This is a genomic window from Flavobacterium sp. 11 (assembly GCF_002754315.1).
Lineage (GTDB): Bacteria > Bacteroidota > Bacteroidia > Flavobacteriales > Flavobacteriaceae > Flavobacterium > Flavobacterium algoritolerans.
In genome coordinates this window covers 115,344-173,014 of the sequence record NZ_PEFE01000001.1, presented here as the reverse complement: position 1 = coordinate 173,014, position 57,671 = coordinate 115,344, and the positions used below count along the sequence as shown (strand labels likewise).

The 57,671-nt window shown below is 32.9% G+C and carries 52 protein-coding genes and 1 pseudogene (2 of these 53 cut by a window edge); 41 read left to right on the top strand and 12 right to left on the bottom strand.

The window, feature by feature from the left end:
* The 4 genes in view from nagB to CLV00_RS00765 are tightly spaced (at most 43 nt apart) and all read right to left on the bottom strand, a layout consistent with a single transcriptional unit that may run on beyond the window.
* A protein-coding gene (nagB, locus tag CLV00_RS00780; RefSeq protein ID WP_099713395.1) for a glucosamine-6-phosphate deaminase crosses the window boundary here: on the bottom strand, positions 1-953 show its beginning. The gene continues 976 nt to the left of window position 1, outside the view; the window shows 953 of its 1,929 coding nt (coding positions 1-953); it begins with the start codon at positions 951-953; its stop codon lies off the left edge, out of view.
* 43 nt (positions 954-996) lie between these two features.
* Positions 997-2,379 carry a sugar MFS transporter gene (locus CLV00_RS00775; protein WP_233206833.1) on the bottom strand — a complete coding sequence of 461 codons (1,383 nt, stop codon included), beginning with the start codon at positions 2,377-2,379 and terminating at the stop codon, positions 997-999.
* 21 nt (positions 2,380-2,400) lie between these two features.
* Entirely contained in the window at positions 2,401-3,273 is an 873-nt protein-coding gene (locus tag CLV00_RS00770; protein WP_099713394.1) for a sugar phosphate nucleotidyltransferase, read from the bottom strand.
* A gap of 2 nt (positions 3,274-3,275) precedes the next feature.
* Positions 3,276-4,376 carry a mevalonate kinase gene (locus CLV00_RS00765; RefSeq protein WP_099713393.1) on the bottom strand — a complete coding sequence of 367 codons (1,101 nt, stop codon included), beginning with the start codon at positions 4,374-4,376 and terminating at the stop codon, positions 3,276-3,278.
* A 308-nt stretch (positions 4,377-4,684) separates the two neighbouring features.
* Here CLV00_RS00765 and CLV00_RS00760 point away from each other — a divergent pair, with 308 nt between their 5' ends.
* Together CLV00_RS00760 and CLV00_RS00755 are read left to right on the top strand one after the other, a co-directional pair.
* Positions 4,685-5,725, top strand: a complete 1,041-nt coding sequence (locus tag CLV00_RS00760) for a substrate-binding domain-containing protein (protein WP_099713392.1) — start codon at positions 4,685-4,687, stop codon at positions 5,723-5,725.
* A gap of 196 nt (positions 5,726-5,921) precedes the next feature.
* Positions 5,922-6,335, top strand: coding sequence for a hypothetical protein (locus tag CLV00_RS00755; RefSeq protein WP_099713391.1), 414 nt, complete (start codon positions 5,922-5,924; stop codon positions 6,333-6,335).
* A gap of 203 nt (positions 6,336-6,538) precedes the next feature.
* Here the strand turns inward: CLV00_RS00755 and CLV00_RS00750 are convergent, their stop codons facing one another.
* Complete coding sequence (locus CLV00_RS00750; protein WP_099713390.1) at positions 6,539-7,213, bottom strand: response regulator; 675 nt, start codon at positions 7,211-7,213, stop codon at positions 6,539-6,541.
* 112 nt (positions 7,214-7,325) lie between these two features.
* Between CLV00_RS00750 and CLV00_RS00745 the strand changes: the two genes are divergently transcribed.
* On the top strand, positions 7,326-7,553 hold the full coding sequence (locus tag CLV00_RS00745; RefSeq protein ID WP_099713389.1) for a hypothetical protein: 228 nt from the start codon (positions 7,326-7,328) through the stop codon (positions 7,551-7,553).
* A 529-nt stretch (positions 7,554-8,082) separates the two neighbouring features.
* Positions 8,083-9,684 carry a tetratricopeptide repeat-containing sensor histidine kinase gene (locus CLV00_RS00740; RefSeq protein ID WP_233206832.1) on the top strand — a complete coding sequence of 534 codons (1,602 nt, stop codon included), beginning with the start codon at positions 8,083-8,085 and terminating at the stop codon, positions 9,682-9,684.
* 1,387 nt (positions 9,685-11,071) lie between these two features.
* On the opposite strand, the gene CLV00_RS00735 is transcribed toward CLV00_RS00740, so the two are convergent.
* A complete protein-coding gene (locus tag CLV00_RS00735; RefSeq protein ID WP_099713387.1) occupies positions 11,072-11,863 on the bottom strand; it encodes a hypothetical protein in 792 nt (263 codons plus the stop codon).
* Positions 11,864-12,458: 595 nt separating this feature from the next.
* On the opposite strand from CLV00_RS00735, the gene CLV00_RS00725 reads away from it, so the two are divergent.
* From CLV00_RS00725 to CLV00_RS00715, 3 genes are read left to right on the top strand one after another with little or no spacing between them, the layout of a single operon-like run.
* On the top strand, positions 12,459-13,214 hold the full coding sequence (locus CLV00_RS00725; protein ID WP_099713385.1) for a hypothetical protein: 756 nt from the start codon (positions 12,459-12,461) through the stop codon (positions 13,212-13,214).
* A gap of 1 nt (position 13,215) precedes the next feature.
* A complete protein-coding gene (locus CLV00_RS00720) occupies positions 13,216-13,611 on the top strand; it encodes a DUF5675 family protein (protein ID WP_099713384.1) in 396 nt (131 codons plus the stop codon).
* An 11-nt stretch (positions 13,612-13,622) separates the two neighbouring features.
* On the top strand, positions 13,623-13,862 hold the full coding sequence (locus CLV00_RS00715) for a hypothetical protein (protein WP_099713383.1): 240 nt from the start codon (positions 13,623-13,625) through the stop codon (positions 13,860-13,862).
* A gap of 298 nt (positions 13,863-14,160) precedes the next feature.
* Here the strand turns inward: CLV00_RS00715 and CLV00_RS00705 are convergent, their stop codons facing one another.
* The 3 genes from CLV00_RS00705 to CLV00_RS00685 all read right to left on the bottom strand — a co-directional run bounded on the left by CLV00_RS00705 (position 14,161) and on the right by CLV00_RS00685 (position 17,776).
* On the bottom strand, positions 14,161-14,493 hold the full coding sequence (locus CLV00_RS00705) for a YegP family protein (protein ID WP_099713381.1): 333 nt from the start codon (positions 14,491-14,493) through the stop codon (positions 14,161-14,163).
* Positions 14,494-15,038: 545 nt separating this feature from the next.
* Positions 15,039-15,326 (bottom strand): helix-turn-helix domain-containing protein, encoded by a 288-nt coding sequence (locus CLV00_RS00695; RefSeq protein WP_099713380.1) that lies wholly within the window; start codon positions 15,324-15,326, stop codon positions 15,039-15,041.
* Between the two features lie 797 nt (positions 15,327-16,123).
* Positions 16,124-17,776 (bottom strand): AraC family transcriptional regulator, encoded by a 1,653-nt coding sequence (locus tag CLV00_RS00685; protein WP_143394868.1) that lies wholly within the window; start codon positions 17,774-17,776, stop codon positions 16,124-16,126.
* 382 nt (positions 17,777-18,158) lie between these two features.
* Here CLV00_RS00685 and CLV00_RS00680 point away from each other — a divergent pair, with 382 nt between their 5' ends.
* Entirely contained in the window at positions 18,159-18,863 is a 705-nt protein-coding gene (locus CLV00_RS00680) for a hypothetical protein (protein ID WP_143394867.1), read from the top strand.
* Between the two features lie 111 nt (positions 18,864-18,974).
* Here CLV00_RS00680 and CLV00_RS00675 read toward each other — a convergent pair whose 3' ends face one another.
* Positions 18,975-19,820, bottom strand: a complete 846-nt coding sequence (locus CLV00_RS00675; protein ID WP_099716170.1) for an RteC domain-containing protein — start codon at positions 19,818-19,820, stop codon at positions 18,975-18,977.
* Between the two features lie 496 nt (positions 19,821-20,316).
* Between CLV00_RS00675 and CLV00_RS16420 the strand changes: the two genes are divergently transcribed.
* Positions 20,317-20,460 (top strand): hypothetical protein, encoded by a 144-nt coding sequence (locus tag CLV00_RS16420; protein WP_199074740.1) that lies wholly within the window; start codon positions 20,317-20,319, stop codon positions 20,458-20,460.
* Positions 20,461-20,959: 499 nt separating this feature from the next.
* On the opposite strand, the gene CLV00_RS16320 is transcribed toward CLV00_RS16420, so the two are convergent.
* Both CLV00_RS16320 and CLV00_RS00655 read right to left on the bottom strand, forming a co-directional pair.
* The gene (locus CLV00_RS16320) at positions 20,960-21,799 is read right to left on the bottom strand and encodes a MauE/DoxX family redox-associated membrane protein (protein WP_143394866.1); all 840 of its coding nucleotides are present in this window, start codon (positions 21,797-21,799) and stop codon (positions 20,960-20,962) included.
* Positions 21,800-21,900: 101 nt separating this feature from the next.
* Positions 21,901-22,806 carry a helix-turn-helix domain-containing protein gene (locus CLV00_RS00655; RefSeq protein WP_099713374.1) on the bottom strand — a complete coding sequence of 302 codons (906 nt, stop codon included), beginning with the start codon at positions 22,804-22,806 and terminating at the stop codon, positions 21,901-21,903.
* 708 nt (positions 22,807-23,514) lie between these two features.
* Between CLV00_RS00655 and CLV00_RS00650 the strand changes: the two genes are divergently transcribed.
* The 32 genes and pseudogenes from CLV00_RS00650 to CLV00_RS00500 form a co-directional block, all read left to right on the top strand.
* On the top strand, positions 23,515-24,384 hold the full coding sequence (locus tag CLV00_RS00650; RefSeq protein ID WP_099713373.1) for an ABC transporter permease: 870 nt from the start codon (positions 23,515-23,517) through the stop codon (positions 24,382-24,384).
* A 122-nt stretch (positions 24,385-24,506) separates the two neighbouring features.
* Positions 24,507-25,778, top strand: a complete 1,272-nt coding sequence (locus CLV00_RS00645) for an ABC transporter ATP-binding protein (RefSeq protein WP_099713372.1) — start codon at positions 24,507-24,509, stop codon at positions 25,776-25,778.
* Positions 25,779-25,785: 7 nt separating this feature from the next.
* A complete protein-coding gene (locus CLV00_RS00640; protein ID WP_099713371.1) occupies positions 25,786-26,751 on the top strand; it encodes an FkbM family methyltransferase in 966 nt (321 codons plus the stop codon).
* A 16-nt stretch (positions 26,752-26,767) separates the two neighbouring features.
* Positions 26,768-28,012, top strand: coding sequence for a glycosyltransferase family 1 protein (locus CLV00_RS00635; protein WP_099713370.1), 1,245 nt, complete (start codon positions 26,768-26,770; stop codon positions 28,010-28,012).
* A 1-nt stretch (position 28,013) separates the two neighbouring features.
* Positions 28,014-29,120, top strand: coding sequence for a glycoside hydrolase family 99-like domain-containing protein (locus CLV00_RS00630; RefSeq protein ID WP_099713369.1), 1,107 nt, complete (start codon positions 28,014-28,016; stop codon positions 29,118-29,120).
* Positions 29,110-30,234 carry a glycoside hydrolase family 99-like domain-containing protein gene (locus tag CLV00_RS00625; protein ID WP_099713368.1) on the top strand — a complete coding sequence of 375 codons (1,125 nt, stop codon included), beginning with the start codon at positions 29,110-29,112 and terminating at the stop codon, positions 30,232-30,234. Before CLV00_RS00630 ends, CLV00_RS00625 begins: the two co-directional genes overlap by 11 nt.
* A 3-nt stretch (positions 30,235-30,237) precedes the next feature.
* Positions 30,238-30,390, top strand: coding sequence for a hypothetical protein (locus CLV00_RS16350; protein ID WP_158234580.1), 153 nt, complete (start codon positions 30,238-30,240; stop codon positions 30,388-30,390).
* 96 nt (positions 30,391-30,486) lie between these two features.
* Positions 30,487-31,305, top strand: coding sequence for a glycosyltransferase (locus tag CLV00_RS00620; protein WP_099713367.1), 819 nt, complete (start codon positions 30,487-30,489; stop codon positions 31,303-31,305).
* 82 nt (positions 31,306-31,387) lie between these two features.
* On the top strand, positions 31,388-32,170 hold the full coding sequence (locus CLV00_RS00615) for an FkbM family methyltransferase (RefSeq protein WP_099713366.1): 783 nt from the start codon (positions 31,388-31,390) through the stop codon (positions 32,168-32,170).
* 5 nt (positions 32,171-32,175) lie between these two features.
* Complete coding sequence (locus CLV00_RS00610) at positions 32,176-33,024, top strand: glycosyltransferase (RefSeq protein WP_099713365.1); 849 nt, start codon at positions 32,176-32,178, stop codon at positions 33,022-33,024.
* On the top strand, positions 32,994-33,935 hold the full coding sequence (locus CLV00_RS00605) for a glycosyltransferase family A protein (protein ID WP_233206831.1): 942 nt from the start codon (positions 32,994-32,996) through the stop codon (positions 33,933-33,935). Before CLV00_RS00610 ends, CLV00_RS00605 begins: the two co-directional genes overlap by 31 nt.
* 102 nt (positions 33,936-34,037) lie before the next feature.
* The gene (locus CLV00_RS00600; RefSeq protein WP_199074738.1) at positions 34,038-34,973 is read left to right on the top strand and encodes a glycosyltransferase family 2 protein; all 936 of its coding nucleotides are present in this window, start codon (positions 34,038-34,040) and stop codon (positions 34,971-34,973) included.
* Between the two features lie 221 nt (positions 34,974-35,194).
* A complete protein-coding gene (locus tag CLV00_RS00595; protein ID WP_099713364.1) occupies positions 35,195-36,415 on the top strand; it encodes a hypothetical protein in 1,221 nt (406 codons plus the stop codon).
* A gap of 23 nt (positions 36,416-36,438) precedes the next feature.
* Positions 36,439-37,323, top strand: coding sequence for a glycosyltransferase family 2 protein (locus tag CLV00_RS00590; protein ID WP_099713363.1), 885 nt, complete (start codon positions 36,439-36,441; stop codon positions 37,321-37,323).
* A 184-nt stretch (positions 37,324-37,507) separates the two neighbouring features.
* Complete coding sequence (locus tag CLV00_RS00585; protein WP_099713362.1) at positions 37,508-38,527, top strand: N-acetylneuraminate synthase family protein; 1,020 nt, start codon at positions 37,508-37,510, stop codon at positions 38,525-38,527.
* Positions 38,528-39,126: 599 nt separating this feature from the next.
* Complete coding sequence (gene neuC, locus CLV00_RS00580) at positions 39,127-40,284, top strand: UDP-N-acetylglucosamine 2-epimerase (RefSeq protein ID WP_099713361.1); 1,158 nt, start codon at positions 39,127-39,129, stop codon at positions 40,282-40,284.
* Positions 40,284-40,982, top strand: coding sequence for a cytidylyltransferase domain-containing protein (locus tag CLV00_RS00575; RefSeq protein WP_099713360.1), 699 nt, complete (start codon positions 40,284-40,286; stop codon positions 40,980-40,982). Before neuC ends, CLV00_RS00575 begins: the two co-directional genes overlap by 1 nt.
* Complete coding sequence (gene asnB, locus CLV00_RS00570) at positions 40,982-42,742, top strand: asparagine synthase (glutamine-hydrolyzing) (protein WP_099713359.1); 1,761 nt, start codon at positions 40,982-40,984, stop codon at positions 42,740-42,742. The genes CLV00_RS00575 and asnB overlap by 1 nt, the downstream gene beginning before the upstream one ends.
* Before the next feature lie 64 nt (positions 42,743-42,806).
* Complete coding sequence (locus CLV00_RS00565; RefSeq protein WP_099713358.1) at positions 42,807-44,198, top strand: hypothetical protein; 1,392 nt, start codon at positions 42,807-42,809, stop codon at positions 44,196-44,198.
* Positions 44,195-45,283, top strand: a complete 1,089-nt coding sequence (locus CLV00_RS00560) for a glycosyltransferase family 4 protein (protein ID WP_233206830.1) — start codon at positions 44,195-44,197, stop codon at positions 45,281-45,283. Before CLV00_RS00565 ends, CLV00_RS00560 begins: the two co-directional genes overlap by 4 nt.
* Positions 45,284-45,313: 30 nt before the next feature.
* Positions 45,314-46,746 (top strand): annotated as a pseudogene (locus CLV00_RS00555) (MBOAT family protein).
* Positions 46,747-46,809: 63 nt separating this feature from the next.
* On the top strand, positions 46,810-47,685 hold the full coding sequence (locus tag CLV00_RS00550; protein WP_099713357.1) for a hypothetical protein: 876 nt from the start codon (positions 46,810-46,812) through the stop codon (positions 47,683-47,685).
* 76 nt (positions 47,686-47,761) lie between these two features.
* On the top strand, positions 47,762-48,913 hold the full coding sequence (locus tag CLV00_RS00545) for a glycosyltransferase family 4 protein (RefSeq protein WP_099713356.1): 1,152 nt from the start codon (positions 47,762-47,764) through the stop codon (positions 48,911-48,913).
* Positions 48,910-49,719: an FkbM family methyltransferase gene (locus CLV00_RS00540; protein WP_233206829.1), complete on the top strand. Its 810-nt coding sequence runs from the start codon at positions 48,910-48,912 to the stop codon at positions 49,717-49,719. The genes CLV00_RS00545 and CLV00_RS00540 overlap by 4 nt, the downstream gene beginning before the upstream one ends.
* Positions 49,720-49,723: 4 nt before the next feature.
* The gene (locus tag CLV00_RS00535) at positions 49,724-51,268 is read left to right on the top strand and encodes a glycosyltransferase family 2 protein (protein ID WP_099713355.1); all 1,545 of its coding nucleotides are present in this window, start codon (positions 49,724-49,726) and stop codon (positions 51,266-51,268) included.
* Positions 51,265-52,257 carry a glycosyltransferase family 2 protein gene (locus CLV00_RS00530; RefSeq protein ID WP_099713354.1) on the top strand — a complete coding sequence of 331 codons (993 nt, stop codon included), beginning with the start codon at positions 51,265-51,267 and terminating at the stop codon, positions 52,255-52,257. Before CLV00_RS00535 ends, CLV00_RS00530 begins: the two co-directional genes overlap by 4 nt.
* Before the next feature lie 22 nt (positions 52,258-52,279).
* A complete protein-coding gene (locus CLV00_RS00525) occupies positions 52,280-53,356 on the top strand; it encodes a DegT/DnrJ/EryC1/StrS aminotransferase family protein (RefSeq protein WP_099713353.1) in 1,077 nt (358 codons plus the stop codon).
* The gene (locus CLV00_RS00520) at positions 53,350-54,006 is read left to right on the top strand and encodes an acetyltransferase (protein ID WP_099713352.1); all 657 of its coding nucleotides are present in this window, start codon (positions 53,350-53,352) and stop codon (positions 54,004-54,006) included. The genes CLV00_RS00525 and CLV00_RS00520 overlap by 7 nt, the downstream gene beginning before the upstream one ends.
* Positions 54,003-54,935, top strand: coding sequence for a glycosyltransferase family 2 protein (locus CLV00_RS00515; RefSeq protein ID WP_099713351.1), 933 nt, complete (start codon positions 54,003-54,005; stop codon positions 54,933-54,935). Before CLV00_RS00520 ends, CLV00_RS00515 begins: the two co-directional genes overlap by 4 nt.
* On the top strand, positions 54,919-56,199 hold the full coding sequence (locus CLV00_RS00510; RefSeq protein WP_099713350.1) for a hypothetical protein: 1,281 nt from the start codon (positions 54,919-54,921) through the stop codon (positions 56,197-56,199). Before CLV00_RS00515 ends, CLV00_RS00510 begins: the two co-directional genes overlap by 17 nt.
* Before the next feature lie 108 nt (positions 56,200-56,307).
* Positions 56,308-57,435, top strand: coding sequence for a glycosyltransferase family 4 protein (locus CLV00_RS00505; RefSeq protein WP_099713349.1), 1,128 nt, complete (start codon positions 56,308-56,310; stop codon positions 57,433-57,435).
* A gap of 72 nt (positions 57,436-57,507) precedes the next feature.
* Positions 57,508-57,671: the start of a glycosyltransferase family 4 protein gene (locus CLV00_RS00500; RefSeq protein WP_099713348.1), read on the top strand. It continues 916 nt past the right edge of the window; only the first 164 of its 1,080 coding nucleotides appear in the window; it begins with the start codon at positions 57,508-57,510; the stop codon falls past the right edge of the window.

The window sequence follows — 57,671 nt, the reverse complement described above, 5'->3', positions numbered from 1 at the left end:
TCAGCCAATAAATCGCTCATTCCGTTCTCTATATAATCCGCATCGGTAAGCATTAAAATAGGTTTTTTTAAATCAAGTGCCAATCCTAATACCGCTTTTCTGGTCAATCGATCTGTCCAAACAATCTTCTCCACTAACCAAGGTGTATTAATTCGTGTTAGTTTTGAAGAAGCTTCTTTATCTAAAACAAAAACGGCATTATTATGCTCTTGCAAAAAGGAGGCAGGAATTTGATTGGTTACGGTTCCTTCAACAGAAGCTTTAATGATGTTCGATTTTCCTTCGCCCCAAGCCATTAAAATCACTTGTTTGGCTTCCATTATTTTTTTAACTCCGAGCGTGATTGCAGTTCTTGGTGTATTGCTCAATCCAGAAAAATCTCCGCTTGCCGCGACTCTGGTGATGTGATCTAATGCTACCAATCTTGTTTTTGAATTTTGTAAAGAACCCGATTCGTTAAATCCGATGTGACCGTTTCCGCCAATTCCAAGTATTTGCAAATCAATTCCACCTAAAGCTTCTATCTTAGCTTCATAATTAGCACAATAATCCGCAATTTCTTCTTTGGATAACGTTCCATCTGGAATATGATAATTTTCTGGTAGGATATCCACTTGATCCAACAGTAATTCTTTCATAAATCGCACATAGCTGTTTATAGAATCCGGTTCCATTGGGTAATATTCATCTAAGTTGAATGTAATTACATTTTTGAAACTTAGCCCTTCTTCTTTGTGCAGGCGCACTAATTCAGCATACAATCCTTTGGGCGAAGACCCTGTTGCCAAGCCTAATATGCAGGATTCCTGATTCTCTTGTTTTGACTTGATAAGTGTTGCTATTTGTTGTGCAACCGCTTTGGATGCTTCGGTTGAATTTTCAAAAACTACTGTGCCAATATTTTCGAATCTTTTTTCGAAACCTGTCGCCTTATCTATACTACTTTTTAACATTGTCAGTTTTATTTTTAATTTATTTTATAATCGTAATCGAGTATTATTTTCTGGACCAGCTTCGGTATTTGTGTCCTTTAAAAGCATAAAATATAATCATCAAATAAGAAGGCACTAAAATTAAATACGCAATTTGATTCCCACTTTTTGCTGTTTCTGCAACTCCATTGGCTTCGTTAGTCAAGTTGATGGTTTCCACTAAATAACCATAAAGCAATGGGAAAATTGCACCTCCAATGATACCCATAATCAATATTGCGCTGGCTATTTTAGTATATCCTCCCAAATCCTGAAGTGCCATCGGCCATATTGCAGGCCAACAAAGTGCATTAGCAAGTCCCAATAGTGCGACTAAAATAATAACCAGAGGCAAAGCTGGAATACCAGGCAATTGAATCATTATAGTTGGGGATATTAACACAATCAAAATCACTAACAGCAATCCAAGAATACCGGAAGCTTTTAGTGCAGTAACTTGGGAAATATATTTAGGAATTAATGTGATTCCTAAAATATATCCTATTACCATTGCTGTCATGGTAAATGAAGTTAGTTTTAAATAAAAATTACCTTGTTCTCCATAAACGCCTAGTTGTTTTCCGAAGCCACCAATTGAATCTCCTGCTAAAACTTCGGCAGCCAAGTATAACATCAAGGTGATTACACCTAAAACTAATTGAGGATATTTAAAAGCATTTACAATCTGTTTAAAAACGCTTTGATTTAATACTTTTCCATCTTCATCCAGATCAATTTCCGGCAACGGAGACAGTTTGACTAAAGCGGCCAAGACAAGAATAATAGCTCCCATATACAAATACGGAGTTTGTAATTGTAGCGCTAGGGAATCTAATACGGCAGATTTAGTGGCGAAATCCAGTACGGCAATTTTATCGGCCGTATACTCCTGCATGTTTGACAGTACTAAAGCTGTCAACACCAGAGGTGCAATAAATCCTGCTAATTTATTGGCAATCCCTAACACACTAATTCGTGCTGCAGCACTTTCTCTGGGACCAATAACAACTACATAAGGATTTGCTGCCGTTTGCAAAATTGCCAAACCAGTCCCCATAACAAATAAAGCCAACAGAAACAGGAGAAAAGTGCGTGCTTCGGCTGCAGGGTAAAACATAAATGCCCCAAAAGCAATTACCACTAATCCTACCGAAACGCCGTTTTTATAGCCTACTTTTTCTATGACCCAAGAGGAGGGAATCGCCATTACAAAATACGCAATGTAAAAGGCAAAAGCCACAAAATAAGCCTGAGATTGAGACAATTCACACGCTAATTCAAAAAATGGAATCAGTGGGCCATTCAACCAAGTTACGAATCCTAAAATGAAAAATAATGAGGTTAGAATAACCATCGGAATTAATGTATTCCCGGGTTTATTATTTCTGGTGCTTTTACTTTGTGACATGTTATTTGTTTATAGGTTTTACTATTCCCAGTTGAGTACTGGATAGTGTTTTTTTAAATAGGCTTTTACCTCAGCGATGTCTTCTTTTGCGGTTAAATCAGGAACATGTTCAGAGAAAGGAATTCCTAATGTGGTATCAGGATGCTCTTTTAGTGCGTTCAAAAGTACAGTTGGTAATTCTTTTTCGTCTCTTTCCGGATGAACGGGACAGTTTTTCAGATACGGATATAAAAGCGCTCCGTTAAATTTAAAAGCGTTCATACTCACTCTCAATTTTCCTTCGGCATCTTTGTAGCTTTCTAAAACTTCGGCAGTTGGTTTTTCAACAATATCTAATAATTGATTGTTTTCACTAAGTTTAGCAATGGCAAAACGAGAAATTCGCTCTAACGGAAACTCCAATGCATCGCGATTATAACTAATAAAAGCATTTGGACTATTGGTTTCCCTTAGCGCATATAAGGCTTCTGTTGAATATAAGTTATCGCTATTGCAAACAGTATATTCTTTAGAATTCAAATCCGGATATTGCTCCACTGCTTGAAATAAAGCATCAGCGGTACCAAATGGCTTTATTCTTCCTTCAGTAATGTATTGCGTTGCAAAGGAAATTGTTAAGCCATTAAAATTATTGTTACTATTTTTACTTCCATAAAACTCTTTGAATAAGTCTCCTTGTTCCCCAATAATAATATAGATGTTTTTATATCCTGCTTTTTTAGCATTTAATAAAAGGTAATCCAATAATGGTCTTCCGTTTGGTCCAACGCCAATTAATCCTTTACTTCTTTCATTCGCCTGCGCAATTTCTTCTTCACTCAAATTATCAACTGTAACTTGTTTTTTCATTCTGGAAGAAGCGCCACCAGCCAAAATAATTAGATTGTCATGCATATTTAATTCTTTAAAATTTTACTGTTTTCTAGTATTCTCACGCCAGGATCAACGGTTACGGTGTAGGCTTCTATTGCTCCTGCTGCCAGTATTGCTGCTACTACAGGAGCTTCATTTCCCGGTTCAGCCAGCACTACAATACTTCCTCCGCCACCTGAACCCACTATTTTCGCACCATAAGCTCCAGCTTTCAATGCGGCATTGATCATCGCGTCAATTTTAGGGACTGTTATTTTTAATAAATCTCTTAAAACAGCGTGATGTTGATTCATTAAAGCACCAATCTTCTTTAAGTCTGGAGTTGGTTTTTCAAATTCTTTTAAAGCCTCTTTTGTATAATGGTAATTCTTGATGGCCGCTTCAAAATAAGGAATCAATCGGTCCGGTAAATAATTATGGTATTTATCTAAATCTTCTATTTCGGATGTATTTAAATCAAAATCTGTAAAATTTTGTTTGATAATATCAATTGCTATTAAGGCATTTCCTTTTAATTCTCCAATCAAACCAATCGTTTCTTTGGGAACTCCAGAAACTCCGGTTATTAAGCCTTTCAACTCGGTTCCAATGACGGTATATGAAAAAGGATCTTTGGTATTAATGTGAACAATATTACCCACTCCAATGCTGTAATGATCCATCATTCCGCCTGGTTCTCCATGTTCTAAAACTTCAGATGCATACCCAATTTTTGCAATAAATTCAGGGGTTACTTCGGCATCAACTCCAAAAGCTGTAATCAAAAAATTAATCCAAGCTAATAGCAAAGCGGATGAACTTGAGGTTCCGGAATTGATAGGTATATCTCCTTTTATGGTGATGTCGTATCCTACAGTTGGGATGCAACCCTGTCTTCTCAACACTCTCAGGGAAGAGGCAAAATAATCGCGAGGCGCTAATTCCGAAAAAGTAGCATGAATATCAATGACCCTGACTTCATTAATATCATCCATGTTTAGTCTAAAAACTGCAGTGTCATTTTGCACTGCGGTTAATTTTATATTTCTATTAATCGCACATGCAATCACCGGTAAACCTAAATAATCTTGATGATCTCCAAAGAGGCATGTTCGTCCAGGAGCTAATGATATAATTTCTTTCACTTTTTATAGGTTTTAAAACGCTGTAATACTGAATTTTACAGCAAATTTTATTTGTAATGCTAACTCTTTAATTCGTTTTGACTTTACGAAACTATAGATTAAATTCTAATAAAACAAGTAAAAAACAATAAATGTGCTCGAACACACTTTATTTATGTTGTCGAGCACATTTGTAAATTATATAAAAATAAATAGTTGAAAATAGATTGTGATTCAAAATAAAACGATGTTGCTTTTGAACTAAGTTCTCTTTTGATAATTAAGTCTTACAAAAAAAACAAACCAAAGTTTTTATATATTTGCTTATTATGGATAAAAAATACACAATAAAGGATATTGCTAAATTAGCTGGCGTTTCAAAAGGAACTGTTGACAGGGTCTTGCATAAAAGAGGGAAAGTGTCACCGGCTGCTTTGGATAAAGTTAACGAAGTTTTAAAAGTAATAGACTATGAACCAAATCTTATTGCCAGGAATTTAAAAAACAATAAAATTTATCGTATTTGTATTCTACTTCCTGATCCTGAAATTGATCCCTATTGGCGTCCATGTCTTAATGGTATTGATGATGCTGTAAAAGAATTTAAAGCCTATAATTTGGTTATTGAAACCTTTTATTTTAATCCGGAAAAAAAGAAATCCTTTTTAAAAGCGAATGAAGCCGTATTAGAATTATCACCTGATGCCGTTTTATTAGCCCCTTTATTCCATAAAGAGACCGTAGATGTTATAGAAAAATACCATTCCTTGAATATCATTGTGAATACTTTCAATAACCAGGTCGAATCCAGTTTTGTAAAAAGCTTCGTTGGTCAGGATTTATTCAGAAGTGGGCGAGTAGCAGCAAAATTATTAGATTCAATTACTGATAATGGTCAAATTGCTATTGTTCATATTGATGAAACCTACAAAAATGCAATTCACATGCAGGAAAAGGAACGGGGTTTTAGAAATTATTTTGATGAGAAAGAAAATTCAGCATACACGATTACCACTTTGAAATTAAAAAATCCAAATGTTGAAATTAGTTTTAATACTTTCCTAAATGAAAATCCTGATTTGTCAGGTATCTTTGTTACCACTTCTAAATCGTATCAAATCGCTAAGATAATTAGTGACTTTAAAAATAAAAAAATTAGAGTGGTTGGGTATGATTTGATTGATGAAAATGTTAGTTATTTGAATCAAGGTGTAATCGATTTTATAATCCATCAAAATCAGAAAAGACAGGCGTATCTTGGGATAACCTCTTTAGTGGAATATTTTCTCTTTCAAAAAGAAATTCCCGAAATGATTCTTTTACCAATTGACATTGTAAATGCTGAAAATGCGGAGTATTATGTTGAATAGCACAATTGTATTTTTTTTAAAAAGAGGCATCTAAGAAAGCTATTATTAGGTAATGATTAGAGTAATAGTTGCAATACGGGATTATCATAATTGACGACTTACAGGAGAATGGTTTTGTATTTTGGAAGTTAAATGATAACAGAAAGCTATATTTAGCTTAGTTTTCAAGCCAATTTAATAACTAAAAAAAACGAGCATGAATCCAATCATTAAAAACATTTTGGCAGTCCTAGTTGGAATTGTCATTGGGAGTTCAGTAAACATGGGAATTATCATGATTAGCGGTTCAATTATTGCGCCACCTGACGGCGCTGATGTTACCACTACTGAAGGTCTAAAAGCATCCATGCATTTATTCGAACCCAAGCATTTTATTTTTCCGTTTTTAGCTCATGCACTTGGGACTTTTGTTGGTGCATTTCTGGCTGCTCTGATTGCAGCAACCCATAAAATGAAATTTGCATTCAGCGTTGGAATCTTTTTCCTGCTGGGAGGTATTGCCAGTGTTTTTATGCTTCCTTCGCCCACTTGGTTTACTGTTGTTGATCTAGTAGGAGCTTATATTCCTATGGCTTATTTTGCCGGTAAATTAGTTGTGAAGAGAGAATGAATCAGGGAATTAGAAAGCCATGAATTCAAAAAAACAATAGGATATCATATTTTGGAATAATTGCTTCTACGATTTTTAGTTTTGATTAACGTAATAATGGCTTCTGTTTTAAACTTTCGATTTTGCCCTTGATTTTTTCGAATAAATCTTTCCTGATAATGCGTTTCATTACATGTTCAAGGAGTTGTTTGCTTGTGCTGCATTTATATTAATCCTAATTTTTTAGCTATACTTATTAGGTCGCTGTCGCTGCCTTTTCCCATTAATAGCTGTCCTTTTATATTTGCTTTTCTTTTTTCTATGGCACTCATGGAAAGCGGAATATAGTTGGGAAGATTCACCGTTTTAATACCTTTTGAAATTAGGATTAAAATCTGGCTATCATGTTTGTCCCAATTAATATTTCTATTAAGCAGTTCTTTCTGCGATTCTATAATAGTACGGCTTTTGTACATTTCCCCATTTGCAATTTTTTTACAAATAATAGGGAATAATTCAAAATTAATATCATTTTTAGAAACGAAACCTTCCGGGTTTATGTCTTTGATTATTTTATCGACTGCCAAGGGTTCACCATGCATGGTAAGCAAGACGATTTTACACTTTGGGAATTTTTTCCTGATTAGTGAAGCGAGGTCTACACCATTTTCAATATTAAACTTTATATAAGGAGGAAGGCTTATATCTAATAATGCCAAATCAATAGTTGTATTTTGATTTAGATAAAAAAATATTTTGTTATACGCATCTTCACAATTATAACTTCTTATGAAATTAGGTGTTCTTTCTTGGAAGTTACTAACAGACAAAATATTACTATAGCTGTCAACTGTCATCGGGTGATCATCAACGATTAAAATAGTAAGGGGCGTCTTCATTTCATCGAATTTATTGTAAAATTAATTAAATATTACGGTATAACCGTAATATTTAAAGAAAGCAAAGATGTTTATTTGTATTAAATGATTGTTTAACTTAACCTACGTTTATATGAAAAAATTATGCATCACCGGACTTGTTTTGATTTCTTTACTAACTTATTCCTGTTCAAATGATGAGGAGCGTTTAGAGGTTCAAGCCAGAGATTTTAAAACGATTCCCCAGTCTGTTTTGAAAACCGACTTGCCGATAAAAAACATTGATTCCACTACAGTAAAATTGGGCTCCACGGAGTTAGATGGTGATCCAATTAATCCGATACCTCCAAGGCCAAGATAGTTTAAGACATGCTTAATTGTAATAAGAATACCATATGGTTTAAATAAGCTATATGGTTTTCTTGTTTTAAAATATAGTATATTTGACGTTATAAAATAATAATTGCATTTTGAGTACTCTTACTAAAATAATCTGTTTGCTTCCACTATTCTTTTTTTTTTCATGCCAAAAGAATGATTCAGATGCCTATGCAAAAAACAATACTATTTTATTTAACAAAAGTTTTTTTGACGCTTTAGAAAAAAATAAAAAAGAGCCATACTTAGACTCAATAGGTGATTTATTAGAGTCCAAAGAAAATGATTCCATTGTTAGAGAGACCCACTTAAAAGTCGCAACGGAATATTACTACATCAATAATTTAGAAAAATCTTTATCTTTTAGTCTAAAGGCTTTACAACTATCCAAGCAGGCTAACGATAGTGTCAGAATTTCGAAGGCATTATATTATGTGGGCGATTGTTATCAAAACTCAAAAAGTGACAGCGCTTACTTTTACTATTTACAAGCAGAAAAATTATACCATAAAATGAATGATTATGATGGTATAGCGCGAATGCTATTTAATAAAGCCTATGTTTTATTTTATGACGGAAATTATGTAGAATGTGAAGTTGAAATTTCTAAAGCATTACAGTATTTGAAAAACTCTACCAATCACCGTTTGATTTATTCTTGTCATACGCTAATGGGTAATTGTTTAGAGAAATTTGTTAATTATGATGAAGCCTTACGCTATCATAATTTAGCCTTACTGGATTTAGAGAAATTGAGAAGTAGTGGTGAAGACAAAGATCTAATACATAATTACAACTTAATTTCTGTTATTAATATCTGTAATTTGTATGATTTAAAAGGGGAATTTTCCAAATCTATAGAAAAATTACAAAGTTTGCGTTTCGAAGATTTAAAAAAGAAATCACCCAGATTGTATGCGAATGCTTTAAGCAATTTGGCTTACTCTAAGATGAAAAATGGGGATTATGAAAATGTTGAATCCATGCTTTTTGAATCCTTACGTATTGTCGATAGTATAGGACTTACTTCGGATATTTTATATAAAAAAATACATTTAGGGGAGTATTTTTTAACTCAGAAAGATACCAACAAATCGATTCAAAATTTAAAAGAAGCGAAACAATTAGCCATTAACATTAAGAATAGTAACGAAATTTTAGCTTCACTGAAATTGTTATCTCAATTAGATAAGAAAAACCAATTGTTTTATGCAAATGAATATATTAAAGTAAGTGACAGTATTAATCTGGTTCAAAAAAATGCCCATAACAAGTATGCCAGAATTGAATATGAAACATCCAGGATCGAGGATGAAAATAAAGTTTTGACCAAGAATAATTTTTACATTTTAATTATTTCATTTGTGCTGGTTTTAATACTGATTGTAATTATTGTTTTACGGTATTTAAAATATAGAAATAAAGAGTTACAGTTTTTTAAGAAACAGCAAAGTGCTAATGAAGAAATATACGAACTGTTAACCGAACAAAATAAAAAAATTGATATTGCAAAATTTAATGAGAAGTCCAGAATAGCAAGGGAATTGCATGATGGTATCATGAATAAAATTTATGGTGTCCGAATGAATTTAGGTTTTTTTAATTCTTTAACAGACGAGGAAACAATTGAGAAAAGAAAAATATATATATCTGAATTGCAAAATATTGAGGGTGAGCTCAGGACGATATCGCATGACTTAAGTCGAGGCTCTTTTTTTGATGGGAACGATTTTAATGTGTTGTTGGCAAGTTTGGTTGAGAATCAAAAAGAGTTTAGCTGCACCCATTTTAAATATGTAAATAATGAAATATTTGAATGGGCTACTGTTCAAAATATATACAAGATCAATTTATACCGTATTATTCAGGAGGCTATTTTAAATGTTAATAAATATGCTAATGCAAAAAAATGTATTGTGAAAATTCAGAAAAAAGAAAACGACATTTTAAAACTGAGTATTACTGATGATGGACAAGGATTTGATGTTAAAAATATAAAAGGTGGTATTGGGTTAAATAATATGAAAGAAAGAGCGAATTCTTTAAAAGGTCAATTTAGCATTACTTCAAAAATTGGAGAGGGAACAAAAATTGAAGTGGAGTTTAATCTTTAGACTTTATCGTAGTGCGTATTTAAGAAGCACGTTCCGTTGGATTTATCTTTACAGTTCCTTAATGGAAAAAGACAAAAAAGGTTCATAGGTTATTATTGTTTTTTTGGTATTTATGAATCTTCGATTTCAAGTCTGTACTGTTGTTACACGTTTTTTGTTTATTAAGTGTTTCTTTTCTTTTGTCTTGATACAAAAGAAACAAAAAATCAATCCTGAATATTTTTTATCCCAAAAATCATCGGACGTATTTTCCTATCCTGACCCCAGCCGCTCGTGTTTCACACTCGACTCGAGGGTCACTCCCTTCTGCCAACGCTTAAATTCTTACCGTGATTTTTTGGTTCAAAAATATAAGGGCAATCTGAAGGGGTATAATAGCAAGTTTATTTTTGCTATTCTATTTTTGTTAATGATGAAAAATCTTTACTTTTTTATCTCACTTAACTTTTATTATAAGTTATGTTTGCTTTGCCTGTTCGTTTCGCTCGGGTGGCTAAATCTTCGATTTGTCTTGATTACTCATGAGTTACTAATTTATTGGAGTTCGTGAATCTTTGATTTCAAAAGAAACAAAAAATATTCGTGGGTTATTATTGTTTTTTTGGTATTTATGAATCTTTGATTTTAAGCTGGACTATTTTATCTTAAAAATTATCGGATGTATTTTCCTATAGCTATTCCAGTCGTTCTTGCTGCTAACTCTTAAATTGTTGTCTTGGTTTTGCTTAAAAAAATAAGGGCGATTAGAGGATAAGTTGGTGTTATTGCTATTTTTTATTTTAAGACAATCTTTACTTTTTTTCTTGATAAAAAAAGTAACAAAAAAATATTCATGGGTTATTATTGTTTTTTGGTATTCATGAATCTTCGATTTCAAGCCTGCAAATAAAAAGCTTAAAAACTACCTTGAAGTACCGTTCCGCATCCCGAGCCGTTCGTCCTGCGGACTCAACTCGCGGAGTGCTGCCACTTCACTTCTTCGTTGTTTTTCTATGCTTTTTATTTAAGGGCGAGCTAAAAGTGGATATTAGTTGAATGGTGCTTTATCAGTAAACTTACAGTAGCCCCTTGCGGCCAATGCATTCTTTCCTTGATTTTGTGACGTAAAATTATATGGGCGATCCGAAGAGGGTTTATAAGAGTGTTTGCTGTTGCAGGTTCTGTTTTATATCTTGAAGATGATTTTTACTTTTTTTCTTGATAAAAAAGTAAGAAAAAAATATTCATGGTTATTATTGTTTTTTGTATTCATGCATCTTTGATTTCAAGCCTGAATTTTTTTCAAAAATCATTGCAGGTATTTTTTATTGCGGATCTAGCCGCTCGTATTCTACAATTGACTTTGACAGTACTTTTTTATTGACAGTAAATGGAATCCAATTATACTCTATCGGGCTTCTCTATTTTTGATTGTTTCAGAGTTCGGAGTATGATATGCAATTACGGTATTTGTGTTGTTTCTTCTATGCAAGAATACTTGTTTCTTACGATCTTGTTTCAGAAACCCTACGAAAAGGAAAGTTAGATGGAGTTGACTTCCTTTAGGCTTTTCAGTGGTTATCTTTATAGTCTGTTTTTCAGATTCTTTATCCAAAATTAGTTCAGTGCTGTAGGAGGTTTGGAATGTATCGTTTTCAAAGTCCCAATTGGTGGTCGCTGTTGCTAAAATAACATTAGTTGCTTCTTCCGGCCAATCTAAATGTTCCTCAGCCAAGAAATCATTCAATGTCAGGGTTTGATTTTCTGGATTATATAGTTCTTTTATTTTAAGGACTTTCCTTAAAGGTCTTAGTTTGTTGCTTTCAAATAGCAATAAACATTCCTTGCCCTCACTAGTTTTTAATCCTTCCGTAAGTGTTCTTTTTCCTTGCGGATTAATCATGTCTTCCTGAAGTATTTCTAACAGGAGTTTATTAGTCCTTCCTGCAACACTTCCGTCTTTTGCTAAGCTATTAAAACGTTCGGCAAGTTGTCTAAATACGGCAGCTTTTTTTACGCATTGTCCGAATTCCATTCCCTGATTGCGTATTCTGTCGAAGATAGGGTTGTTCTTGAACTCTTCAGCTGTTATTCCCGTTTTTCCTCTCATACGGGCATAATTTTCCCCATCTGCTGTCACTACAAAGTTTATGTCATCTATAGTTCCTTTTATCAGAAAGGGTGCTGTTACTTTTGCCATATTTTAATTTTTGCTGGTTATCTATCGTCTTTACGTCAATATTTGAACTGCCTATTGAACATGTGTTGTTATTTTAAAGAAATTGGTCAGCTATTTTAATTGCCTTGTGAATCCTATCCGATTATACAACGCAAAACATGTTCCATCTGAAGCCCTGAATAGTCACAAAACTCCTCTATTGAAAGTAGTTGATGTGGTTCTTTATTCAAGTTGGTTTTGATCTTATGCAGATACAACCTTGCTTGGCGGTATGTTTTACCAGTAATACGTTGTACATCTTTTGGATAAATGCATACCCTGATGTTACTTGCAATCACATTTTTATTTTTTAATACATTATTGCTGTCAATAGACTTTTCTTTTTATCTGTCCCATTTCAGGGTCCTATTGTTTTTTTGTAAAGTTATGAAATTTAATCACTTATGAATTGACTAAAATAGGTAATTGTAGGCTTTTTAATACCATTATTGACATCTGCTTTTTGAAATGTTGTTTAAATGATTCAATCTTTGCAGCAATCATTCCAGATTTAGTTGCAACGAATATTCAGGATGAAAGATTAGTTCAATTATTTTAAACTTAAATTTTAGCAATTATGGCAAGACAGAAAGGTATAATTAAATTGAAAGGTACTATCGGAGATATTACTTTTTACAAAACGCAGGATGGGCATCTGGCACGCGAAAAAGGCGGAATCGAAGCCAGTAGAATTGCGAGCGATCCTGCGTTCCAGAGAACCCGTGAAAATGGTTCTGAATTTGGCCGGGCCGGCAAAGCTGGAAAGGTATTGAGAACCGCATTAAGAGCGTTACTCTTGAATTCGGCCGATGGCAGAATGGTCAGCCGACTCACTCAATCCATGGTAAAAGTCATTCAAGCTGATATTACCAGTGTAAGAGGATTGCGCAATGTCATTGATGGTGAAGCTGAACTGCTTACAGGTTTTGAGTTCAATATCAGAGGGAAATTGGGCACCAGCTTGTTTGCGCCCTTTGTAGCCACCATTGACCGTTTAACAGGAGAAATCAAAGTTGATTTGGCTTCTTTTATTCCGTCAAATATGATTGCTGCTGCCTCGGGGACAACTCATTTTAAAATTATTTCAGCTGGAGCTGAAGTTGATTTTGAAGCGGAAAGTTTTGTAGCTTCTAATTCAGAAACCGCTATTCTTCCATGGGATGTTACACCAACTGTTGCTATCAGTCAAACCAACATGATTACTCCAAATAGTACTAAGCCCCTATTTCTAGCTTTAGGAGTGGAGTTTTATCAAGAGGTAAATGGAACAATGTATCCATTGAAAAATGGTTCTTATAACCCATTGGCTTTGGTTCAAGTCAGTGGATTGTAATATGGTTTTGGTATTGTCCAGAACTTATTTCCCTGAAGGAACTAATGGAAAACTTGCTTGCAATGGTCAATTCATTTGTAATACTATTGAATTGCCTTGGAGAAAAAATCAAAAGAGTGTTTCCTGTATTCCTGAAGGATACTATTTATTGCGAAAGCGTTATAGTCGGAAATTTCAATGGCATATTGAAGTGGTTGCCGTAAAAAACAGAAGCTTTATTTTGTTGCATCCTGCTAATAACGCCTTGAATGAATTGAATGGCTGTATTGCTCCAGTTACGCAGCTTTCCGGAGCTGGTTTAGGTTTGCAATCCCGACAGGCTTTTGTTAAAGTGAAAAAAATGGTTTATGGCGCTTTAAATCAGTCCGCAATAGTTTCATTAATTATTCAATCTTAAAATTTATACTTATGAATTTAGTAAAAAGAATAAAAGGTCCTACGCCGAAATTTTTTAGAGTACTTCGGAATATTGGACTGGCATTTGCAGCAGTTGGCGGAACTATTTTGACTGCCCCGGTTGCTTTGCCTGTTATCATTGGCTCGATTGGCGGGTATATGGCAGTTGTAGGTGGTGTTTTGTCTGCTGTAAGTCAGCTTACGACTTCTTATGAGGAAAACCCTAATCCCCTTGAGGATGACGACGAGTAATCCTATCCTTATGGGTACAGCAGGAGGTACATTTTTGAGCATTGCACCGAATTTACAGTCGGAAGATGTTATGAAAACTGTTTTATTGGCTACCATTGGAGCTATAGTCAGTTTTATGATATCGATGTTACTCAAATTTTTTATTAAGAAGTACCGAAAATAGTTTGATTCCAGTTTTACCAACTGATATTAAATAAGTAAAAGCCCAAACCGAAAGGAATGGGCTTTTTTAGTTTACACTACCAGTAGCATTTGATCGGTTAATTTTCTCAAATAGCTGTGCTACTATTTTATTGATTTAGCTTGAAAGGTCTTCTGTTGTTGCATCCGGCGCATTGTTTTTTACTGATTCAATTCCGTTGTCACGAGAAGCTACCGTTTCATACATTTCACTTGTACCGATAATTTGACCATTAGTTGCTTTCAAATTGAAATACGCTTTCCCGTTTGCAGCTGTCTTGCGATCAAATTTTGCATCATCCTGCGCATTGCGCTTTACGGATTCAATTCCGTTTTCACAGCTGGCTTTTGTCCCATAGCCTTCGCTGGCTAGAATTGTCTGGCCGTTGTTAGCCTTTAAGTTGAATTGAAACTCTCCATTTACTCTTTTAGTAATTACAAATTTTCCCATTTTAAAATTGATTGATTAACGTTATAGAACACTAATTTAATTGTTTATTTTAATGCTTTAGCATAGGAGGTACTATTTTATATTAATTTTAGTACATTTTATGCTTTTAGCAGCTGTTTGTTGAACTTATTTCAGGTCTTCTGAAAAATTAAAAAGGATTACCATACTGCCTTTAAAGGGATTAAATGAAGGTTCGTATTTGATATATCCTTTTTCATTTAGTTCTCTCATGCATTTGTGATACGTTGCCGTGGAGCAAATTTTGCTAATTCGCATAATCTCCTCCCTAGTTATGCTTATCGGGTTTTGAAAATGATTGACATTCCAAAATTGGAATAATGCAATGTATAAGCTGATATGGGTAGGGTTTAGATTTTGGTCCTGGACTATGCGCTCGAAGAAACCAGTGAGGTGTTTTATGTAATTCATTTTATTAGTGAGTGGTGAATGTTGAATAGTGAGAAGTGAATAGTGAGAAGTGAATAGTGAGAAGTGAAAAGTGAGAAGTTAAACGGAATCAGATTGCTTCGCTGTTCGTAATGACTTTACTTGAAAAGGTTAGGGAGGGTATTTACTTTATTTCCGTTTAGAAGTTTTTCAATAACAGTGTGGTCATAATATATAATGCCATTGATTTTCGTGTAGGAAAGTGTTCCGTTGATACGGAGGTTTTGAAGTGTTCCTGGAGAGATTTTGAGTAATTTCCTGACTTCGGTTGATTTTAGCCATTTTTTGGTTTGCTCGTTTTTGTCTTTTAGTATTTCTCTGATATCTTCTAAAAGAGATTTACGGAATTCATGGAGGTCTGCTTTGGTGAGGATTTCGATTGCCATAAGTTTTGTTTTATATTGTTATGGTGCAAAATTGTTGGTATTGGTTGATTTTAAATCACAAGTGGTTCACAAGTTGTGATAGAAAAAATGAGTTTTTATTTTGGGGTTGTTGTGGTTATTGACTTTTTTTAATAAAAGTATAAGGGAAGTCATAAGAAGTACGTTTATGTTAGTACTGATTTTTATCTGAAGAAGATGATTTTTACTTTTTTCCTTGATGAAAAAAGTAACAAAAAAATCAATCCTGAATATTTTTATACCAAAAATCATCGGACAAATTTTCCTATCGCGACCCCAGCCGTTCATGCTGCGCGCTCAACTCCGGGATCACTCCCTACGGCCAGCGCTAAAATCCTTACCGTGATTTTTTGGTATAAAAAGATAAGGGCGGGAAGAAGAGGTTAATGAAGATTCTTTTCTTTTGATAGCTCAAGAGTTAATAATTTATTGGAGTTCTTGAATCTTAGATTTCATAAGAAACAAAAATGTTTTTACACGTTTTTTGTTGATGAAGATGATTTTTACTTTTGTCTTGATACAAAAGAAACAAAAAATCAAGCCTAAATATTTTTACACCAAAAATCATCGGACGAATTTTCCTATCGCGACCCCAGCCGCTCGTGTTTCACACTCGACTCGGGGGTCACTCCCTTCGGCCAACACTATAATCCTTACCGTGATTTTTTGGTTTGGCAACTATAAGGGCGGGTTGAAGTCGGAACTTAGATTGATTTTGTGATATGGTAACTATAATGGCATCGCAGATGATGTATTATTATTATTATTATTATTATTATTTATGAATGTTGTTGACTTCTTAATTTGCTGATGAAGTAGGTGGGAGAGAGGCCTGTTCGGTTATTGAATGCCCGTGTAAAGTTTTGAGTGGAACCGAAACCGGATTCTTCACCTAATGCCTTGTTGGTGTAATTGCGGTATTTGTTTTCGTTTTTGAGTAATTCTATAATATGGTCAATCTTTAAATTGCTGATATAGTCAACTGTTCCTTTGTTACGATATCGTGCTATAATTTTTGAAGCGTATTTCATATTGGTGTTTAATAATGCAGCCATTTTTGCCAAAGTCATGTCTTTTTCGAGGTATTTTTTATTTCGCTCAAATTTTTCCAGATTTTTTAGAATGGAGGCAATCACTTCAGGATTAATATCGAGTTCGTTTTCTTTACTGGTATTGTTTGAAACCAATGATTGGGTCGTTTCGGGTTTGCGATTCATCAACTCTTCAAATAATCTTTTATTTTTATAGTGTCTGCGCGCTAATACGGCTATCACTACTGTCATTATGGTAATTATAATGCAGACTACAATTGTCCAATATTGTTCATTGTTTCTTTGCCTTTGCAGTAATTTTTTTGTGTCGTATTCTTTGTGTATTTTCCCTGAAAGGTATTTGAAATCCTTATGCAGCACCTGGTCTACTTTTAATAGCGTGCTGACGTAATATAACTCTAATTCCCTGTTGTTTCGTTGCTGATAATAATCAATTAATATTTCATAGGCTTCCCGTAAATCAGGACGTATGTACTTTTGTTTTTGGAAAGCGTCATCTATCTTCTTTAAGTAGGGTAATGCCTTTTCCTGCAACTCTTGAGCCCAGTAACTTTTACCGATGTAAAAATAGGCCGTAGTTTCGTTTGCAAAGTCTTTATTATGAATCACTGCAGGAAGCGCTACTTTTAATTTTTTTATTGCATCGCTGTAATTGTGTTTGAAATATTGGTTAACGCCTTCGGAATGGATGAAGTACGGCTCCATTTCTAAATTTTTAAAGCGCAGTCCCTCGTTCAGCCCCGTCTGATTGATTTGGCTACACAGCTTATATTTACCTATGCGGTTGTAACAAAGCCCCAAAGAATGCAATGAATTCAGATAGGCACGGTCATTTTTTCCCTTGAAATACTTTATACATTCTTGAAATAGTGCTGTTGCCTCATCGTAAAATCCAAGGTGATTTTTGATTAAACCAATAACATATTTTGCTTTATATATAAGGTAGTGGTTATTGGTTTTTGAAATGTATTCGTCCGCTATCAGGTAGTTATCGAGTGCTTTAATATGCTCTTTACGGTCGTAATACACTGCTCCTTTCGTCATGTAAACCGATCCGATTAATTCAATATCGGTTGTTCTTTTTGCCGTTGCGAGCATACTATCAGCATATATAAGTTGTAGCTTTTTATCGTTTTTATAAATTAAGGCTTTATAGGACAGTGCCATTTGACCGAAGTTATTCTCCCGTTTTGCTTTTGATAACCATGACTGTGCATAGAGTAGCTCTTTGATACTATCTTTTTCCTCGTATCGTATGTTGTTGCTAAAATATTCATAGTTCTTGTTTGAAAGACTGTCTGGAATGACAAAATTCTTTTGTTGTGCATTTGCGTAATTATACAGGCATACCCATATTATAAGTAAGTAGTTTTTTATCATATTCCTAAAGATTGGGGGGCTTATTGATTAGAAAGAATAAAGATGGTATAGTATGACATACTATTCCTGTACACTAAATGTAACTAAAATAATTTAATTGATGCAAGAATTACCCTAATAAAGGATTCTTTCATTTTCTGGAGTATAATTCGCTGGATAGTTGTTGTTTATTGTAAAATGTACTGTGTTCAATTCGGGAATTGAATATAGTAGATTCCCGAATTGAACAGATGTTGGCTTGTCGGAGGAAAAACGTCCTCTTAGTTTTGCCTTGAATTCAAACGGTTTTGTTATGAGCAAAACCACCCTATTGTTCAGATTATCCCGGGAGAAATGAACTGATGAAAAAAGTAATCAGTAACATTTAAAAACATTAACCAAAATGAAAAAATTCTATTCAAGCCTTAGCACTTTAATTTGCTTCTCCTTTTTGTTTACACTTGATTCTTGTACTACCGATACTCCCTTTGTATCTAGTGATACTCCAGAGCGTATAGGATCGAATAAAGAGATTCTTTATTACAACACTAAAAAAGTGGATGAAATGCCTGCCAATACAGAGAATCCTTATGATTCAGATGGGAGAATGTATCATAAGTTATTTAAAAATCATGATGCATTGGGTACTTTACAAGATGCAAGTTCTTCTGTCAGTAGTCCTGTTGCATCTGTTACCTATGCCAAAACTACATTTAATAAAATGCAGAGAAAGGACAATAATTCGGCGATAGTAATAAAGGGTGCTAATGTCATTGCTGATAGTACTGTCAGTTTTTCGGATATTATTGCGAATTCTAACATGACAGCCGCTGCAAAATTAAGTCTTATTGATTTTATCCATTCTTTTCTGTTTCTTTTTAAGCAGAAAAGTAGCTATGCTGTTCTTTATGATTTTGTGGTTGAATACGAAAGGAGTATCGTTATTGATCCCATTCTGACCGAAACTGACAAGCAAATTATCCTGACTACAACGTCATATGGCCGACATTCGACTTTTGATACTAGAACGGAATCGACAGCTATAATTGACCCAGACTGGCGTATACTTGTAGGTCATCTCATAGGTGATAGTGAAACTATTGAGTAGTATGCTCATGCTTTGCAATTGGCTGTTTTGATTTTATAAAAGACGACAGCCTTGTTTTTAGGTGTTTTTATAAGCAATGATAAAAGGCTGCTCGATTTTGAGCGGCCTTTTTTAATTTTCATCTGCTTCGTCCATACGGATCATGAGCTTGTTTTTTAGCGTATTCAGAAATTTTGTTCTCTCGGATTTTCTGTTTCGGATTTCCAGAAAAACCCTGTTGAACTGCCCCAAATCAATATTAAAGGCTGTCTCGAAATAGGTTATGACCTCTTTTAGTCCTGAGGTTCCGTTATTAAAAACACCTTCTGTATGGAGTGCATAAATCAACTCGATCAGTTCTACTTTTGATCCCGTCCATTTCGGGCCTTTAGAGAGTTGAGAAGGTGATTGGATAGCTATTGTTTTTCTGCCTAATTTTGTTATTTGCTCTTCCAGAAAAACTTTTATCTCATCGTTGGCTAGTATTCGAGCCACTATATAGTCATGGGATGTTGCGAAGCGATGGTCTAATTGAAAATAAAAACTGTCTACCATTAGTTTAAGATCGTATTTTGCCCGTATAAAATATTTATTATCGAGGCAGTTGTTCCCGGTGCGGTAGTAGCGGTAAAACTCATGGTTCTTCTTGAAAAAGACTTTTAATGCAAGGAGTTCAGCTTTATAATATTTACCCATTGTTTTTTGAGAACCCAATGGCTTGTTGGTTTCAATAGTATAGATTTTGTTGTAGTAAATCAATTTGCTAGCAAACTTTGGTTTGATGTTCCGGAAGAATTCTATTTCCTCTTTTTTGGTTAGCTGTTTGTATTTTATGAAAAACGTTTTTAGCCTCTCTAAGGCAGCAATGCTATTCTTTATAGCTTGTTCAGCCAACTGCAGTGGATTTTCTGTTTCCAGATGGATCAATTTTAATTGATGTTCTAATTCTGACATCAAGGATTCAGCAAACAATTTCATCAGGGCTGTTTTAGATTTACAATTTGACTGATTCAATAATTGAATCAGGAGGCAAATCTATTAGATGGTTGGTCGGGCTGCAAATGGTGTGGTGTTCGATTCCCGAATTGAATAGTGAAATTCCCGAATTGCATACTTTGTTTTTTGATACTAATGCGGTAAACCAGGTTTGTACTTACCGCAAAAATGCGGTGATAAATTGAAATAATCACTGCATATTTTTTTATTTGCGGTATTTCGGATAATAGATAGTTGTTCGAAGACATTAGACCTCGGAGAGCTGGTGTATCTCTGCAATAAAGAGAGACTCGATGTAATTGATCGAGAATTGTGTTTATAAAGAACCACACGAAAGGATTCGTGCGGCAGCGTGGGCTGGCTAAGAGTAGCAAAAAAGCACCATTATACAGAAAAATGTCGAGGGTTATCAGCCTATAGACATGAAATAGTATTTTTTTGTAATACTTACTAATTTATTAACCTAATTAAAAACACAATGGAAACAATTAAAGCAGACATTAAACCGGGCCCAAAAAGAAAGACTGAAGAAGGAAAAGAAGACAGAAGACAACGAGTTACTCCTGAAAATCAGCCGAAACATCCAACTTTAAAACCTCACGATCACGACAAGAAGAATTAGTTTAAAAAAGCCAACCTTTACAGTTGGCTTTTGTTTTATAATACTGCGAAGTCAAAGACATTTGCAGAGCTTCGTGCTAATTCAAGGTAATGAACACTTCGACCAGCGGGTTATTTATACCTGATCGGGTATATAATTGATTGATGTATTTTATATCGCGATATGCGATATGATTTATAAGATCTTAGGAAAATATATTATTGTAAATAAGTACAATAGTGGAATATTTGACAATAAAAAAAATGCTACTTCTTTTGGCTATAAAAAAAATGTCAAATGGAATATAGTAATTCTCCTAATGATATACTGGTGTTATACTATTTGTTACTAGCGGAGGGAGTTGTCAAAAGCATATCTGGACAACTGGGAGCAAAGACTTAATTCGCTTTTCTCATTTCCGTGATAATCGTAGCTGTTCTTCTATCGGCATACATTCTGTTTAAGGAACTAAAAGCCCATATACAAGCAGGAATCCAACCTATAATTGTGATTTGTAAAACTAGACAAAAGATGCCCGATACAATTTTACCTTGTAATAGCAAGGAACCATTCCATCATAAATATAAAAATAGGGTCCACTTACTCTAATTGTCAGTGAACGAAATGGCAGGTCGATTTTATCAAGAGTGATATTGTGTGTCGTTGTTTTATTCAACGCTGTATCTACCACGGTCATTAATAATTGCGAGGTTGTGTTTCCCAAGTAAACATGACCATCATCTGCACCTGCGAAATAATACGACCTTAATTTGAGGTTATAGTCCTTGATTTTGGTTGCAGGGGCACTCGATAAACGCCGCACAAATTTGTTGTGATAGCTATGGATATTTTCCGAGATTAAAAATAAAGCAATTACGATAATAATACCCGTTACTGCAGAACTGGACACCACAATTAATTTCTTTTTTGTAGTAATATACTGTGTTGGTTGCAACCCTATTCCAATCAGTGCCAAGAAAACAAATCCTATGTTGAAAATTAAATGCTCGTGCCAATCCATTTTCTCTAAAATACCTCCGCAGGAACAGGGAACAAATACGCTGTGATTTAAAATAATATAGATGTAAACCGTAAACATCAGCATTAATACGAAAGACGATACTAAGGCTGCATATCTAAACTTCGGTAAAACTAATAAGATGACAATTAAAAATTCAGCTGATGGAACCGCCCATGCTACTTGTTCCGCAAAAGAACTCAAGAGCGGTGATTGTCCAAGCTGCTGTTTGAAATTTTGGAAATCAAGTACTTTGTTGGTCGCTGCATAAGTAAATAGCAAAATAAAGAGCCAACTTATGAAATTCACTATTACACTTTTAATTTTTTCAGAAGTTTTCATAATTTGCTTTTTTGGTCTTGTAAAATTCTATCATTTAAATTTGTAATGTTATGCAAATCAGAACTTTCGTTATCCAAAACAGCTGTGAAGCTGTTTAATTTTTAAACGGCTTTATTCTGGCCCCGCTCGACATCACTCGGTGCATATTTAAATCTTTTTTTAAAAGCTTTATAAAAGTTGAGGTATGTGTTAAAACCATTCATAATGGCAATTCCTTTGAGTGGAATCTTTGTTTGCTGGATCATCAAATGTGACCTTTTTAATCTTTCTTCATGATAAAAATTATAGATACTGGTTTTGAAAAATTCGCGGAATCCAAATTTTAATTTGTATTCATTACTATCAAACTGTACCGCTAATTCTTTAAGGGTTGGGAGAGGTTCTTCCAAGTGATTTAAAATGTAATCATAAAGATTTTGGATAATCACAGCTTCTAATTGTTTTTCTGGATTTGTTTTTATTTCATACTTCGTGTCAGACAACAATTCTTGCAAGATGGTAGTAATAGAGTTTACTATTATTTTGTCACTGTAGCGCAATCGTGAAATGGTGCAAAAAGTTGGAAGTAATTTATTATTTCCCGTAATAAAAATAAGGGGAACGGTGCTATGGTAATTATCATCAAGTAAAGCTTCCTGCTTTTTTTCATTCCAAATACTGAAAGACTGTGGCGCAATAAATTTTCCAAAGTCTACTTGAAATAATTCTTTAGATTCATAGTAAAGTGCTTCTGGTACGTGAGCATTAAAATTGTTGATAATAAACTTATCGTCTAAGATAAATGTTGTTTGCACCAAGTTTTGATAACTGTAATGCGGGTTAATGTGACCTGACTGGAGTATAATATCATGCAATTGTCCTGCAAAATTGTTAAGTATTTCAGACAGTTTCTCGAGTTCGTCGTTTTGATCTGTTAGGTTAATTCTAAAAGAGAAGTTGCCGGTTGCCATTTCAAAAAGCATTTGGTAAATCATCTTTATGCGCTGTTGATTTTGTTGCTTATCCATTGTGTTGTATTAGTGAAGATTTGTCGGAATGGAGTGGGGAAGTAGTGACAAAATTATATAATAGAATTCTCTGAATCAAGAAGTATAGTGTGCAATTCGGGAATTACACACCTCATTTGGATCTATTTTTAAAGCAAAAAGCATTACAATTACTTGCAATGCTATTTATGTTTTGGTCCTTAATTATTAAGTATTAACTGAACGAAATTTACTTTTAAGTTTGGAAAAAGGTTGTATCAAGTAAAAAATCCATTTGATTATTTGTATGGGATGATTTATCTAGTAGCTTAGTTGTGAATTGTTTTCAAAATTGTATTTTAACTTATAATTTTCAACTGCTATTTGATTATCGAAATCATGAAGATTGTTGTGAATTGCTGCGGTTATTTATAAAGGAATAGTATATTCGCTGAAAACTACTTTTATTAGCAAATAGGCTTCACCACCTTACTGTTAGTTAGAGCCGCGAAGCGTGTCCGGGAGTTGTGTTTTTTAGTGGTTATCATTCTTTTCATTAATTGAAAAATAACATAATACCTCAAAATAAATACGACCCATTTTTAAGGAAATATCAAATACAAATTATTTATATTTGCCTCGTAATGATACCGTTTAGTTAGTAAAGTAAAATCTCTTTCGTCTCTGAATTGTGATCGAGATGACGCTCTAGAAATAATGCAATTAACGATAGGATTTTAGCATAAACCAATGAACCAACCCGAACAAACCAATACCACGTGGCTGTTTGAAATAACGCCTAAAAATAAATTCTTCTCCCTTAATCTCAATGAAGTATGGCAATACAGAGATTTGCTGATGCTTTTCGTGAAGAGGGATGTTGTTACGGTATATAAACAAACCGTTTTAGGACCACTGTGGTACTTGATTCAGCCTTTGTTTACTTCTGCAACCTTTACAATCGTTTTTAATAATTTAGCAGGAATTGATACTGGAACGGTACCTCCATTTTTGTTCAATTTAGCTGGAATCACGGTTTGGAATTATTTTACGGCTTGTCTAACAGGGACCTCAAATACCTTTGGCGCCAATGCTGGTATTTTTGGGAAAGTGTATTTTCCAAGGATAATTGTACCGCTCTCTATAGTGGTTTCTAATTTGATTAAATTTGGAATTCAATTTTTAATATTTATTGCCTTTTATATTTTCTATTACCTAAAAGGCGCTACTGTTGGACTGAATGGTTCGGTGGTATTCTTCCCTTTTCTAATTGTACTGATGGGTGTTTTGGGATTGGGATTGGGGATGTTCATTTCATCTTTGGTTACAAAATACAGAGATTTCAGTAATCTGATTGGTTTTGGCGTGCAATTGTTGATGTTTTTATCGGCGGTTATGTATCCTATGGCTTTGATTGCAGAAAAATTGCCATCTTATGGCTGGTTAGTGCAATACAATCCGTTGGCTTATATAATAGAAACTGCGCGGTATATGTTGCTGAATGTAGGACACATTTCTATTTGGGGATTGGGCTATACGTTTTTGGTTACCGTAGTGGTGTTTTTTGTAGGAGTGCTCATATTTAACAGAACGGAGAAGAGTTTTATAGATACTGTTTAGAGAATAGTGTTCAGTGTTCAGTTTTTAGTGTTCAGATTGCATATTAAAAATTATTATTATTATTATTATTATTATTATTTAAAATTGTCAATTAATTAGATGATTAACTAATTAAACCTCCATTGAAAGACATTATATTAAAAGCCGAGAATATTTCCAAGCAATACCGCTTAGGTCAAGTGGGTACAGGTACTTTGTCGCATGATTTGAACCGATGGTGGCATCAAATACGTGGTAAGGAGAATCCGTATTTAAAAATTGGAGATGTTAATGACCGAAGCACTAAAGGAACCAGTGATTATGTTTGGGCATTGCAAGACATCAATTTTGAAGTGGAACGTGGAGAAGTTTTAGGGATTATTGGTAAAAACGGCGCAGGAAAATCTACTTTATTAAAAATATTATCCCGCGTTACTGCACCTACTACAGGAAACATTAAGTTTGGAGGTCGTGTGGCTTCTTTATTAGAAGTAGGTACTGGTTTTAATGGGGAAATGACCGGTCGAGAAAATGTATATTTGAATGGTGCCATTCTGGGCATGACCAAAAAAGAAATTGCATCTAAAATAGATGAAATTATAGCATTCTCCGGTTGCGAGCGTTATATAGATACTCCTGTAAAACGCTACAGTAGCGGGATGACCGTACGTTTGGCTTTTGCAGTAGCTGCTTTTTTAGAACCGGAAATCTTAATTATAGATGAGGTTTTAGCGGTGGGCGATGCGGAGTTTCAGAAAAAAGCGATTGGTAAGATGCAGGATATTTCTCAAAAAGGAGGAAGAACGGTTTTGTTTGTGAGTCATAATATGGCGGCGGTGAAGAGCTTGTGTACAAGGGGGATTTTGCTTGAAAACGGGAAAATAAAAGATATAAATAATATTAATTGTATAATCTCTAATTATTTATTACTAAATTCAGATTCAAGTGCTGAATGGAAAAGAGAAATTAAAACTGATAGTGATTTGTTTTTTGATAGAATTTATGTTTCAAATTCTGATTCACAAATTACAAATCAAATTGCATCAGGTGAAGATTTTACAATAAATATTTTTTTGAATGCCCTCAGCAATATTAGTAATTTTACAGTTTCAATTAAGGTTGTGAATACTGAGGGTATTGCTGTTTTTACAACTTCTTTGCACGATTATAATAATGATTTTGAGGTTGTTAAAAAAGGTAAATATGAATTAATTGCTAACATATCAAAAAATATTCTTGTACCTGGAAGTTATAATTTAGTTATTGCTTGTTTTGTTTCAAGAATTAAGCTTTTTGACATTTTAGAAGATAAAATATCAATTAAAATTGAGGATTTAGGTGTTAAAAAAAGAGATTTAGACAGAGAAGGGTTTGTTGTGCCAAACTATAAATGGGATTTTTTAAAATTAGAATAACTTCCAAATGAAAATTAATATCTATTATAGTATAATTTATAATTTTTTATTAAAGACTTATAAATTAAGAGACAAGCAAGGTTTTTTAGGAAAATGTTGGTTGCTACTTTGGAATTATTCCTCTAAATATTTTTCTGGTGCTGTATCTACGATCATTCATGGTTATAAAGTCAAAGTTAATAATGGAAATTCATATGCTCTTTATGCAAGATTGTTTGAAAATTACAACAATCCATTATTGCAACTTGTCGATTCAGTTTATGAGTTATATAACCGAGAACTCACTATAATTGATATTGGTTCAGCTGTTGGTGATACTAATTTATTTTTGATAAAGAATTTGCCTGGCAAAATTGAAAAATTTTACTGTGTAGAAGGTGATTTTGAGTTTTTTAATTATTTAAAAGAAAATAAAAAATATTTTCCGGAAAGTCACTTGTTTAATGTCATGTTAAGTGGTTCTGACAATAACAAAATCGGTAGTTTGGTAAAAACTCATTTAGGAACAGCAAGTTCTATTGGAGAAGAAAAAGTTAAAGCAATAAGTTTAGATACACTTTTGTTTGATAAGTTAAAAGGAAGAGTTGATATTATAAAAATAGATGTTGATGGCTATGATGGTAAAATTTTAAAAGGGAGTGGGAAAATATTACAGTATTATAAACCTTTTGTTATTTTCGAATGGCATCCAATTATGATAAAAAAAACTAAAAATGATTTTCACGAGCATTTTGAAATTCTTACCAAATTTGGATATAATAAATATTTATGGTTTAATAAATATGGCGAGTTTAGTCATTTTGAATTAAAAGATGGTTGTTCAAATCGTGAAGAGTTGATTAAATTGTGTTTAAGAGATATATATGATTATGACTGGCATTATGATGTAATTGCAATACACTCAGAATCAGAGATTGATATTTTGAAAATTGCAGAATTGAAAAGAGCAAAATTAAGAGGATCAAGTTTTTAGTATTAGTTTTATAATTATGATATTTGATATGAATGTATTGTTTGACGCTACGTGGATTGGCACTCATTTGAAACAAAATATAATGCATGGAGGTTTGAGAGTAATTTATGAACTTACTAACCGGCTTGAAAACTCTAATGAAGTGAATTTGTTTTACTCTTCAAACAAATATGATAGAGCTATAATTAATAATTTAGTGTCATTTATCGAAGAAAATAAATATTCAAGTCTTCAAAATAAAATAGCAAATAATCAGACTGAAACTTTCAAAATACTTAATTATTTGAATTCAAAAACTAATTCCAATTTAATTAAAAATTGGAGTAGCAAGCAATTTTTAAAATCAAATATTTTTGATAAAAATATGATGAAAAGAATGGATATTTATCATTCACCAATTGAAGCGATACCTGATGAGATAAAAAAGTATAAAAACGTTAAAAGAGTTTTTACCTCTCATGACTTAATGCCTTTTACAAGACCTGATTTGGCACCTCCAAGTTTTGTTGAGCTTTTAAAACCGGCTTATGATTCCATAGATAGAGAAACAAAAGTGATATGCGTATCTGAATTTACTAAATCTGAATTATTAAATTACAGGAAAGATTTAGACGAAAGTCAAATAGAAACTGTTTATTTGGGAGCTAATAAAAATGTTTTTTTTCCGAATTTAGATGAAACAAAATTTTTAGTACTATCTAAGAAATATAACTTCAATTTTGAAAAATATTTATTGTGTTTAAATAGAAATCAAAAATATAAGAATACGGAACATATTATTGAGGCCTATATTAGAGTAGTAAATGACAATAAAAATTCTGATTTAGGATTAGTTTTAATAGGAACATTTGATAATGTCGAAATAAAAAAAAGCATTATGGATAAATACAAAGGATTTAAACATATTCATTTTATAGAGTATGTTCCTGATGATGAATTATCAGTTTTTTATTCAAATGCTTTGAGTTTTGTTTATATGTCTCTTTACGAAGGTTTTGGTTTGCCAATAATTGAAGCAATGCAATGTGGAACCCCTGTAATTTCTTCAAATCAAGCATCATTACCTGAAATTGTTAAGGGTTATGGAATTTGTATTAATCCTTTTGATGTAGAATTATTAAGTGATCAAATGTGTTCAATTTTATATAATCCTGAATTGCAAAATAAAATGGTGAACAATTCTCTTGAACGATCTAAATTTTTTTCTTGGGAAAAAAACCTAGAAGAGACTGTCCAAGTTTATAAAAAAGCGATTAATTAAGATGCCAAACAAAATAAAACCCATAGCCATTTATCTACCACAATTTCATCCTATTCCTGAAAATGATGAATGGTGGGGGAAAGGTTTTACGGAATGGACTAATGTCGTTAAAGCCAAGCCCCGTTTTGAAGGGCATTACCAACCCCATTTGCCTGCTGATTTGGGTTTTTACGATTTGCGTCTTGAAGAAACCCGACTGGCTCAGGAAGCTATGGCTAAAGAATATGGTATTTATGGTTTTTGCTATTATCATTATTGGTTTAATGGCAAAAGAATGTTGCATGAACCCTTAGATAGAAAACTCAAGAATCCACAGGAGGATCTGCCTTTTATGATGTGTTGGGCAAATGAAAACTGGACCAAAACATGGGATGGTCTAGATAAAGAAGTATTACTGCATCAAGAATATGGCTTTGAAGATGATGTTATACATTTCGAGTTTTTGTGTAAAAATTATTTTAATGATGAACGCTATATTAAACACGAAGGAAAGCCCGTTTTTTTAGTGTATCGGCCTAAGTTGTTTAATGATATAAATAAGACAATTGAAATTTGGAGAAATATTGCTAGAAAAGAAGGTGTTGGTGAAGTACATTTAGGTTATATGCAAAGTTGGGGTATTGTTGATGATCCTATTAAAATGGGATTTGATTTTGCAGTAGAGTTTCAGCCACATTTCCCTGGAAAACAACCAAATAAAAGAACAATAGGCCAAAAAATAATTACTAAGATTTACAAACAGTTTAATTTAAAAGAAAATGTTGTAATTACTCAAGAAGATCGGGTTTTTGATTATAATAAATTTGTTGAAATTCAAAAAAAGAATGTTTTTAAAAGTAATGTTAGCCCTTGTCTAATACCTATGTGGGACAACAGTTCAAGGCGAAAAAGCAATTCGTTTATTTTTACTAATTCAACACCAAGGATTTATGGGGAGTGGTTAAATCATATTGTAAATAATTTCCCATGGAATGTTAATAAAGAAAATTTTTTGTTTATTAATGCTTGGAATGAATGGGCTGAGGGGAATCACTTAGAGCCATGTCAAAAATGGGGTAGAAAATATTTAGAGGCAACAAAAGAAAACCTTATTAGTAATGAAAAATAAAATAAAATTCTTGGCTTATTACCTTCCTCAATATCATCCTATTCCTGAAAATGATTTGTGGTGGGGCAAAGGATTTACTGAATGGACTAATGTTACCAAGGCGAAACCCTTATTTAAAGGACATTATCAGCCAATTTTGCCTGCAGATTTGGGTTTTTATGATTTGCGAGTGCCTGAAGTACAAGAGGCGCAATCTGAATTAGCGTTAGAATATGGTATTGATGGTTTTATATATTATCAATATTGGTTTGGTGACGGGAAAATGTTATTGGCGAAACCAGCAGAAATGATGCTAAAAAATAAATCTATAAGGATTCCATTTTGTTTTTGTTGGGCTAATGAAGCTTGGAGAGGAATATGGCATGGATTAGAGAATCAAGATGTTTTAATAGACCAGACCTATCAAGGAATTGAAGGATATATCACTTATTTTAATTATCTATTACCTTTCTTTAAAGATGAACGCTACATTAAGGTAGGGAATAGACCTATGTTTCACGTTTATAGAATGGATGATATTCCAGATTTAGCTATTTTTATATCTACATTTAATGAGCTCGCTATAAAAAATTGTTTTGATGGCATTTATTTTATTGCTACCGGAAATAGTAATTCTGATGAGACGCTTTTGAATGATAACATCAATGGAGTGGTTGGTTTAGACACTTTTGTTAAAATTAGGTACAATCAGAAATTATATTTTTCTAGAGATTCCTTTTTAGGAAAACTAGAATTAAGAATACTGACTTTGGTAGGATACTCTGATGTTGTGGGTAAACGTTTAAAACCATTGATTTTAGATTATCAAAAAGGGGTTGCCTCTTTAGAAATTAATTATCCCAATCAAAAATACATATCCTGTGTTTTTCCTAATTGGGATAATTCTGCACGAAGCGGGCAAACATCATTAATATTCAAAAATGCAAATCCGAAGGCATGGCAAATTCATTTACAAAAATCAGTTGAGAAATTAAAAGAGAACCAAAATAATCCGCCATTTATAATTATTAAATCTTGGAATGAATGGGCTGAAGGGAATTATTTGGAGCCGGACAGGAAATATGGACATCAGTTTTTAGAAGTCATCAAAAATGTTAAAGATAAATTATTGTAAAAAATGAACAATGTACTAAACTCCATAATGATTTTAATTTTTAATAGGCTGAATCTTATTCAAGACATGCTCGACAGCTTCGCAGCCAAACCTGTTTTTGTCTGGAGAGGTGTTAAAGTTGATTATGAAAGGACGGATAATACAGCTAAAATTTAAATAAAGACAACAAATTTTAATAATAAAATTATGTAGATTAATATTACAACTTAAAATTTTAAATATTTTTGAATTGTAGTTTTTTAAACAAAAATCATGAAATATTATTTATACAAGCAAAAACGTAAAATAATTAAAAAAGCGGTATATATTCGGTTTTTGATTAAAACTTACTTCAATACCTGTTCTAATTCTATATTAAGACAACAATTGAAGAATCCAAAAGAAATCCCAATAATTATCATAAGTTTTAATCAATTACATTATTTAAGGAAATTGATTGATTTTTTAAAGGAAAAGAACTACAGTAACATTGTAATCTTAGATAACAATTCAACGTATAAGCCGTTATTAGAGTATTTTGAAACAATTAAGGATTCAGTAAAACTGCATCTCTTGAATGAAAATTACGGTCATTTGGTTTTTTGGAAAAATAAAGAATTGTTTAATAAATATTCAAAAGGATATTATGTTGTTACTGATGCAGACATAGTTCCTGATGAGTTTTGCCCAGAAGATTTCATTTTACATTTTAGAAGAATATTAAACAGAAATAATAATATTACAAAAGTTGGATTTAGTTTAAAAATTGATGATTTACCCGACTGTAATCCAAATAAATGGAAGATAATTAAATGGGAGGAAAAATACTGGAAAAAAATCAATAAAAATGGAGATTATCTGGCTGAATTAGACACCACTTTTGCTTTGTATAGGCCTAATTATCAGTATGCTGAAAAAGGTTTTTTAAGCGCTATTAGGACAAATAAGCCGTATCAGGTTAGGCATGGTGGATGGTATCTTAATGCTGAAAATTTGTCTGAGGAGCAAGTTTATTATTTTGAAACATGTAATGAATCAAGTGCATGGAGGATAGATAATAAGGGTAATTTAAAAAACAAAGAATTATTTTAAATAGTGAAGCAGTTTGTAAAAGATATTTTGCTATTGCATATTTTAAAAAATAAAGTATATTTTAATTAAAAAAATATTCAAAATGAAGAGATTATTTAGAAAGATGTTCAAATATTTCTTAAAAGATGCAATTTTTCAAAGAGCCCTTTTTGATTCAAAAGGAAAGGCAGAAGGTAAAATTAAACTATTTAAAAAAGACTTTAATTATCATCATGGATTGGCCTTTTATAATACTTTCAAAGAGATTTTTGAACAAAATATATATGAATTTAAAACAAACAGTAGTAAACCAATAATTATTGATTGTGGTGCAAATATGGGTTTAAGCATTTTATTTTTTTCAAAAAGATTTCCCAATGCTGAAATTATAGCTTTTGAGCCAGACAATGCCGTGTTGCCTTTTTTAGAAAAAAACATCCACTCACAATGTATAAAGAATGTTGAATTATATAAGAAGGCTGTTTGGAAGGAAGAAACAGAATTAAGATTTTACACAGATAATGGTTTAGGGGGACGCATTGGAATAGAATACAACAACCAAACTCCCCAAATTATTAAAGCGATAAGACTACGAAATTTTCTGAATAGACCAATTGAAATGTTAAAAATTGATATTGAGGGTTCAGAATATACTGTTTTACAGGATTGTGAAAGTATGTTATATAATATAAATCATATTTTTGTGGAATACCATAGTTTTTATGATGAAGAGCAGCATTTAGATGATTTATTAAACATTTTAAAGCGACAAGGCTTTAGGTATCATTTAAAACAATCTTTTTCAAGGAACAAACCATTTGTTGATAGTAAACTTGTGTGCGAAAAGTTTGATATGGCCATAAATATATTTGCTTATAAAATTTAAAAAAGATGCTCTCCATTATAATTTGTTCACGGGAAAAGACTATTTCAGAGGAATTATCAATAAACATTGAGAAAACTACTGGTTGTGAATATGAATTAATTATAATTGATAATACGGAAAATAAATATTCCATTTTTGAAGCTTATAATTTAGGAATAGAAAAGAGTACTGGAGATTACTTATGTTTTATTCACGACGATATTCTTTTTCATACTGAAGGGTGGGGTAGTATTATTCAACGTATTTTTAGTGAAAATAAAAAAATTGGGTTGTTGGGTGTAGCAGGCGCGAAGACTAAAACAAAAATGCCTTCGGTGTGGTGGGATTGTAATGAAGGGGAGAATTATACTTTTATTATTCAACACTTTAAAAATAAAGACAAGGAAACATGGGACTACGGTTTTGATGAAAAAACCATTGAAGAAGTTGTCGTTATAGATGGTGTTTTTATGGTGTCGAGAAAAGAAGCTAGAATTGATTTTCATAAATCGATGAAAGGATTTCATAATTATGATTTAAATATTTCATTTGAATATAAAAAAAGAGGATATAAAGTTGTTGTAACTAATCAAATCCTGATCGAACATTTTTCAATTGGCAAAATAAATAAGGAGTGGATAAAATCTACTTCGAAGATTCATAAATTATATGAAAGTATTTTGCCATTGAAAGTTGATAGTGTTCCACAGTCAAAAGATTTAGAAATTATAAATGTAAAGAAGTTTATCAATCAATCATTATTATTTCAAGAGCGATTAATTGCAAGCAGATATTGGATTAAACTATTTTTAATTAACCCATTTTTAAAGTTCCATATTGTTTTTTGGAAAATTTTGATAAAAAAAGTTATTTAATGCTGGCAATAGTAATCCCATATTACAAACTCACTTTTTTTGAAGAAACGCTAGAGTCTTTATCGAATCAAACGTATAAATATTTTAAAGTGTATATTGGTGATGATGCCAGTCCCGAAAGTCCGAAAGATTTATTGGAAAAATACGAAGGGAAATTTAATTTTATTTATCATAGATTTGAAGAAAATATAGGAAAAAAATCTTTGGTAAGTCAATGGGATAGATGTATTGCTCTTTCAAAAGAGGAAGAATGGATTATGATTTTAGGCGATGATGATTTATTAGGGTCTTCGGTTGTGGCGTCTTGGTATGAAAATTACAATGTGTTTAATGGAAGTTCAAATGTGGTTCGTTTTGCTAGTAAAAAAATTTTCGAAAAATTGATAAGCGTTCCTGATATTTTTGTTCATCCGGTTTGGGAGAAAGCAACAGACTCCTTTTATAGAAAATTTGACAAAATGACAAGAAGCTCATTGTCTGAATATATTTTTTCCAAAGCATCCTATTTAAAACACGGTTTTTATGATTATCCCTTAGCTTGGGCCAGTGATGATCGTGCATGGCTTGATTTTTCGGATAATAAACCTATTTTTACAATAAATGAAAGCGTAGTTTTTTTTAGGTTGTCATCTGTTAATATTTCTGGTAGACAAGATAATATTTTAATAAAAAATGTATCGGAAATTGAATTCTTTAAATTTATAGTTAAACATAAATTAGGTTATTATGATAAAAATCAGAGGCTTAGGTTGTTGAGGAGGTATATGGCTGAAATTAGAAAAACAAGAAATTTGAAGATTTCAGAGTTTTTTTTTATACTATTTTTTTCTTTGAAATATTTTGATGTAGATTGGTTAAAAAAAGGATATAGAAAGGCCTTTGACAGATTTATTAAAAAAGGTATAAAATGAGCATAATAGAAATTTGTTTCAAACTCCCATAGCAGCTATGCAAATTCAATATTCCTAAAATAATGATAATCTATATATAAATAGAATTAAATCTTTCAAAATATGATTTTTCCAAAAGTGACAATTATTATGGCGACCTACAATAGAGCACATTTTATTTTAGAAACATTGCAATCCATACAAATTCAAACTTTTGAAGATTGGGAATGTCTAATCATCGATGACGGCGGAACAGATAATACAAAAGAAGTTATTACTCCAATTCTGGAAAAAGACTTTAGATTTCATTATTTTAAACGTACTGATTCTTATTTAAAAGGGCCAGGATGTCGTAATATGGGATTGGATTTAGCTAAGGGAGATTATATTATATTTTTTGATGATGATGATATACCGCATCCTCAAAATTTAGAATTGTGTGTGCATGAATTATCTGGAAATGATATTTCATTTTGCAGGTATATGCGTAATGTTTTTTTTGATGATTTTGACTATAATTTTGATTATTCAAAAACATATACTTCTTTTTACATAGATCAAAATGATATTGAAAAAATACTTAAAAATGAGCTGCAATTTATCTGTACTTCCGTAATGTGGAAAAAAGAATGTTTTAAAAATAATAGGTTTGCGGAACAATTAATGTATGCCGAAGAATGGGAGCTATATTCACGAATTGTATCATCGGGTTTGAGAGGAATTTCAATAGATAAATGTTTGTTTTATGGACGGAAACATTCTAATTCATTAACAGGAGCGTTTAATTGTCGTGAAAAAGTCACGAGGAAATCTTATGCAGAAGCTATTTTATTGGTAGTGAAAAATCTGAAGGAAAAACAACTGCTTTCCTACTCTTTAAAACGTTATTTTATAGCATTTTCATTAGATTTTAAAGAGTTTAATTTATATGAAAAAATTTTAGGAGTGCTTGAATTACCTAAATTTGAAAGATTTAAATGGCAATTTTTCTACACAGCATTGCCTTTAAGGTTAAAGCTATATCATACCATGAAAAGATTCAAAATTAAGTCAATATGAAATTTAAAAAACTTGTGAATAATAATGTCAATTTTTAAATAAATGTAATTATGTTTTAAGAACAAAGGGATTAATAATAAGGATTGAAAAATAATAATTATATATATTATAATTTATTATTAAAAAATGGAATGTACAAAAAAATAATGCTCGTTTTCATATGTTTTGAGGTTATCAAAATTGCCAATTTATAATAAATTTAAAAAAATATACAAAAACCAATGAAATTTTTAATAATTGTCCAAGATTTAAGGGTTTCAGGAACAAGCGAAGGTATTGTTTCACGATCTTTTTTATCTAAATTAAGAATTAATTATCCTGATTCAATCATTGATGTTTTGTATCTTAAACATAATTACAGTGACGATCAACTCCATTTATTACCTATTAATTCTATTGAAACACATGTTTTAAATCTCAAAATACCCCTTTTTACAAAATGGGCTAATAAAGTATTTTGGAGGTTATTTAATGTTTCATTAGCAGTGAGTCATATTCATAAAGTATATGGTTCCTATATAGCAAAAGTAGATCATCAAAAATATGATCATATTTTTATCAGAAGTGCAGGAATAGATCATGAAACGATTTTAGGAGCTAAAGATTTACCCATACTTAAAAAAGCAATTGTTAATTTTCACGACCCTTATCCTCTTTTTTGGTATGCGGGTTCAAAATGTACATTAACGGGATTGGAACTTTTTAAATTAAAAAATATGTACAAAGTTATCACACAGGCTAAATCTTGTGTGAGCTCTGCCAATTTTCTGTCAGAAGACATGCAATATTTATATGGTTCAAGAAAAAAAATCTACACGCTTCCACATCAATATAGCGAAAGTGTTTTTGATTTATCGGATACTTCAACTGTTTTAAAAAAGAATAATAAAGTGACTATTTCATATCATGGCGCAATAATGTTTGGAAGGAATGTTGATAATCTACTGGATGCTTATCAAGAATTAGTAAATGATAATATTTTATATAAAGAAAATACAGAATTTGTTTTGCGTTTAAAAGGAATGGAAAATAAGAGGTTGGTAGAAAAATTTTCAAAGAGCAAGAACATTGTTGTATTAGACACCTTAAATTTTTCTAATTCCTGTTATGAACAAAAGTATGAAGCTGATATTTTAATAATTTTAGAAAACGGCCCGCTTTTTTGTAATATATTAGTTGGTAAAGCACCTTTTTTAGCAGCATTAAAAAAACCAATACTTTCTATTTCGCCAGAAAGGAGTGAAATGAGAAGGATAATAACAGACTATCAATATATTGCAAGTTCTAATGATAAGGAAGAAATTAAACGAAAATTAGAAAATCTTATTATTAATAGATTAAGTTCGAATGAGTTTGTATATCCGTTTGGGGATTATTTTAGTGATAAAAAATTTAAGGAGAGTTTGGATAAAATATTATCAGAATCGAATAATAGTAAATAATCTTTTTATTAAATGAAATTTTCATGAAAGCATCAGTACTGATAGTTTCCAAAAATAGAAAAACAGAATTAGAGTTTACACTAACGATTCTTAAAAAAATAATTGATTTCTCCATTCACGAAGTATTGGTTTTTTTGGATGGCTGTACGGATGATTCTTTCGTTTTAAAGGATAAAATGAATTGGGTGAGGTGGTATTCCTCCGAGAAAAATATTGGTGCTTCGGCTGCCAGACATCGTTTGTATCCCAAAGCACAAGGCCAATTCTTGATTGGTCTTGATGATGATGCACATCCTTTAAATACTGATTTTATAGATAAAACCATCACACTTTTTAATAAATATTCTGATGTTGGCATCATAGCTTTTCAAGAAATAAAAGGGATTTATACTTCAAATGTGGATGCACTGTCTCAATCTGAATCTCCAGAAGTGGAATATTATACTAATGATTTTATTGGTTGTGGTTTTGCCATTCGGAAAAAGGCATATGAAGCTACGAATGGTTTTCCGGTTTGGATCGATATTTATGGAGAAGAATCTTGTGTTGCCATTGAAGTTATGGCTAATGGGTTTGACATATTGTATTCCAATACAATCAAAGTAAATCATCGGGTTGATAAAGAAGCCCGAAAAAATGCTGGGCAAAATTATTTTAGATTTGGAAATCAATTGAAAAACACCACCTACTATTTTTTAGTCTATTATCCCTTTCCATTAGGTAGAATTATGAAGTTGTACTGGCATAACTTTAGAAAATACGCTTTAACGGATATTCAATGTTTTAAAATATATTTTAAGACTATTCCAGAAGTAACATTGTATTTGCCTAGAGTATTGAAATATAGAAATCCAGTTGAACAATCATTAATAAAAAAAATTAGAAATTTAAAGAGTTTGAAGTTTTAAAAATTTACGTTTGATTTTATAATAATTCTTAACCATAGATCAAGCCTGAAAAATAAGAAGTTTAATTATTTAATTTTTATTTTCATTTTTTTTATCGAATTATTTATTTTAGAACCTTTAGCTTATTCTATTGGAAACCAGAAATAATAGCTATTTTTGATAGGATAAAGAACTAAATCGAATTATGTCATCAACGAAATCATCCCCTTATATCATTGCCGAAATTGGCCAGGCTCATGAAGGCAGTTTAGGAATATTATATTCTTATATCGATGCCATTGCGCAAACTGGTGTTGATGCTGTTAAGTTTCAAATGCATATCGCCGAAGCCGAAAGCAGTGAGTACGAACCTTTCAGGGTTCAATTCTCGTTGGAGGACGAAACCCGATTTGATTATTGGAAACGAATGGGTTTTACACTCGAACAATGGAAGGGTATCAAACAACATTGCGAGGGTTTGGGACTTGATTTTATTTGTTCGCCCTTCAGTAATTTGGCGGTCGATTGGCTGGAAGAAATGGGTGTGGAACAATACAAAATAGGTTCGGGGGAAGTCAATAATTTCTTGCTACTGGAAAAAATTGCCCAAACGGGGAAGTCCGTAATTTTGTCTTCGGGAATGAGTTCTTATGAAGAATTGGACAATGCTGTATCTTTTCTAAAAGAAAGAAACGTCAGCTTTTCTATTCTGCAATGTACTACCTCTTATCCTACACAACCCGAACAATATGGTTTGAATGTCATTCAAGAATTGAAAGAACGCTATGGAGTTTCAGTAGGTTTCTCGGATCATTCCGCCAAAATAGCAACTTGTGTTGCTGCTACCGCTTTGGGAGCCAGTATCTTGGAATTTCATGTGGTTTTTGATCGGCAGCTTTTTGGGCCGGACTCCAAATCTTCCTTGACCATTTCAGAAACCAGGGATTTGGTTCTTGCTGTTCGAGATATAAGTGCCGCTTTGTCGCATCCTATTGATAAAAACAACAATGCTAATTTTTCGGAACTCAAACAAATTTTTGAAAAATCATTGGCAGTCAATAAAAAATTACCTAAAAATCATGTTATTACTTTTGATGACTTAGAAGCTAAAAAACCAAAAGGGTTTGGGGTTGACGCTCTGCGATTTCAAGAATTAATTGGGAAGGTTTTGAATAGGGATTTGAATCAATGGGATTTTTTGAATGAGGGGGACTTGTTTAAATAAAGGTTTTTAAAGCAAGTCACTTAGTTTTGAAAGTATAATTTTTGTTTAGGTTTAAAAATAGCAACCATTAACGTTTTTTTCAATGTAAAAAATTATGATTTACTAATTTTCTTTTTTAGCTCACTTAATTTTATTGTAAGTGGTGCTCGCTGAATCTTCGATTTGTCTTGATCAAAAAAGAAACAAAAAAATATTCATGGGTTATTTTTTTTTTTGTATTCATGAATCTTCGATTTCAAGTCTTTACTCCCTCGTCGGTCAAATTAGTTTTCGAATTAGCTTTGCTCTGTTCGCCTTCGGCTCGAGTCTAAAAGAAAAGAACTGTTCATGCGTTACTATTTTAATTTGTATTCACAAATCTTTGATTTCGCTGCGCTCAAACAGCTTTCCTTTTTACGTATTCTTCAGCGGAAGTTAAGGACTGTAGAACCTAGTAAATAGCAGCAATTTGATTTATAATTGAATAAAAACATAAAATGTTATTTTATATTGCTTTTTTTGTAAAAAAATAGACTTCAAACTGACGTTAGGTCAAAAAATAACGTTTTTACCTGTCCGCTTTTTTGTCTACTTTTAAACCTAAGAATAATATACTTAAAATGCCAAAAAGAAAAATAGTTGTAGTAATAACGGCGCGTCCTTCTTATAGTCGCGTAAAAACAGTTTTGTCGGCGATTCAAAATCATCCAGATTTGGAATTACAATTAGTCGTTGCCGCTTCAGCCTTGTTAGATCGCTACGGTTCTGCAGTGAATTATATTGAAAAAGATGGTTTTACCATCGCTGCCAAAGTATTTAATGTGTTAGAAGGAGAGAATTTGACTGCTGCTGCCAAAACAACCGGGATAGGTATTTTGGAATTATCCACTGTATTTGATAATCTAAAACCAGACATAGTAGTCACTGTTGCCGATCGATTTGAAACCATGGCCACTGCTATTGCAGCGTCTTATATGAACATTCCATTAGCACACATCCAAGGAGGTGAAGTGACTGGAAATATTGATGAAAAAGTGCGCCATGCTATAACCAAATTAGCGGATTATCATTTTGTAGCCTCTGAAAATGCAAAAGAACGTGTCATTAAATTAGGAGAAGAGCCTACTGTAGTTTTCAATACAGGATGTCCCTCTATTGATTTAGCAACAACCGTATTGCAAAGTACCTCGCTTCCTTTTGATCCTTATGAGAAGTATGGTGGCGTGGGTGCAAAACCAGATTTGTCTGAAGGGTATTTAGTTGTCATGCAGCATCCAGTTACCACAGAATATCAAGACTCCCGTAAGCATATTGAGGCCACACTTGAAGCGATTCATTCCCTAAACAAACCTACGTTATGGTTTTGGCCTAATGTTGATGCTGGAGCTGACGGTACTTCTACCGGAATTCGTGCTTTTAGAGAACAACATCAGTTACCCAATGTTCATTTTTTTAAAAATATGGAAGGAAAAGATTTCTTGCAGTTGCTTCAACACAGTTCTTGTTTGATTGGGAATTCCAGTGTTGGGATTCGCGAATGTGCTTTCTTGGGCGTCCCCGTTGTTAATATCGGTTCCCGACAAAATAGAAGAGATAGAGGCGGTAACAGTATTGATGTTGATTATTCTCAGGAGAAAATTGAAGCGGCAATTTTATTTGCTATAACAAAAGGGAAGTCCCTTTCGTCTCCTATTTATGGAAACGGGAATGCAGGGGTGTATATTGCTGATTTATTATTGCAATTACCGTTGCAGTTTCATAAAACGATTACCTACTAATGCAAATTTTAGGCTTAATACCAGCTCGTGGCGGCTCGAAAGGAGTACCAGGAAAAAATATTAAAAACCTAGCAGGTAAGCCATTATTGGCCTATACTTCAGAAGTGGCTTTGAAGTCACAGTATCTATCCGAGGTCATAGTATCGAGTGATGATTCCCAAATTATAACAGTAGCCAAGGAATTGGGAGTTGCAGTTCCATTCATTAGACCCAGCGTATTGGCATTAGATGCAACTCCTACTATTGATGTTATTATTCATGCTTTGGAATGGTATCAAGCTCAAAATGTTTTCTTTGATGCGGTGTGTCTGCTTCAGGTGACAAGTCCATTTAGGACTGTTCCTTTTCTTGATGCTGCCATTGAAAAATTTATAGCAAGTGGTTGTGATTCTTTGGTTTCGGTGCAACAGGTACCCCATGAATACAACCCTCATTGGACGTTTGAAGTGAATTCTAGAGGGAATTTAAAAATAGCTACAGGCGAAGAACAGATTATCTGCAGGCGGCAGGAACTTCCAACTACCTATCATAGGGATGGCAGTATTTATATTACTACAACGGAAGTGCTTTTAAGAGACCGTTCTTTGTATGGAAAATCGACTGCTTTTATTGAATCGGACCCCGAATTGTATGTTAATATCGATACGTTGGCGGATTGGGATAAAGCGGAGGAAATGATTAAAAAACAACAAAAATAATGTGTGGTATTGCAGGGATAATAGGCGATTACAAAAGTCTTCAATTGGATGCGATGTTGGCTAGTCAGTATCATCGTGGTCCAGATAGTACGGGACGTTTTTTTGATGAAGGTTTTGCAGCTTTAGGGCACAACCGCTTGGCCATTATTGATTTGTCTCCTCAGTCCAACCAACCTTTTTTAGATTCTTCAGGGCGGTATAGTTTGGTTTTTAATGGAGAAATTTATAATTATATAGAACTGAAAGCCGAACTACAAGGGCAGTATGCTTTTAAAACGGAATCGGATACCGAGGTTTTATTAGCGGCTTATCTTGTTTATGGTGCAGCCTGTTTGCAAAAATGCAATGGCATGTTTGCTTTTGCGATTTGGGATGCTCAAGAAAAAAAACTATTTGCGGCCAGAGATCGATTTGGCGTGAAACCTTTTTTTTATTCTTTAAAAGATAATTCTCTTTATTTTTCCTCTGAAATAAAAGGCCTTCATGCGGCTGGAATTTCAAAAATCCCCAATGAGAAAGTATGGGCTTCTTATTTTGCCTATGGTTCCTATGGCAATCCCGAGGAAACTTTTTGGGAAGGTATTTCACAATTGTCTGGCGGGCATTTTTTAGAATACGAAAATCAAGAGTTACATATAAAAAAATGGTATTCCTTTGAAGAAGAGGTTGCGAAACAACCCCAAAACTTAACTTTCGAGCAAGCCAAAGCACACTATGTTGCTCTTTTAAAAGACAGCATTAATTTGCGTTTTCGGGCAGATGTCCCAGTCGGATTTACTATTAGTGGTGGATTAGATAGTTCTGTATTGTTAGCCTTAGTCAATTTACAAAAGGAAGGTAGTGGCAATATCAATGCTACTATAAAAAGCCGAAAATCGGCAACTGTTACTCAGCAATCAAGAATCAATGCCTATACTTTCTATTCTGATAATCCAGATTATGACGAATTACCTTGGGTGGAACAAATGATAGCCAAAACTAATAACCCGTTGACTACAGTGCTTCTTCAAGCCGATGAGGTTCCTTATTTATCTGAAAAAATGGCGTGGCAACAAGATGAGCCTTATGGAGGAATTCCTACTTTGGCATACGCTAAAATTTTCGAACAAGCCCGAAAAGATAAGGTATTAGTTCTGCTCGATGGTCAAGGTATGGACGAGCAATGGGCGGGTTATGATTATTATACCCAAGAAAATGATATAATCATTCAAGGGGTTACGGATTCACCATTCAAAACGAATATACTTACCAATTCTTTTTTGAATAAAGCACAAAAACCAGTTTATCCAAAACCTTTTGAGGATGTGATTTTAAATAAACAATACCGAGATTTGTTCTACACAAAAATCCCACGAGCCTTGCGGTTTAATGATCGAATTTCAATGCTATATTCTACAGAATTGCGAGAACCTTTTTTGGATTATAGATTGGTGGAGTTTGCCTTTTCGTTACCATTAGACTTTAAAATAAAAAGTGGTATCACTAAATTTATGTTGCGAGAAATAGCTTCCGAATATTTGGATAATAACTTGGTTTTTGCACCCAAACGCCCTTTGCAAACTCCACAAAGAGAATGGTTAGCAGAAGATTTAAAAGAGTGGGTTACGCATTGTTTTGCTACAATCAAAACCTCTTCGTTTTCTGCTTGGTTTGATTTAAAGGAATTGCGAACGGAGTTGGATCTTTATTTTGAGGGGAACCAAAATTCGAGTTTTCATCTTTGGCAGTGTATTAGTTTATATTGGATGATTCAAAAATAGATTGAATTAAAGGCAAATAAAAATAGATAATTGAAGAATAATAGCTGATTTAGCAGGATATATAATGAAAAAAATAGGAATAGTTATTACTGACGGTGTAGGCTATCGCAATTTTATATTAAGCGATTTTATGACTGAAGCAAAGCTACAATTTGATTCTGTTGTTCTTTTTTCCTGTTTGCCAAAAAACGTTTATGACTCTTTAGATTTGAATTGTACTATTGTAGAACTAGAGGTTTTTAATGAACATTTTTTTACTTGGTTTTTTCGAAAAGCCAAAGAGGTTTCCCATTTGCAAATGCATACTAAAGGAAATTTTGGGATAAACGATAATTTAAAAGCCTCAAAAACCAAAGCAAGAAATCCAAGAGGATTTGCGACACGTTTTATCCATGTTTGGTCAAGAATCATTCATTCTGAAAAATGGATACAAAGGTATAATCACTATCAGCAAAAGACATTTAGTTCTCATGAGATAACAAAAAAATATACGGACCTTCTACAAGAACACGGTGTTTCTAATTTGTTTTTCACTCATCAACGTCCTCCTTTCATAGCTCCTCTTATTTATGCAGCTGCCCAATTGCAAATCAAGACCGGTTCTTTTATTTTTAGTTGGGATAATTTGGCTTCCAAAGGAAGAATGGCTGGTGATTTTGACTATTATTTAGTTTGGAGTGAATTAATGAAAAAAGAGCTGTTGCAATTTTATTCGGCAGTACAGGCTGAAAATGTCGTAGTGGTTGGTACTCCGCAATTTGAACCTTATGTTTTAGATCGATATGCTTCTGACAAAGAGCGATTTTATGCTGCATTTAATTTAGATATTCGTAAGAAAACAGTTTGCTTTAGTTGTGGTGATATTGCTACCAGTAAAAATGATGAATTGTATATTGAAACGATATGCAAGGCTGTACTAGAAAAAAAGATTCCAGATGTTAACCTGATAGTTCGTACTTCTCCTGCAGAAGACCCTATTCGTTTTAAAAGCATAGTCGAGAAATATCCCTTCATAAAATGGAATTATCCTAAGTGGATCCAAAGCAGAGAGAATCATCAGGAAGCTTGGTCTCAGCGTATTCCAACAATAGCTGACATTAAGGATTTGAGGAGTTTATTGGAATTTGCAGATATTAATATCAATATGTTGTCTACGATGAGTTTGGATTTCATGCAGTTTGATAAACCCGTTATTAATCCTGTTTTTGGGAATCGTCAGAACGGTTTGTATGATGATCAACGTTTTTTGTATTATGCACATATTATGAATGTAGTAAAGAGTGGTGCGACGAGAATTGCAAAAAATGAACAAGCACTTATTGATGCTATTAATTTGTACTATTTGTATCCGGAAACGGATCAATTAAACAGAGAAAAATTAATGCAACTTCAGGTAAGTAAACCTCTTGAGGGTACCAGTAAAAGAATTGTAGCTACCTTATTCGAATGGACATGAATCCAATAAAAATAGCCCTTATCTGTAATTATGAACTGCTACCCGAAAGAGTAGGCGGAATGGATTATTTTTTCTGGATGTTTGATGCAAAATGTAAAAAAAAAGGGATTCAGGTTGATTGGTTTTTTCCTAATCAATCCCAACACGGAGACTATTCTAAGCTCACTATTTTTAATAGTAACTATCAAAACGTAGAAAATTATTTTCTTGATTTTTGTATTCAAAACCAAACCACATATTCTTTTATTATTACGCATTTTATAGAATTGTGTACTCCTTTTTTTAAAAAAATAAAACAAGTCAGTAAAGCTAAAGTAGTTGCCATTGATCACAATCCGCGTCCGATAGATGGTTATCCTTTTAAGAAGAAAATGGAAAAGAAAATCAAAGGTTTTTTGTTTTCTAAATATATTGATCAGTTTATTGGAGTGTCAAATTATACAGTGAAAGAAATTATAAGTGATTTTGGAACTCAGGTGCGATCTAAAACAAGGACTATTTATAATGGAGTTGTTATTAAAGATATTAAAGTAAGAACTCAAAGGAACGTTATTCATCCCAATTTTTTAGTTGTTTCTCATTTACGGGAATCTAAAGGTATTCAAGATTTGATAGTTGCTGTTTCCAAATTGCCTTCCCCGATTTTATCAGGAATCCGGATCGATTTGTTTGGCGATGGGCCCCTTAAAGATTTTTTAATTAAAAGTGTGCACCAACATAAATTAGATTCTAATTTTAGATTTATGGGTAGTCAGCCCAATTTAAATGCTCTTTATTGTCAGTATGATTATATGTTGCAACCTACCCACATGGAATGTTTTAGTTTGTCTATACTCGAAAGTTTAGCTGCTAATGTACCTGTTATAACGACTGATGTTGGCGGAAATGAAGAAGCTGTATTGGATAGTGAAAATGGATATATTTTCAAGGCGAAGGATGTTAATGCCTTGACCACACTCCTAGAACAAGTGTATTTAGGAAAAAAAAAAATTGAATTGAATACCAGGGCTGTTATCGAAAATCATTTTTCATTGGATCACATGGTTGAAAATCATTTAGCATTGTTATTTAATAATAAATTTTAATTTTGCATCATCAATTAGTTACACTAGTCTATGTTTTTTAATTCGTTCTCCTTTGCTCTTTTTCTACCTATCGTATTCTTACTGTATTGGTTTGTTTTTAACAAAAATAAAAGTACCCAAAACGCAGTCTTAATTATAGCGAGTTATTATTTCTATTCCTGCTGGGATTGGCGTTTTTTGTTCTTATTGGTTTTCTCTACTTTTTTGGACTATTACACCGGTATTCGAATCGAAAAAGCTAAGACTGAAACTGGTCGTAAAATATGGTTTTGGTTGAGCATCAGTATCAATCTGGGCTTTTTAGGCGTCTTTAAATATTATAATTTTTTTGCCAGTTCTTTCTCTGAAATGTTGAATGGTGTTGGCTTACAAACCAGTCCGCTTTTGCTGGATGTAGTACTTCCAGTAGGGATTTCTTTTTATACTTTTCATGGTTTGTCGTATGTAATTGATATTTATTTAAAAAGAATTAAGGCAGAATATAACTTTGTGGATTATTCTTTGTTTGTCAGTTATTTTCCTTTATTGGTAGCAGGTCCTATTGAAAGAGCGACACATTTATTGCCACAAGTTAAAGTAAAACGCAGCTTTGATTTTGAGAAAGCCAAAGAAGGGATTTACCAATTTATCTGGGGCTTGGTTAAAAAAGTTGTCATTGCGGATACCTGCGCTATCTATGCGAATGCGATTTTTGATAATTATGAATCGATGAATTCTCTGTCATTATTATTGGGTGCGGTTTATTTTGCATTTCAGATTTATGGTGATTTTTCAGGTTATTCGGATATGGCTCTTGGTATGTCTAAATTGTTTGGTATTGATTTGTTGCGCAATTTTAATTATCCGTATTTTTCTCGCGATATAGCCGAGTTCTGGCGTCGTTGGCATATTTCCCTTTCCTCTTGGTTTCGAGACTATTTATACATTCCTTTGGGGGTAGCAGTGGTGGAATGACCATGAAAGTTCGGAATACTTTTATTATTTTTCTAGTGAGTGGGTTTTGGCATGGAGCCAATTGGACTTTTATAGCTTGGGGATTTATTAATGCGCTGTATTTTTTACCTTTATTGCTTTTAAATAAGAACCGATCCAATATGGAAACGGTAACTTTAAATTGGGATTTTGCTTCCTTTAAAGTTTTTTTTAGTATCATCAGTACGTTTGCATTAACCTGTTTGGCGTGGATTTTCTTTAGGGCAAAATCAATTGAAGTTGCTGTTGATTATATTGGACGTATTGTTACCAATCGAAATTTTGCATCACAATACTTAGAAAACGAACGCTATAATTATGAAATTCTGCTTTTGGTTTTCGCTTTTGTTATAACAGAATGGAATAGTCGCACGCAAATAGAGCCTATTTCGGGCAAGTATAGTATGGTAAAATTAGCGCTATGTCTATTTGCTATTATCGCTTTGGGCACGTATTCAGATTATAAAGAATTTATCTATTTTCAATTTTAGAGAATATGGTTTCGACAGTATGTTAGACCTAAAAAATGATTAGCATAAGAACATAAACAAAGCATGAAAAATTTTTTAATTTTTACAATCAGAATACTTCTATTAACAGTCTTATTGTTGATAATTTTAGATTTTATATATACCAATATTTATTCCCATTCTTCGAAAAGAAGTAAAGTAGAGCAGGTCTATGCTTCTGAAAATAAGGATTATGATGTCATTATTTTGGGTTCCTCCCGTGCTAATAATCATTTTGTAGCCCCTTTGTTTGAACAAAAAGGTTTGAAAACCTTCAATTACGGGATGAGCGGAGGGCATTTGTTTGAAGCTTCTTTGTTACTGAAGTTGATGGTGGAGCGGAATTATAAAATAAAGACTGTTCTGCTGGAGGCTGACTTGAATTTATCTAATGAAGAAAGAGCGGAAGGCGTTTCAGCGCGATTTTTACCTTATATCCATCAATCCAAAACCATTCGCGATCATTTTTCGAAAGAGAACGATTTTAGAGCCTTGTATTATATTCCTTTTTACCGCTATGTTGTATTTGATGCCCGTATTGGGTTTCGAGAGGCGTATAAAACCGCTATAGCAGCAACCACAAATAGTTTGGATCATTTAGGTTATTATCCATTAGGAAATAAAAAAGGCAATATGAAAAATAATATCGCTAATTTAAAGCCTTTACATAACAAGTATTACGAAGAAATTAAGCAAATTTGTAAAACTAACCGGATTAATCTGATTGTGGTTACAACCCCAATGTGCAGTACTGTAATAGGTATGGATTATTTTGAAAAAGTCATTAAAATGTATCCTGAAATTCATAATTATGAAGGTGTAGTGCAGGGTGATACATACTTTTCTTCTTGCGGCCATCTGAATGATGCTGGTGCCAAGAAATTTACCAGTATCATTATCAGTGATTTTTTTACTAAATAAATCAGTTGTATTACTTTAGACGAAAATTTTAGTAGCGCATTATTTCTGGAAAAATAACAATCATTAAAAATAATTTATGAAAATAGCTTTCCTGACTCCCGAATATCCACATTTAAAGACCGGGAGCTCCGGAGGGATTGGTACCAGTATCAGGAATTTAGCTATCGGTCTTCTGGCGGAAGGTTGTTCCGTTCGGGTTTTGGTTTACGGCCAAAAAGAAGAGAGTATTTTTGAGGATAATGGTATCGTAGTTCAGCAAATACGAAATGTTAAGTTGAAAGGATTGTCGTGGTACCTCACTCGAAAAAAACTTCAGAAAATAATTGATGGTTTGTATGAGAACAAAGAAATTGATGTCGTAGAAGCACCAGATTGGACTGGAATAACCTCTTTTATAAGTCCTAAAAAATGCCCTATAGTCATTCGATTGAACGGTTCGGATACTTATTTCTGTCATTTGGACCAACGACCCGTAAAATGGAATAATAAATTTCATGAAAGACGCGCTTTACTGCAAGCGGATGGTTTGCTCTCTGTGAGTCAGTTTACAGCCGATTTGACTAATCAAGTATTTGGCTTCAATAAGAAATTTACCATTATTCCAAATAGTGTTAATTGTACTACTTTTGAATTTGAACATCAAAAAACGACTCTTTTGCCTATTGTTCTTTATTTTGGAACCTTAATTCGAAAAAAAGGATTGTTAGAATTGCCTTTGATTTTTAACGAAGTGATTAAAAAAAATCCAAATGCAAAATTAGTATTGGTTGGGAGGGATGCCTCAGATGTTATTTCTGGAGCTCCATCAACTTGGCAGATGATGCAAAAACTATTTTCATTAGAAGCCATTCCTAATGTAACCTATTTAGGAAGTGTTCCTTATAGTCAAATAAAAAAGGAAATAGAACAAGCAAGTGTTTGTGTGTTTCCTACATTTGCAGAAGCTTTACCTGTTTCATGGCTTGAAGCGATGGCCCTTCAAAAACCTATTGTAGCCTCTACTATTGGTTGGGCAAGAGAGGTTCTTGATGATGGAATTAATGGTTTTTTGGAACATCCGACACATCATAAGGCATATGCGAATAAAATTATTGCCTTGCTTGAAAATCTAAATTTGCAAAGTGAATTTGGGATACAAGCCCGTAAAAAAGTAGAAGAGACATTTAGTATATCAATCGTTGCCAAACAGAGTTTGTTGTTTTATAAAAATGTTATCGCATCAAAATGAAGAAAAAGATAAAAAAAATTATTAGTGCCATTTTTCCTAATGGGGGTATAAAAGAGAAAATCAAATTGGGTTATTACAGCATCAATAAACCGAAAGATACTTTTTATGAATTAGTACAAGGAGCCGGCACTTCGGTTGCTTATAAGACTACTTTTCAGGATTTAGCGATGGTAACCCATGAAGCTTTATATTATATAGCACCAGATTTTAATTATTACCAGCATTTTTATAAAGTTAAAGAAAATGATGTTGTTCTTGATGCCGGAGCCAATTGTGGGCATTTGTCGATTTTATTTTCTAAGTTGATCGGTAAAGGAGGGGTTGTTTATGCTTTTGAACCAGACATTTATAATGTTGAGAGGATTGACTGTAATATAGGTTTAAACAATGATCTTCCGGGGAATATTAAAATCGAAAATTTGTTGCTTTGGGATGAAAATAAGTGGATTGATTTTTATGAAGCAGGTACCGTAGGGTCTTCTGCCATTTGGATTCCAGATAGTGATAAATGTGTTAAAAAAGAAGCCGTACGAATTGATGATTGGGTTGGAAATAATAACATTAAGAAATTAGATTTCATAAAAATGGATATTGAAGGGGCCGAAATAGAAGCTCTGGCCGGTTGTGAAGAAACGATACGAAATCTAAAGCCTAATTTTGCCATAGCATCTTATCATATCGTTGATGGAGCAGCTACTTATATTAAAGTGGAGGCCTTTTTCGAAAAAATGAATTATCCTTATCAAACGGTCCGATTCCGAAAAAATGAAATCATAACGTTTGCAGGGCCTTCCTTAAAAAATTAGTGCTATGATAATTATTTATCATAATGAAACTAAAGTTGTCGCGCTAAGGAATGCTGATTCTTTTGAAATTGAGAAGAATGGCCATTTACCCATAGCCAAGTTTATGGCTTTATTGGCAAATGACTTTCCAGATGAGATTTTAGTTTGGTGTCATTTGAGTCTAAAAGAGCAATTGAATATTTCTGAAATTGAAAAATTATTCCATCATAAAAAACTTTTGTTTTCCTATAATCCTTTTTGCAATTCTTATTTAGATACCAATGTTGGTTACATAGATGAATCTCCTTTTGTGAGGGTAAATAGTACTGTAACTTTTCCAACATGGCAAATGAGCAGTTGGGTTGGAGGCATTCATTCGGCTGTTTTTTTAGCTTTAAAAAATGAAATTCCCTGCGAGAAAAATTTTGACTATTTTTTGTGTTCTTTAGCAAAACTATCCATGCCAAAAGGGTTGTTGTGTTATTCAGAACCTAACCTTTTAAAAGAACATCCCGCGACTGTCAACCCCGCTAAAAAGAATACGTTTATTCTTTTTCGTTTTGTAAAACAGCACTATAAAACACGATGGGTGTTTTTATTGCTGTTAAACTTTCTGTTGTACGAAAGAAAATTTCCTGTGTTTCCAATGATTATTTCTCTTTTTTATAAGAATAGAAATACCAATACAATAAACTTAGATGGGATTATTGTTCAGTCCTCAAGAGCGGTTATTGCTTTAGGAACTATTGATGTCATTATTCCAACCATTGGAAGAAGCAACTATTTATATGATGTATTAAAAGATTTAACCAAACAAACATATTTACCAAATTGTATCATAATTGTAGAGCAAAATCAAGATAAAAATAGTTTTTCTGAATTGGACTATATTCATACTGAAGTATGGCCTTTTGAGATTAAGCATTTTTTTATACATCAATCTGGTGCTTGTAATGCCAGAAATCTGGCTTTGCAACACCTAATAAATGAATGGGTTTTCTTTGCAGACGATGATGTTCGAATTCCATCTGATTTTATTCAAAAGGTCATAAGTGAGATTAATAAATTTGGTACAGAAGTAGTTTCTATTAACTGTTTACAAGAAGGGCAGAAAATAATTTACAATTCTGTTTTTCAATGGGGTAGTTTTGGTTCAGGCTGTAGTTTTGCTAAATCAAGCAGCATAAAAAACATTCGATTTTTAATGGGATATGAATTTGGTTACGGAGAGGATGGTGATTTTGGGATGCAATTGCGAAATACTGGCGCGGATGTTTTGTATCTACCGGCGCCGGAAATATTGCATTTAAAAGCTCCTGTTGGCGGTTTTAGAACAAAGCCTGTTTTACAATGGCAAAATGATGCTATTCAACCCAAACCTTCCCCCACAATCATGTTGTATAAAATTTTGCATACTACAGTTGAACAGCGATTGGGTTATAAAACCATTTTGTTCTTCAAGTACTATCAACATCAGAAAATTAAAAATCCGTTCCACTATTATGACCAGTTTCAAAAACAATGGAAGCAAAGCATTTTGTGGGCTAATAAATTAAAAAAAGAAGCATGAGGTGTTCTCTAATTATTTGTACTTATATGCGCCCTCAATCGGTATTGCAACTTTTACAGTCGGTGCATCGACAGACATTACATCCGGATGAAATTATAATTGTTGACGGATCAACAAACCGGGAAACCGAACAGCTGTTGCAGGAAAATCAGTTTGAAAATCTGCGCTACTTTTTAGTTTCACAAAATTTTAGAGGTCTAACTAAACAACGAAATTTTGGTATTGATAGGACGTCTAATGGTACTGATGTAGTTTGTTTTTTGGACGATGATGTCATTTTAAAAAAGGATTATTTTGAGCAATTGTTGTGCACTTATCAAGAATATCCAGAAGCTTTAGGTGTCGGAGGTTTTATAATCGATGATACTCAATATGATTTTGTAGGTTATGATTACCAGTCTAATAATAATGAGTTTTTTTTTGATGGATGGAAGCGAAAAGACAGTAGCCGATTTGTTCTAAGAAAAAAGTTAGGACTGGATAGTGATTGTTCTCCCGGTTTTTCTCCGTTGTTTTCGCATGGGCGAAGTGTTAGTTTTCTACCTCCTAGTGGTAAAATATATGAGTCAGAGCAGTTGATGGGAGGTGTTTCTTCATTTAAAAAAACACTATTTGATAGGATTCAATTTTCAACTTATTTTGAAGGTTATGGTTTGTATGAAGATACTGATTTTTCAATACGAGCAGCCCAAATAGGGAAATTGTATCTAAATACTAATGCAAAATTATATCATTATCACGCGGTATCCGGAAGACCTAACCAATATCAGTATGGAAAAATGGTCGTTCGAAACGGCTGGTATGTTTGGCGCACTAAAAATCCTAAACCGTTTTTTGATGCAAAAATAAAATGGCATTCCATTACGATACTTTTGACATTGATTCGATTTAGCAATATATTTACGACATCTAAACGGAAGGAAGCCTTTACAGAAGCTATTGGAAGAACAGTGGGTTGGTGGAGTTTACTGATTAGAGAGCCTAAATAAATAATTGAATAATTCCTTTTTTATGATTAATGTAACACAATCTTTTTTTCCTCCTATTGAAGAATATAATTCTTATTTGAGTAGAATATGGGAAAATCAATGGCTTACGAATCGTGGGAATTTGGTTTTGGAATTAGAAGAAAAATTAAAATTTTTTTTGAAAACTGACAGTATTCTTATTATGAACAATGGAACTATTCCGATTCAGATAGCATTAAAAATTTTAGGCCAAAAAGGTGAAATTATTACAACCCCCTTTAGTTACATTGCTACAACAGCATCTATAGTCTGGGAAAATTGTCAACCTGTTTTTGTTGATATTCAACCCGATTATTTAACTATAGACGAAACTAAAATTGAAGCAGCCATCACTTCAAAAACAACAGCGATTTTAGCAACTCACGTTTTTGGGAATCCTTGCCATATTGAGAAAATAGCTGAAATAGCCCAGAAATATAATCTGAAGGTTATTTATGATGCTGCTCACTGCTTCGGCGTATCTTACAATGGAAAATCTATTTTTAATTATGGGGACGTAAGTACTTGTAGCTTTCATGCTACTAAGCTTTTTCATACCGGTGAAGGAGGGGCCGTATTTTGCACTGATAAAACCTTAATGCAGCAAATTTTTTATAGCCATAATTTTGGACATAATGGTCCTTTGGCATTTCATGGACTTGGTATAAATGGAAAAATTTCAGAATTGCAAGCCGCTATGGGATTATCCGTTTTGCCTTATATAGGGCATATTATCGCAGAAAGGAAAAGAGTAGTTAATTATTATGAATCGTGCTTGAATTTCACTCATTTACAAAAAATGAAGCTTCGTGAAAATTCGGAATGGAATTATAGTTATTATCCTATTATTGCTGAGAGAGAAGCCGATTTATTACGCATTCAAAAAGCATTGAATGACAGAAACATTTTTCCAAGAAGGTATTTTTATCCGTCCTTAAATACAGTAGATTATGTGTCAGGAAATGCTATGCCAATTTCCGAAAGTATTGCTTCAAGGATCATGTGTCTTCCTCTCTATGTAGGTTTAGAAGAAAATGAATTGTCACTTATTTGTACGTTAATAAATGAAGTACTATGTTAATTATAGGAGCTAAAGGGTTTGCAAAAGAAGTATTAGAAGTTTTTGTGCAATTAAAAAAGACAGAAAATTTGGTTTTTTATGATGATGTCAACACGGAAATAGGAGATTATTTATACGATTCTTTTCCTATTCTCAAAAATGAAAAAGAGGTTGTCGATCATTTTGAAAGATTTGGAAGTGAATTTACGATAGGAATTGGTAGTCCAATTTTGAGATATAAATTATACAAGAAATTTATAAAAATTGGCGGAGTTTTTTGTTCGAGTATAAGTCCACTTGCATTAATAAGTTCGTATGATGTCAAAATAGGAACTGGTTCTAATATTCTTATGAATTCTGTTTTTTCAAATAGCATTAGTTTAGGAATAGGATGTTTGGTGTATTGTAATGCTATAATAACACATGATTGTGCAATAGGACAATTTGTAGAAATTTCGCCCGCTGCTGTTCTTTTAGGGAACTGTAAAGTTGGTTCTTTTTCTCAGATAGGAGCTAATGCCACTATTATGCCTAATGTAATTATTGGTAAAAATGTTGTTGTTGGTGCAGGTGCTGTGGTAACGAAAGATGTGCCAGATAATACTGTCGTAGCAGGTATTCCTGCGAAAGTAATAAAGGAATTAAAACCTTTAAATGAAAATTATTTATGAAACTCTCTTTTGTAATCCCGGTTTTTAGAAATGCAGGTTCTATAGTACCTACATATGAAAAGTTAATGACTTTACTATTACAATTGCAATACGATCATGAATTTATCTTCGTAAATGATGGTTCTGATGACAGTTCGATGGAAGAATTACTCCCGTTACATCATAAAGATTTTCGTGTAAAGGTAATTTCTTTTTCAAGAAATTTTGGACAAGTACCCGCTATCATTGCTGGATTAAAAGTAGTTTCAGGTGAAGCTGTGGTTATTATGTCTGCCGATTTACAAGAGCCTATTGAGTTGATTGAGGAAATGATTGCAAAATGGAAAGCAGGTAACGAAATCGTAATTGGTCATAGAGTTGATCGAGAAGATAGTTTTATAGCGAATAAAGCATCTGTCGTTTTTTACAGGTTGATGCGCTATGTTAATCCTAAAATGCCAAAAGGGGGTTTTGATTTTATGCTTATTGGTCAGAAAGCATTGCAGGTTTTGAATCAAATAGATGAACGAAACCGGTTTTTTCAAGGAGATATTTTGTGGTTGGGATTTAGTACCGCATTCATTCCATATTCCAGAATGAAAAGACCATTTGGTAAGTCGCAATGGACTTTGTCGAAAAAATTAAAATACTTTATTGATGGATTACTCAATACATCCTATGCACCGATACGTGTCATGTCTTTATTGGGTATTAGTTTCTCTTTTATTGGATTTATTTATGCCATCGTAATTGCTTACAATAGATTCATAAATAATACACCTTTTGATGGTTGGGCACCTATAATGATTCTTATTTTAATTATTGGAGGATTAATTATGTTAATGCTTGGTATTATTGGAGAATATGTCTGGCGTACTTATGATGAGACTAGAAAAAGACCTCTTTATATTATTAAAGATGAATTTATAAGAGATGAAACGAATATTTAATTTTATAACCAAATACTCAGTTGCTATTACGGCTTTGGTGTGTTTTGTGTTCTATTTTTTACCTTTTAAACCAAAGCCTTTTGGAGATGGAGAATATCATGAAGGGACTATTCAATTGATAGATTTCATATTGAATGGTTTTCAAGGCAGTGTTAGACTTGATAAGGGTTTATTTACGTTATTTTACTATATTGTTCCTTATTCCTTAGCTTATGTTTTTCATAATGATGAGGTCTATTATTTATTTGGTGTCGTTTTTAATTCAGTTATTCTATGTTTGTCGATTCACTATTTATTCAAGTCGTTAGATTTGATGAACTTTTCAACTAAATCAAAGTTTTGGACTGTTTTAGTTTTAAATTTATTTCCCATACATGTTTATTATGGTTTTGGAATTTTGGCAGAAACAGGTTCTTTTTTTGCAGTTTGTTTATTTGTTTATTTTTGGGTAAAAATTACTATCGGTAAATCATATTTTTTTGCAGATTTTATTTTATTGGCTTTTTCGATAGGCATGCTTATAGGTTTTAGGCCTAATTTGTTCCCTTTTGTATTTCTATTTTTAGTTTATTTTTTGATTTTAAAATTAGAAAATAAGTATAAGGTTGTTTTTATCATTACTCTGTTTGGGATTCTTTTGTTTTTAACATCCGCAGAAAGAAGATTAAGTGCAACTGACGGCGATTTTAAGAAAGAAATTTTTCGAAAGCAGCTCCTTTGGTCTCGATTTGAATTGCGGGACGAGCCATTTAATTGGTTACCACAACATGGTCAAGATGAATTTGTTTCGTCTGACTATCTTAATAATTTGTTAAAAAGAAGAGAGTTAGATTCAATTTGTGAACTCCAAAAACTTGATAAAACAGCATATTATATTGATTGGGTAGCGGATGATATTCTGACTCATCCGTTATTAACATTACGACAATATAGTTTGAAGTTTTTTCAGTCCCAGAGTTTTATTATTTCACCATTAATGAAATCTAATAAGAGTAATTGGATTAAATATGGCATTCATTTTTATATTAACAGTATTAATTATGTTTTGATTTTCTCTTCCATTTTTGGTGTTTTTTTATTAATTAAGATTAGAACTTATAGACTTTTAATACCATTTCTTTTTCTATGGTTCTGGTCACTGCTTTATGTATTTGTTTTTCATTCGGAACAGCGTTATATGTTCCCAATGAGGCCAGTGTTAGTTTTTTTGTTTGCTTTTACCATTAATACTTATTGTGATTTGAAGAGTCAAGTGAAAGAATAATATCAAATACTAAGTATACTTGTTTCTAATATATGAGTTTTGATTATTTGAATTTTCATATTAATACGGGTTAATTAATAATATATTTGATATCATTAAAAAGTTTTTATGAAATTTGCTGTAATCACCCATGTTCCTCATATAGTCACAAAAGATAGTTACTATGCTTATGCTCCTTATGTTCGTGAAATGAATGTCTGGTCCAAGTATGTATCTGAATTAATTATAGTAGCTCCTCAGGTTTCGGAATTAATTTCGTCGATAGATGATTCGTATGAACATGATCGCATTCAATTTATACCGATTGATTCTTTTGATGTATTGGATTTAAAAAATATATTTCTTTCTGTTTTAAAAATACCAAGTATCTCTTGGCGTATTTTTTTAGCGATGCGAAACGCTGATCACATTCATTTACGATGCCCAGGTAATGTCGGGTTATTGGGCTGTTTTATTCAGATTTTGTTTCCTAATACTCCTAAAACAGCCAAATATGCCGGAAATTGGGATTCAAAATCCAAACAACCTTGGGCCTACCAATTGCAGCGATGGATTTTGAGTACTGCTTTTTTAACCCGAAAGATGCAGGTTTTGGTATATGGAGAATGGGAAGATAGTTCTGAAAATATAAAACCTTTTTTTACAGCTACGTATACTGAATCAGATAAAGTTCCCTTGTTGCGTTTGGATAGTTTTAATACCATTCATTTTGTGTTTGCCGGAGCTTTGGTTTTGGGTAAAAATCCCTTGTATGCCATTCAATTAGTAGAGCGTTTGTGTCAACGAGGAGTTGCCGTTAGTTTGCATTTGTACGGCGAAGGGAGTGAGAAATTAGTCTTGGAGACTTATATTAAAAACAATCAATTGGAATCGTATGTTCATTTGAAAGGAAATCAGCCTCTCGAAACGGTTAAAACAGCGTATCAAAATAGTCATTTTGTAGTTCTGCCTTCTGCAAGTGAAGGTTGGCCCAAAGTGGTGGCTGAAGGGATGTTTTGGGGATGTATTCCAGTAGCTACTGCTGTTTCTTGTGTTCCATTTATGTTGGATTATGGACAACGCGGGGTTTTGTTGACATTGAATTTGGAGGAGGATGTTGCTCAAATACTGACTGTTATCAGGAGTGAAGCTGGTTTTGAGGGTATGCGAACAAAAGCTTCGGATTGGTCCAGAAGGTATACTTTGGATGTTTTTGAGGAAGGAATAGAGGAGTTGTTGTTTTTAGATGTAAGATGAGAGGTGCAGGAAGTAAGATGTAAGATTACTGGTTTAAAGAATAACAAATTAAGAATAAAATAAAAGTAAAAAATGCGGATCATTCAAATTATAGATTCTCTTGAGGCGGGTGGAGCAGAACGTATGGCTGTAAGCTATGCTAATGCTTTGACTGCTAAGATTTCTTTTTCGGGACTGGTAGCTACTCGAAAAGAGGGTAGTTTGAAAGGGCAATTGAAGGATGAAGTTTCTTATTT

What these genes read in the sequence shown, in the direction of transcription:
- CLV00_RS00775 (WP_233206833.1), bottom strand. Translation starts at nt 2,379, where the DNA reads ATGTCACAAAGTAAAAGCACCAGAAATAATAAACCCGGGAATACATTA.
- CLV00_RS00770 (WP_099713394.1), bottom strand. Translation starts at nt 3,273, where the DNA reads ATGCATGACAATCTAATTATTTTGGCTGGTGGCGCTTCTTCCAGAATG.
- CLV00_RS00760 (WP_099713392.1), top strand. Translation starts at nt 4,685, where the DNA reads ATGGATAAAAAATACACAATAAAGGATATTGCTAAATTAGCTGGCGTT.
- CLV00_RS00755 (WP_099713391.1), top strand. Translation starts at nt 5,922, where the DNA reads ATGAATCCAATCATTAAAAACATTTTGGCAGTCCTAGTTGGAATTGTC.
- CLV00_RS00750 (WP_099713390.1), bottom strand. Translation starts at nt 7,213, where the DNA reads ATGAAGACGCCCCTTACTATTTTAATCGTTGATGATCACCCGATGACA.
- CLV00_RS00745 (WP_099713389.1), top strand. Translation starts at nt 7,326, where the DNA reads ATGAAAAAATTATGCATCACCGGACTTGTTTTGATTTCTTTACTAACT.
- CLV00_RS00740 (WP_233206832.1), top strand. Translation starts at nt 8,083, where the DNA reads ATGAATGATTATGATGGTATAGCGCGAATGCTATTTAATAAAGCCTAT.
- CLV00_RS00735 (WP_099713387.1), bottom strand. Translation starts at nt 11,863, where the DNA reads ATGGCAAAAGTAACAGCACCCTTTCTGATAAAAGGAACTATAGATGAC.
- CLV00_RS00725 (WP_099713385.1), top strand. Translation starts at nt 12,459, where the DNA reads ATGGCAAGACAGAAAGGTATAATTAAATTGAAAGGTACTATCGGAGAT.
- CLV00_RS00720 (WP_099713384.1), top strand. Translation starts at nt 13,216, where the DNA reads ATGGTTTTGGTATTGTCCAGAACTTATTTCCCTGAAGGAACTAATGGA.
- CLV00_RS00715 (WP_099713383.1), top strand. Translation starts at nt 13,623, where the DNA reads ATGAATTTAGTAAAAAGAATAAAAGGTCCTACGCCGAAATTTTTTAGA.
- CLV00_RS00705 (WP_099713381.1), bottom strand. Translation starts at nt 14,493, where the DNA reads ATGGGAAAATTTGTAATTACTAAAAGAGTAAATGGAGAGTTTCAATTC.
- CLV00_RS00695 (WP_099713380.1), bottom strand. Translation starts at nt 15,326, where the DNA reads ATGGCAATCGAAATCCTCACCAAAGCAGACCTCCATGAATTCCGTAAA.
- CLV00_RS00685 (WP_143394868.1), bottom strand. Translation starts at nt 17,776, where the DNA reads ATGATAAAAAACTACTTACTTATAATATGGGTATGCCTGTATAATTAC.
- CLV00_RS00680 (WP_143394867.1), top strand. Translation starts at nt 18,159, where the DNA reads ATGAAAAAATTCTATTCAAGCCTTAGCACTTTAATTTGCTTCTCCTTT.
- CLV00_RS00675 (WP_099716170.1), bottom strand. Translation starts at nt 19,820, where the DNA reads ATGAAATTGTTTGCTGAATCCTTGATGTCAGAATTAGAACATCAATTA.
- CLV00_RS16420 (WP_199074740.1), top strand. Translation starts at nt 20,317, where the DNA reads ATGGAAACAATTAAAGCAGACATTAAACCGGGCCCAAAAAGAAAGACT.
- CLV00_RS16320 (WP_143394866.1), bottom strand. Translation starts at nt 21,799, where the DNA reads ATGAAAACTTCTGAAAAAATTAAAAGTGTAATAGTGAATTTCATAAGT.
- CLV00_RS00655 (WP_099713374.1), bottom strand. Translation starts at nt 22,806, where the DNA reads ATGGATAAGCAACAAAATCAACAGCGCATAAAGATGATTTACCAAATG.
- CLV00_RS00650 (WP_099713373.1), top strand. Translation starts at nt 23,515, where the DNA reads ATGAACCAACCCGAACAAACCAATACCACGTGGCTGTTTGAAATAACG.
- CLV00_RS00640 (WP_099713371.1), top strand. Translation starts at nt 25,786, where the DNA reads ATGAAAATTAATATCTATTATAGTATAATTTATAATTTTTTATTAAAG.
- CLV00_RS00635 (WP_099713370.1), top strand. Translation starts at nt 26,768, where the DNA reads ATGATATTTGATATGAATGTATTGTTTGACGCTACGTGGATTGGCACT.
- CLV00_RS00630 (WP_099713369.1), top strand. Translation starts at nt 28,014, where the DNA reads ATGCCAAACAAAATAAAACCCATAGCCATTTATCTACCACAATTTCAT.
- CLV00_RS00625 (WP_099713368.1), top strand. Translation starts at nt 29,110, where the DNA reads ATGAAAAATAAAATAAAATTCTTGGCTTATTACCTTCCTCAATATCAT.
- CLV00_RS16350 (WP_158234580.1), top strand. Translation starts at nt 30,238, where the DNA reads ATGAACAATGTACTAAACTCCATAATGATTTTAATTTTTAATAGGCTG.
- CLV00_RS00620 (WP_099713367.1), top strand. Translation starts at nt 30,487, where the DNA reads ATGAAATATTATTTATACAAGCAAAAACGTAAAATAATTAAAAAAGCG.
- CLV00_RS00615 (WP_099713366.1), top strand. Translation starts at nt 31,388, where the DNA reads ATGAAGAGATTATTTAGAAAGATGTTCAAATATTTCTTAAAAGATGCA.
- CLV00_RS00610 (WP_099713365.1), top strand. Translation starts at nt 32,176, where the DNA reads ATGCTCTCCATTATAATTTGTTCACGGGAAAAGACTATTTCAGAGGAA.
- CLV00_RS00600 (WP_199074738.1), top strand. Translation starts at nt 34,038, where the DNA reads ATGATTTTTCCAAAAGTGACAATTATTATGGCGACCTACAATAGAGCA.
- CLV00_RS00595 (WP_099713364.1), top strand. Translation starts at nt 35,195, where the DNA reads ATGAAATTTTTAATAATTGTCCAAGATTTAAGGGTTTCAGGAACAAGC.
- CLV00_RS00590 (WP_099713363.1), top strand. Translation starts at nt 36,439, where the DNA reads ATGAAAGCATCAGTACTGATAGTTTCCAAAAATAGAAAAACAGAATTA.
- CLV00_RS00585 (WP_099713362.1), top strand. Translation starts at nt 37,508, where the DNA reads ATGTCATCAACGAAATCATCCCCTTATATCATTGCCGAAATTGGCCAG.
- neuC (WP_099713361.1), top strand. Translation starts at nt 39,127, where the DNA reads ATGCCAAAAAGAAAAATAGTTGTAGTAATAACGGCGCGTCCTTCTTAT.
- CLV00_RS00575 (WP_099713360.1), top strand. Translation starts at nt 40,284, where the DNA reads ATGCAAATTTTAGGCTTAATACCAGCTCGTGGCGGCTCGAAAGGAGTA.
- asnB (WP_099713359.1), top strand. Translation starts at nt 40,982, where the DNA reads ATGTGTGGTATTGCAGGGATAATAGGCGATTACAAAAGTCTTCAATTG.
- CLV00_RS00565 (WP_099713358.1), top strand. Translation starts at nt 42,807, where the DNA reads ATGAAAAAAATAGGAATAGTTATTACTGACGGTGTAGGCTATCGCAAT.
- CLV00_RS00560 (WP_233206830.1), top strand. Translation starts at nt 44,195, where the DNA reads ATGAATCCAATAAAAATAGCCCTTATCTGTAATTATGAACTGCTACCC.
- CLV00_RS00550 (WP_099713357.1), top strand. Translation starts at nt 46,810, where the DNA reads ATGAAAAATTTTTTAATTTTTACAATCAGAATACTTCTATTAACAGTC.
- CLV00_RS00545 (WP_099713356.1), top strand. Translation starts at nt 47,762, where the DNA reads ATGAAAATAGCTTTCCTGACTCCCGAATATCCACATTTAAAGACCGGG.
- CLV00_RS00540 (WP_233206829.1), top strand. Translation starts at nt 48,910, where the DNA reads ATGAAGAAAAAGATAAAAAAAATTATTAGTGCCATTTTTCCTAATGGG.
- CLV00_RS00535 (WP_099713355.1), top strand. Translation starts at nt 49,724, where the DNA reads ATGATAATTATTTATCATAATGAAACTAAAGTTGTCGCGCTAAGGAAT.
- CLV00_RS00530 (WP_099713354.1), top strand. Translation starts at nt 51,265, where the DNA reads ATGAGGTGTTCTCTAATTATTTGTACTTATATGCGCCCTCAATCGGTA.
- CLV00_RS00525 (WP_099713353.1), top strand. Translation starts at nt 52,280, where the DNA reads ATGATTAATGTAACACAATCTTTTTTTCCTCCTATTGAAGAATATAAT.
- CLV00_RS00520 (WP_099713352.1), top strand. Translation starts at nt 53,350, where the DNA reads ATGTTAATTATAGGAGCTAAAGGGTTTGCAAAAGAAGTATTAGAAGTT.
- CLV00_RS00515 (WP_099713351.1), top strand. Translation starts at nt 54,003, where the DNA reads ATGAAACTCTCTTTTGTAATCCCGGTTTTTAGAAATGCAGGTTCTATA.
- CLV00_RS00510 (WP_099713350.1), top strand. Translation starts at nt 54,919, where the DNA reads ATGAAACGAATATTTAATTTTATAACCAAATACTCAGTTGCTATTACG.
- CLV00_RS00505 (WP_099713349.1), top strand. Translation starts at nt 56,308, where the DNA reads ATGAAATTTGCTGTAATCACCCATGTTCCTCATATAGTCACAAAAGAT.